Source organism: Brevibacterium album DSM 18261 (assembly GCF_000426445.1).
In the GTDB taxonomy this organism is placed as follows: Bacteria; Actinomycetota; Actinomycetes; order Actinomycetales; family Brevibacteriaceae; genus Brevibacterium; species Brevibacterium album.
The window spans coordinates 282,786-333,652 of sequence record NZ_KE384526.1 but is presented as its reverse complement, the minus strand read 5'-3'; the positions used below and the strand labels follow the sequence as shown (position 1 = coordinate 333,652).

The 50,867-nt window shown below is 65.8% G+C and carries 88 protein-coding genes and 1 pseudogene (2 of these 89 cut by a window edge); 23 read left to right on the top strand and 66 right to left on the bottom strand.

The annotated features are described in order from the left end of the window. The 21 genes from K318_RS0115205 to K318_RS24435 all read left to right on the top strand — a co-directional run. Positions 1-198, top strand: the end of a protein-coding gene (locus K318_RS0115205) for a VG15 protein (protein WP_029090110.1). 861 nt of this gene lie to the left of the window's left edge; 198 of the gene's 1,059 nt are visible here — the last part of the coding sequence; its start codon lies beyond the left edge, outside the window; it ends in the stop codon at positions 196-198. 30 nt (positions 199-228) lie between these two features. Next, complete coding sequence (locus tag K318_RS23925; RefSeq protein ID WP_051298079.1) at positions 229-723, top strand: hypothetical protein; 495 nt, start codon at positions 229-231, stop codon at positions 721-723. An 88-nt stretch (positions 724-811) separates the two neighbouring features. Then, entirely contained in the window at positions 812-1,942 is a 1,131-nt protein-coding gene (locus K318_RS0115195) for a hypothetical protein (RefSeq protein WP_156914065.1), read from the top strand. A 52-nt stretch (positions 1,943-1,994) separates the two neighbouring features. Beyond that, on the top strand, positions 1,995-2,510 hold the full coding sequence (locus tag K318_RS0115190) for a hypothetical protein (RefSeq protein WP_029090108.1): 516 nt from the start codon (positions 1,995-1,997) through the stop codon (positions 2,508-2,510). Then, positions 2,510-2,875, top strand: a complete 366-nt coding sequence (locus tag K318_RS23920) for a hypothetical protein (protein WP_029090107.1) — start codon at positions 2,510-2,512, stop codon at positions 2,873-2,875. The genes K318_RS0115190 and K318_RS23920 overlap by 1 nt, the downstream gene beginning before the upstream one ends. Next, complete coding sequence (locus tag K318_RS0115180; RefSeq protein ID WP_029090106.1) at positions 2,875-3,156, top strand: DUF5403 family protein; 282 nt, start codon at positions 2,875-2,877, stop codon at positions 3,154-3,156. Before K318_RS23920 ends, K318_RS0115180 begins: the two co-directional genes overlap by 1 nt. Then, a complete protein-coding gene (locus K318_RS23915; RefSeq protein WP_051298078.1) occupies positions 3,156-3,680 on the top strand; it encodes a hypothetical protein in 525 nt (174 codons plus the stop codon). The genes K318_RS0115180 and K318_RS23915 overlap by 1 nt, the downstream gene beginning before the upstream one ends. 7 nt (positions 3,681-3,687) lie before the next feature. Then, positions 3,688-4,266 (top strand): phage tail tube protein, encoded by a 579-nt coding sequence (locus tag K318_RS22350; protein WP_051298077.1) that lies wholly within the window; start codon positions 3,688-3,690, stop codon positions 4,264-4,266. Then, positions 4,263-4,529, top strand: coding sequence for a hypothetical protein (locus tag K318_RS0115165; protein WP_029090105.1), 267 nt, complete (start codon positions 4,263-4,265; stop codon positions 4,527-4,529). Before K318_RS22350 ends, K318_RS0115165 begins: the two co-directional genes overlap by 4 nt. A gap of 127 nt (positions 4,530-4,656) precedes the next feature. Then, positions 4,657-4,992, top strand: coding sequence for a phage tail assembly protein (locus tag K318_RS0115160; protein WP_029090104.1), 336 nt, complete (start codon positions 4,657-4,659; stop codon positions 4,990-4,992). Positions 4,993-5,228: 236 nt separating this feature from the next. Next, complete coding sequence (locus K318_RS24855) at positions 5,229-5,399, top strand: hypothetical protein (RefSeq protein WP_156914064.1); 171 nt, start codon at positions 5,229-5,231, stop codon at positions 5,397-5,399. Positions 5,400-5,405: 6 nt separating this feature from the next. Then, the gene (locus tag K318_RS0115150; RefSeq protein WP_029090103.1) at positions 5,406-11,423 is read left to right on the top strand and encodes a hypothetical protein; all 6,018 of its coding nucleotides are present in this window, start codon (positions 5,406-5,408) and stop codon (positions 11,421-11,423) included. Further along, entirely contained in the window at positions 11,410-12,285 is an 876-nt protein-coding gene (locus K318_RS0115145; protein WP_156914063.1) for a hypothetical protein, read from the top strand. Before K318_RS0115150 ends, K318_RS0115145 begins: the two co-directional genes overlap by 14 nt. Before the next feature lie 67 nt (positions 12,286-12,352). Next, complete coding sequence (locus K318_RS0115140; RefSeq protein ID WP_029090101.1) at positions 12,353-13,393, top strand: hypothetical protein; 1,041 nt, start codon at positions 12,353-12,355, stop codon at positions 13,391-13,393. Between the two features lie 9 nt (positions 13,394-13,402). After that, positions 13,403-14,728 (top strand): DUF4200 domain-containing protein, encoded by a 1,326-nt coding sequence (locus tag K318_RS0115135; protein WP_029090100.1) that lies wholly within the window; start codon positions 13,403-13,405, stop codon positions 14,726-14,728. 22 nt (positions 14,729-14,750) lie between these two features. Beyond that, a complete protein-coding gene (locus tag K318_RS0115130; protein ID WP_029090099.1) occupies positions 14,751-18,785 on the top strand; it encodes a hypothetical protein in 4,035 nt (1,344 codons plus the stop codon). After that, positions 18,778-18,942: a hypothetical protein gene (locus K318_RS24850; protein WP_156914062.1), complete on the top strand. Its 165-nt coding sequence runs from the start codon at positions 18,778-18,780 to the stop codon at positions 18,940-18,942. Before K318_RS0115130 ends, K318_RS24850 begins: the two co-directional genes overlap by 8 nt. Then, on the top strand, positions 18,917-19,402 hold the full coding sequence (locus tag K318_RS0115120) for a hypothetical protein (protein WP_156914061.1): 486 nt from the start codon (positions 18,917-18,919) through the stop codon (positions 19,400-19,402). The genes K318_RS24850 and K318_RS0115120 overlap by 26 nt, the downstream gene beginning before the upstream one ends. A 74-nt stretch (positions 19,403-19,476) precedes the next feature. Continuing rightward, entirely contained in the window at positions 19,477-19,740 is a 264-nt protein-coding gene (locus K318_RS0115115; protein ID WP_029090097.1) for a hypothetical protein, read from the top strand. 78 nt (positions 19,741-19,818) lie between these two features. Then, the gene (locus K318_RS0115110) at positions 19,819-20,115 is read left to right on the top strand and encodes a hypothetical protein (protein ID WP_029090096.1); all 297 of its coding nucleotides are present in this window, start codon (positions 19,819-19,821) and stop codon (positions 20,113-20,115) included. 55 nt (positions 20,116-20,170) lie between these two features. After that, positions 20,171-21,295, top strand: a complete 1,125-nt coding sequence (locus tag K318_RS24435; protein WP_169721479.1) for a peptidoglycan recognition protein family protein — start codon at positions 20,171-20,173, stop codon at positions 21,293-21,295. A gap of 11 nt (positions 21,296-21,306) precedes the next feature. Here K318_RS24435 and K318_RS22330 read toward each other — a convergent pair whose 3' ends face one another. The 60 genes and pseudogenes from K318_RS22330 to K318_RS0114795 all read right to left on the bottom strand — a co-directional run bounded on the left by K318_RS22330 (position 21,307) and on the right by K318_RS0114795 (position 45,667). Next, positions 21,307-21,564: a hypothetical protein gene (locus K318_RS22330; RefSeq protein WP_156914059.1), complete on the bottom strand. Its 258-nt coding sequence runs from the start codon at positions 21,562-21,564 to the stop codon at positions 21,307-21,309. Between the two features lie 25 nt (positions 21,565-21,589). Then, on the bottom strand, positions 21,590-22,354 hold the full coding sequence (locus K318_RS0115090; RefSeq protein ID WP_169721478.1) for a tyrosine-type recombinase/integrase: 765 nt from the start codon (positions 22,352-22,354) through the stop codon (positions 21,590-21,592). Between the two features lie 391 nt (positions 22,355-22,745). Further along, complete coding sequence (locus K318_RS0115085; RefSeq protein ID WP_029090094.1) at positions 22,746-23,324, bottom strand: hypothetical protein; 579 nt, start codon at positions 23,322-23,324, stop codon at positions 22,746-22,748. A gap of 10 nt (positions 23,325-23,334) precedes the next feature. Beyond that, positions 23,335-23,544 carry a hypothetical protein gene (locus tag K318_RS0115080; RefSeq protein ID WP_029090093.1) on the bottom strand — a complete coding sequence of 70 codons (210 nt, stop codon included), beginning with the start codon at positions 23,542-23,544 and terminating at the stop codon, positions 23,335-23,337. Further along, positions 23,541-24,077, bottom strand: coding sequence for a hypothetical protein (locus K318_RS0115075; RefSeq protein WP_029090092.1), 537 nt, complete (start codon positions 24,075-24,077; stop codon positions 23,541-23,543). The genes K318_RS0115080 and K318_RS0115075 overlap by 4 nt, the downstream gene beginning before the upstream one ends. A gap of 13 nt (positions 24,078-24,090) precedes the next feature. Continuing rightward, positions 24,091-25,221 (bottom strand): metallophosphoesterase, encoded by a 1,131-nt coding sequence (locus K318_RS22325; RefSeq protein WP_051298074.1) that lies wholly within the window; start codon positions 25,219-25,221, stop codon positions 24,091-24,093. Beyond that, entirely contained in the window at positions 25,218-25,472 is a 255-nt protein-coding gene (locus K318_RS0115065) for a hypothetical protein (protein ID WP_029090091.1), read from the bottom strand. Before K318_RS0115065 ends, K318_RS22325 begins: the two co-directional genes overlap by 4 nt. Then, the gene (locus K318_RS0115060) at positions 25,469-25,768 is read right to left on the bottom strand and encodes a hypothetical protein (protein ID WP_156914057.1); all 300 of its coding nucleotides are present in this window, start codon (positions 25,766-25,768) and stop codon (positions 25,469-25,471) included. Before K318_RS0115060 ends, K318_RS0115065 begins: the two co-directional genes overlap by 4 nt. Next, a complete protein-coding gene (locus K318_RS24845; RefSeq protein ID WP_245579948.1) occupies positions 25,740-26,414 on the bottom strand; it encodes a toprim domain-containing protein in 675 nt (224 codons plus the stop codon). The genes K318_RS0115060 and K318_RS24845 overlap by 29 nt, the downstream gene beginning before the upstream one ends. A 22-nt stretch (positions 26,415-26,436) precedes the next feature. Beyond that, a pseudogene (locus tag K318_RS25915) lies at positions 26,437-26,526 on the bottom strand (CHC2 zinc finger domain-containing protein); the annotation flags it as partial. A 104-nt stretch (positions 26,527-26,630) separates the two neighbouring features. Next, positions 26,631-26,882, bottom strand: coding sequence for a glutaredoxin family protein (locus tag K318_RS0115045; RefSeq protein WP_029090089.1), 252 nt, complete (start codon positions 26,880-26,882; stop codon positions 26,631-26,633). Beyond that, positions 26,883-27,080 (bottom strand): hypothetical protein, encoded by a 198-nt coding sequence (locus K318_RS0115040; RefSeq protein ID WP_029090088.1) that lies wholly within the window; start codon positions 27,078-27,080, stop codon positions 26,883-26,885. Next, positions 27,077-27,511, bottom strand: a complete 435-nt coding sequence (locus K318_RS25290; protein ID WP_211233345.1) for a DUF3310 domain-containing protein — start codon at positions 27,509-27,511, stop codon at positions 27,077-27,079. The genes K318_RS0115040 and K318_RS25290 overlap by 4 nt, the downstream gene beginning before the upstream one ends. Then, positions 27,508-27,951, bottom strand: a complete 444-nt coding sequence (locus K318_RS0115030) for an endonuclease VII domain-containing protein (protein WP_029090086.1) — start codon at positions 27,949-27,951, stop codon at positions 27,508-27,510. Before K318_RS0115030 ends, K318_RS25290 begins: the two co-directional genes overlap by 4 nt. After that, the gene (locus K318_RS0115025; protein ID WP_029090085.1) at positions 27,944-28,678 is read right to left on the bottom strand and encodes an AAA family ATPase; all 735 of its coding nucleotides are present in this window, start codon (positions 28,676-28,678) and stop codon (positions 27,944-27,946) included. Before K318_RS0115025 ends, K318_RS0115030 begins: the two co-directional genes overlap by 8 nt. A gap of 125 nt (positions 28,679-28,803) precedes the next feature. Beyond that, entirely contained in the window at positions 28,804-29,418 is a 615-nt protein-coding gene (locus tag K318_RS0115020; RefSeq protein ID WP_029090084.1) for a hypothetical protein, read from the bottom strand. Positions 29,419-29,493: 75 nt separating this feature from the next. After that, positions 29,494-30,345 (bottom strand): RecB family exonuclease, encoded by an 852-nt coding sequence (locus K318_RS22310; RefSeq protein WP_051298072.1) that lies wholly within the window; start codon positions 30,343-30,345, stop codon positions 29,494-29,496. Next, positions 30,338-30,613: a hypothetical protein gene (locus tag K318_RS0115010; RefSeq protein ID WP_029090083.1), complete on the bottom strand. Its 276-nt coding sequence runs from the start codon at positions 30,611-30,613 to the stop codon at positions 30,338-30,340. Before K318_RS0115010 ends, K318_RS22310 begins: the two co-directional genes overlap by 8 nt. Positions 30,614-30,688: 75 nt before the next feature. Next, a complete protein-coding gene (locus tag K318_RS0115005; protein ID WP_029090082.1) occupies positions 30,689-31,126 on the bottom strand; it encodes a helix-turn-helix domain-containing protein in 438 nt (145 codons plus the stop codon). A gap of 101 nt (positions 31,127-31,227) precedes the next feature. Then, positions 31,228-31,731 carry a hypothetical protein gene (locus K318_RS0115000; protein WP_029090081.1) on the bottom strand — a complete coding sequence of 168 codons (504 nt, stop codon included), beginning with the start codon at positions 31,729-31,731 and terminating at the stop codon, positions 31,228-31,230. 183 nt (positions 31,732-31,914) lie between these two features. After that, positions 31,915-32,604, bottom strand: coding sequence for a hypothetical protein (locus K318_RS0114995; protein ID WP_029090080.1), 690 nt, complete (start codon positions 32,602-32,604; stop codon positions 31,915-31,917). Next, the gene (locus K318_RS0114990) at positions 32,586-32,792 is read right to left on the bottom strand and encodes a hypothetical protein (protein WP_029090079.1); all 207 of its coding nucleotides are present in this window, start codon (positions 32,790-32,792) and stop codon (positions 32,586-32,588) included. The genes K318_RS0114995 and K318_RS0114990 overlap by 19 nt, the downstream gene beginning before the upstream one ends. Beyond that, positions 32,782-32,913 (bottom strand): hypothetical protein, encoded by a 132-nt coding sequence (locus tag K318_RS25775; protein WP_281170709.1) that lies wholly within the window; start codon positions 32,911-32,913, stop codon positions 32,782-32,784. The genes K318_RS0114990 and K318_RS25775 overlap by 11 nt, the downstream gene beginning before the upstream one ends. Beyond that, on the bottom strand, positions 32,910-33,239 hold the full coding sequence (locus tag K318_RS0114980; RefSeq protein ID WP_029090078.1) for a hypothetical protein: 330 nt from the start codon (positions 33,237-33,239) through the stop codon (positions 32,910-32,912). The genes K318_RS25775 and K318_RS0114980 overlap by 4 nt, the downstream gene beginning before the upstream one ends. Position 33,240: 1 nt before the next feature. Beyond that, positions 33,241-33,537 (bottom strand): hypothetical protein, encoded by a 297-nt coding sequence (locus K318_RS0114975; protein WP_029090077.1) that lies wholly within the window; start codon positions 33,535-33,537, stop codon positions 33,241-33,243. Next, positions 33,534-33,740 carry a hypothetical protein gene (locus K318_RS0114970; protein ID WP_029090076.1) on the bottom strand — a complete coding sequence of 69 codons (207 nt, stop codon included), beginning with the start codon at positions 33,738-33,740 and terminating at the stop codon, positions 33,534-33,536. Before K318_RS0114970 ends, K318_RS0114975 begins: the two co-directional genes overlap by 4 nt. A gap of 10 nt (positions 33,741-33,750) precedes the next feature. Beyond that, positions 33,751-34,293, bottom strand: a complete 543-nt coding sequence (locus tag K318_RS0114965) for a phosphatase domain-containing protein (RefSeq protein WP_051298071.1) — start codon at positions 34,291-34,293, stop codon at positions 33,751-33,753. 93 nt (positions 34,294-34,386) lie between these two features. Continuing rightward, positions 34,387-34,713: a DUF7574 domain-containing protein gene (locus K318_RS0114960; RefSeq protein ID WP_029090074.1), complete on the bottom strand. Its 327-nt coding sequence runs from the start codon at positions 34,711-34,713 to the stop codon at positions 34,387-34,389. 2 nt (positions 34,714-34,715) lie between these two features. Beyond that, on the bottom strand, positions 34,716-35,378 hold the full coding sequence (gene thyX / locus K318_RS0114955) for an FAD-dependent thymidylate synthase (protein ID WP_029090073.1): 663 nt from the start codon (positions 35,376-35,378) through the stop codon (positions 34,716-34,718). Continuing rightward, the gene (locus K318_RS24840; RefSeq protein ID WP_156914052.1) at positions 35,371-35,550 is read right to left on the bottom strand and encodes a hypothetical protein; all 180 of its coding nucleotides are present in this window, start codon (positions 35,548-35,550) and stop codon (positions 35,371-35,373) included. Before K318_RS24840 ends, thyX begins: the two co-directional genes overlap by 8 nt. After that, positions 35,547-35,900 carry a hypothetical protein gene (locus K318_RS0114945; RefSeq protein ID WP_029090072.1) on the bottom strand — a complete coding sequence of 118 codons (354 nt, stop codon included), beginning with the start codon at positions 35,898-35,900 and terminating at the stop codon, positions 35,547-35,549. The genes K318_RS24840 and K318_RS0114945 overlap by 4 nt, the downstream gene beginning before the upstream one ends. Then, positions 35,897-36,118 carry a hypothetical protein gene (locus K318_RS0114940; RefSeq protein WP_029090071.1) on the bottom strand — a complete coding sequence of 74 codons (222 nt, stop codon included), beginning with the start codon at positions 36,116-36,118 and terminating at the stop codon, positions 35,897-35,899. Before K318_RS0114940 ends, K318_RS0114945 begins: the two co-directional genes overlap by 4 nt. A gap of 8 nt (positions 36,119-36,126) precedes the next feature. Then, entirely contained in the window at positions 36,127-36,390 is a 264-nt protein-coding gene (locus K318_RS0114935; protein ID WP_029090070.1) for a hypothetical protein, read from the bottom strand. A 7-nt stretch (positions 36,391-36,397) separates the two neighbouring features. Further along, entirely contained in the window at positions 36,398-36,685 is a 288-nt protein-coding gene (locus K318_RS0114930) for a hypothetical protein (protein WP_029090069.1), read from the bottom strand. After that, entirely contained in the window at positions 36,682-36,900 is a 219-nt protein-coding gene (locus tag K318_RS0114925) for a hypothetical protein (RefSeq protein WP_029090068.1), read from the bottom strand. Before K318_RS0114925 ends, K318_RS0114930 begins: the two co-directional genes overlap by 4 nt. 163 nt (positions 36,901-37,063) lie before the next feature. After that, on the bottom strand, positions 37,064-37,507 hold the full coding sequence (locus K318_RS23905) for a nucleoside triphosphate pyrophosphohydrolase family protein (RefSeq protein ID WP_051298070.1): 444 nt from the start codon (positions 37,505-37,507) through the stop codon (positions 37,064-37,066). After that, positions 37,507-37,683 carry a hypothetical protein gene (locus tag K318_RS24835; protein WP_156914050.1) on the bottom strand — a complete coding sequence of 59 codons (177 nt, stop codon included), beginning with the start codon at positions 37,681-37,683 and terminating at the stop codon, positions 37,507-37,509. The genes K318_RS23905 and K318_RS24835 overlap by 1 nt, the downstream gene beginning before the upstream one ends. A gap of 199 nt (positions 37,684-37,882) precedes the next feature. Beyond that, a complete protein-coding gene (locus K318_RS0114905; RefSeq protein WP_029090067.1) occupies positions 37,883-38,266 on the bottom strand; it encodes a hypothetical protein in 384 nt (127 codons plus the stop codon). Then, complete coding sequence (locus tag K318_RS0114900) at positions 38,253-38,492, bottom strand: hypothetical protein (protein ID WP_029090066.1); 240 nt, start codon at positions 38,490-38,492, stop codon at positions 38,253-38,255. Before K318_RS0114900 ends, K318_RS0114905 begins: the two co-directional genes overlap by 14 nt. After that, positions 38,489-38,824: a hypothetical protein gene (locus K318_RS0114895; protein WP_029090065.1), complete on the bottom strand. Its 336-nt coding sequence runs from the start codon at positions 38,822-38,824 to the stop codon at positions 38,489-38,491. The genes K318_RS0114900 and K318_RS0114895 overlap by 4 nt, the downstream gene beginning before the upstream one ends. After that, a complete protein-coding gene (locus K318_RS24830; protein ID WP_156914048.1) occupies positions 38,824-38,976 on the bottom strand; it encodes a hypothetical protein in 153 nt (50 codons plus the stop codon). Before K318_RS24830 ends, K318_RS0114895 begins: the two co-directional genes overlap by 1 nt. Then, positions 38,976-39,371, bottom strand: coding sequence for a hypothetical protein (locus tag K318_RS0114885; protein WP_029090064.1), 396 nt, complete (start codon positions 39,369-39,371; stop codon positions 38,976-38,978). The genes K318_RS24830 and K318_RS0114885 overlap by 1 nt, the downstream gene beginning before the upstream one ends. Continuing rightward, positions 39,368-39,541, bottom strand: a complete 174-nt coding sequence (locus K318_RS24825; RefSeq protein WP_156914046.1) for a hypothetical protein — start codon at positions 39,539-39,541, stop codon at positions 39,368-39,370. The genes K318_RS0114885 and K318_RS24825 overlap by 4 nt, the downstream gene beginning before the upstream one ends. Before the next feature lie 19 nt (positions 39,542-39,560). Beyond that, positions 39,561-39,971, bottom strand: coding sequence for a hypothetical protein (locus K318_RS0114875; RefSeq protein ID WP_029090063.1), 411 nt, complete (start codon positions 39,969-39,971; stop codon positions 39,561-39,563). Beyond that, on the bottom strand, positions 39,968-40,762 hold the full coding sequence (locus tag K318_RS0114870) for a DUF7275 domain-containing protein (RefSeq protein WP_156914044.1): 795 nt from the start codon (positions 40,760-40,762) through the stop codon (positions 39,968-39,970). Before K318_RS0114870 ends, K318_RS0114875 begins: the two co-directional genes overlap by 4 nt. After that, positions 40,762-40,998 (bottom strand): hypothetical protein, encoded by a 237-nt coding sequence (locus K318_RS0114865; protein WP_029090061.1) that lies wholly within the window; start codon positions 40,996-40,998, stop codon positions 40,762-40,764. The genes K318_RS0114870 and K318_RS0114865 overlap by 1 nt, the downstream gene beginning before the upstream one ends. Beyond that, positions 40,995-41,225, bottom strand: a complete 231-nt coding sequence (locus K318_RS0114860; protein WP_029090060.1) for a hypothetical protein — start codon at positions 41,223-41,225, stop codon at positions 40,995-40,997. Before K318_RS0114860 ends, K318_RS0114865 begins: the two co-directional genes overlap by 4 nt. Next, entirely contained in the window at positions 41,225-41,473 is a 249-nt protein-coding gene (locus K318_RS0114855; RefSeq protein ID WP_029090059.1) for a hypothetical protein, read from the bottom strand. Before K318_RS0114855 ends, K318_RS0114860 begins: the two co-directional genes overlap by 1 nt. Then, entirely contained in the window at positions 41,463-41,969 is a 507-nt protein-coding gene (locus K318_RS0114850; protein WP_029090058.1) for a hypothetical protein, read from the bottom strand. Before K318_RS0114850 ends, K318_RS0114855 begins: the two co-directional genes overlap by 11 nt. A 40-nt stretch (positions 41,970-42,009) precedes the next feature. Then, positions 42,010-42,408, bottom strand: coding sequence for a hypothetical protein (locus tag K318_RS24820; RefSeq protein ID WP_156914042.1), 399 nt, complete (start codon positions 42,406-42,408; stop codon positions 42,010-42,012). Then, a complete protein-coding gene (locus K318_RS0114845) occupies positions 42,405-42,614 on the bottom strand; it encodes a hypothetical protein (protein WP_029090057.1) in 210 nt (69 codons plus the stop codon). The genes K318_RS24820 and K318_RS0114845 overlap by 4 nt, the downstream gene beginning before the upstream one ends. A gap of 207 nt (positions 42,615-42,821) precedes the next feature. Next, a complete protein-coding gene (locus K318_RS0114840) occupies positions 42,822-43,049 on the bottom strand; it encodes a hypothetical protein (protein WP_029090056.1) in 228 nt (75 codons plus the stop codon). After that, a complete protein-coding gene (locus tag K318_RS0114835) occupies positions 43,049-43,228 on the bottom strand; it encodes a hypothetical protein (RefSeq protein ID WP_029090055.1) in 180 nt (59 codons plus the stop codon). Before K318_RS0114835 ends, K318_RS0114840 begins: the two co-directional genes overlap by 1 nt. A gap of 3 nt (positions 43,229-43,231) precedes the next feature. Next, positions 43,232-43,426 (bottom strand): hypothetical protein, encoded by a 195-nt coding sequence (locus tag K318_RS0114830; RefSeq protein ID WP_156914040.1) that lies wholly within the window; start codon positions 43,424-43,426, stop codon positions 43,232-43,234. A 60-nt stretch (positions 43,427-43,486) separates the two neighbouring features. Beyond that, on the bottom strand, positions 43,487-43,876 hold the full coding sequence (locus K318_RS0114825; protein WP_029090053.1) for a hypothetical protein: 390 nt from the start codon (positions 43,874-43,876) through the stop codon (positions 43,487-43,489). 3 nt (positions 43,877-43,879) lie between these two features. Then, positions 43,880-44,107 (bottom strand): hypothetical protein, encoded by a 228-nt coding sequence (locus tag K318_RS0114820; RefSeq protein ID WP_029090052.1) that lies wholly within the window; start codon positions 44,105-44,107, stop codon positions 43,880-43,882. Positions 44,108-44,110: 3 nt separating this feature from the next. Further along, positions 44,111-44,341, bottom strand: a complete 231-nt coding sequence (locus K318_RS0114815; protein WP_029090051.1) for a hypothetical protein — start codon at positions 44,339-44,341, stop codon at positions 44,111-44,113. Between the two features lie 152 nt (positions 44,342-44,493). After that, positions 44,494-44,889, bottom strand: coding sequence for a hypothetical protein (locus K318_RS0114805; protein WP_035282139.1), 396 nt, complete (start codon positions 44,887-44,889; stop codon positions 44,494-44,496). Positions 44,890-44,891: 2 nt separating this feature from the next. Continuing rightward, positions 44,892-45,134 (bottom strand): hypothetical protein, encoded by a 243-nt coding sequence (locus K318_RS0114800; RefSeq protein WP_029090049.1) that lies wholly within the window; start codon positions 45,132-45,134, stop codon positions 44,892-44,894. 107 nt (positions 45,135-45,241) lie between these two features. Further along, a complete protein-coding gene (locus K318_RS0114795) occupies positions 45,242-45,667 on the bottom strand; it encodes a hypothetical protein (protein WP_029090048.1) in 426 nt (141 codons plus the stop codon). Positions 45,668-45,706: 39 nt separating this feature from the next. Here K318_RS0114795 and K318_RS0114790 point away from each other — a divergent pair, with 39 nt between their 5' ends. Further along, on the top strand, positions 45,707-45,967 hold the full coding sequence (locus tag K318_RS0114790) for a hypothetical protein (RefSeq protein ID WP_156914039.1): 261 nt from the start codon (positions 45,707-45,709) through the stop codon (positions 45,965-45,967). On the opposite strand, the gene K318_RS0114785 is transcribed toward K318_RS0114790, so the two are convergent. From K318_RS0114785 to def, 6 genes are all read right to left on the bottom strand, one after another. Further along, positions 45,964-46,689, bottom strand: coding sequence for a hypothetical protein (locus K318_RS0114785; protein WP_029090046.1), 726 nt, complete (start codon positions 46,687-46,689; stop codon positions 45,964-45,966). The genes K318_RS0114790 and K318_RS0114785 overlap by 4 nt on opposite strands. Before the next feature lie 2 nt (positions 46,690-46,691). After that, a complete protein-coding gene (locus tag K318_RS0114780) occupies positions 46,692-46,937 on the bottom strand; it encodes a hypothetical protein (RefSeq protein ID WP_029090045.1) in 246 nt (81 codons plus the stop codon). 140 nt (positions 46,938-47,077) lie between these two features. Next, entirely contained in the window at positions 47,078-47,473 is a 396-nt protein-coding gene (locus tag K318_RS0114775) for a hypothetical protein (protein WP_029090044.1), read from the bottom strand. A gap of 165 nt (positions 47,474-47,638) precedes the next feature. After that, positions 47,639-47,980, bottom strand: a complete 342-nt coding sequence (locus K318_RS0114770) for a hypothetical protein (RefSeq protein ID WP_029090043.1) — start codon at positions 47,978-47,980, stop codon at positions 47,639-47,641. Positions 47,981-49,367: 1,387 nt separating this feature from the next. Beyond that, positions 49,368-49,790 carry a YccF domain-containing protein gene (locus K318_RS0114760; protein WP_029090042.1) on the bottom strand — a complete coding sequence of 141 codons (423 nt, stop codon included), beginning with the start codon at positions 49,788-49,790 and terminating at the stop codon, positions 49,368-49,370. Between the two features lie 157 nt (positions 49,791-49,947). Next, positions 49,948-50,574, bottom strand: a complete 627-nt coding sequence (def, locus tag K318_RS22295) for a peptide deformylase (RefSeq protein ID WP_035282135.1) — start codon at positions 50,572-50,574, stop codon at positions 49,948-49,950. A gap of 126 nt (positions 50,575-50,700) precedes the next feature. On the opposite strand from def, the gene K318_RS0114750 reads away from it, so the two are divergent. Further along, a protein-coding gene (locus K318_RS0114750; RefSeq protein WP_029090041.1) for a hypothetical protein crosses the window boundary here: on the top strand, positions 50,701-50,867 show its start. The gene runs 982 nt beyond the window's last position; the window shows 167 of its 1,149 coding nt (coding positions 1-167); it begins with the start codon at positions 50,701-50,703; its stop codon lies off the right edge, out of view.

Below are 50,867 nucleotides of genomic sequence, written 5' to 3'. Positions count from 1 at the left end.
TATTCCATGCAGGCCTACCACCCGAACTGCCACTGCTTTCCCATTCTCCGATGGAAGACCGACACGCTCCCCGAGCGAAACGAGTACTTCCAGGAGAAATGGGCAGAGGTGACCCGCGGCCATTCCGGCAGAGAAGCCCGGAAGGTATGGCGCCGCTGGATCAACGCCGAGAGGCGCACAAAGCGCTCCGGCGGATAACCACTTTCTTTACTCCCAGGAGGGGTATTCATGCCCGAAGACATCGAGGGCCAGGAGCCCGAGGCGCAGAACATCGAGCCTGCAGCACCGGCCGATTCGACCAACGAGCCCGGCGAGGACGACCTGCCCGAGTGGGCCAGGAAGAGCCTGAAGAAGGCCAATGACGAAGCCGCGTCGTATCGCACCCAGCTGCGCGAGGCGCAGGAGCAGCTGAAGGCTGCCAAGAGCCCAGAAGAGCACGAGGCCGCAGTCAGCGCCCTCAACGAGCGCATCGTCGACCAGGACCGCCGGCTCGCCGCGAAGGACCACGGCGTCCCCGACGACCTGCTCGAGTTCATCACCGCCACCGACCCCGAGGGCATCGAGAAGCAGGCGAAGAAGCTCGCCGCCTCTGTCGCCACCCAGGATCCCGCGCCGGCTCCGCCCGAGTCGAAGCAGCCGCCCGCCGGGGCGCGCCAGACGAAGCGCGCGGATTCGACCCTGAACCCCGTCGACGCAGCACGCCTGTCGCTGCAGCGTCGCTGAAAGGAACCTCTTGGTTTACAACCCGCACGAGGTAGTCAAGCCTCAGTATCTCGCCGATTCCGCAGTCGAAGCCCTCAAGCTTCGCGCCGTGGCCTCGAACCTCATTACCCGCGAGGGCTTTGAGCGCTTCACCGGTATCGAGGGCGACACCATCAACATGCGCGTCAAGGGCTCCCTGCCCGTGCGCGAGTACGGTTGGCGCAACGATCGGTCCCAGCCGATCGTTACCGACACCTTCAAGGACACCGTCGTCCAGCTGAAGATCGAGCAGGACCGCAACTACTCCGCGGTCAAGCTGATCGACGAGGACAAGCTCTTCGACTTCGGCGGCGGCTGGGGTGACATCTTCGCCCGTCAGACCGACGCGCTGACCAACTACAACGAGGTCAAGATCCTCAACCACGTCAGGAGCGCTCCTTACGAGCGCGTCATCGTGGTGGACTCCACGTCTGCGACCATCAAGGAGCAGGCCGACCTCAACCGCGACAACATCTTCAACGCCTTCGTCGACGCGAAGGCCGACATCAAGAAGATGCGCTCCCCGGGGTCGGACTACGTCTGCCTCGTCGGCTCGGCGTTCGCTTCCGAGGTCCAGAAGAGCCAGAAGCTCGTCACGGCTAACGGCGGCGGCGATGACGCGCTGTCCAGGGCCACGCTCGGCACGATCGCCGGCGTGACGATCGTCGAGTCCGAGCAGCTGGAGCCCTACGAGGGCTTCATCTTCACCCGGTCCGGCTTCGTGTTCTACAACGCAGCGCCCCCGATCCCGAACTCGGCGCCCTTCGCTGCGGCTGCAGCGTCCGGCGGATTCGCCCTGCGGTGGATCATGGACTACGACACCGCGTTCGCGACCGACCGCTCGCTGTATGACACGTTCGTAGGCTACAACTACACGGAGGACTACATCGAGCTGCAGGACGCTCGAGGCCAGACCTTCGTCAGCCCCGAGAGGTTCTTCGTCCGCGGCGTTCGCCTCGCGCTGAAGACCGACGACTACGATCCCGCCACCGACGGCATCGTGGACATCAAGCCCGGTGACGGCAAGGGCGACTCCCGGCTGCTGGGCAATAAGCCCGGCTCGTGGCTGGATCTCGCCTTCCACGGCAAGCTCACGACCACCACCATCACCGAGGGCGAGCTGTTCCCGGGCGTGCTGAACGTGCCCGGCGTGATGCCCACCGGCGACGCCGGAGCGGGTGACGGCTCGGGGGAAGGCTGACGCCGGGTGAGCAGACGCTCCCCGGCTCGACGCTGACACCGCGAGGTGAGCAGTGAGCGAGCAGACCGACCTCCCGGCGACGGAGGAGCCGCTCGCGACTGTCGATCAGGTCGCCGCGCGATGCGGGGAGCCTATTGAGCTCGCCGACGAGATCGCCCTGGCCGAGTCGATGATCGAAGCGGCCTCCGCGCAGGTCCGCCACTACGGCAGGCTGTGGCCGGTCGCCTCCAAGGCGCCGGCCATCGCTCGCACGATCGCAACCTCGGCAGCCGCCCGCGGGTACATGAACCCGTCGGGCTACACCGACGAGCGCTCAGACTCCGTCTCGTTGAAGCGGGCGGACATGTACGCGGCGGACGTGCAGCTGACCCCCAACGAGATCCGGATGCTCCGAGAGGCATCCGGGGCGGGGTCGGTGCAGTCGATCCGCATCGAGCTGGGGGCCGAGCGCTTCATCCCCAGATCGCAGCAGCGATCTGCGCCGCTCGTGCGCCGGGATCCTCACGAGGGGGCTCCGCTGGCAGACGGGGTGCACACCCCGATCCCCTTCTTCCGAGAGGGGCGGTAGTGGTCTCCAGGCTCATAGACCGCGGCAACGAGATCGTGCGCTGCTACCCGACGGTCACGCGGACCGACGTGGACGGCAACGAGGTCGCGGTCCCCGCCGACACCCCGTACAAGCGCCGCGCGACGGTCGCTGAAGACCGGCAGGCGGACGCCGAGCTGACGGGCCAGGTTTCGAACAAAGTCGTGCGCCTCGCGGTGCGGAACCTCCCGCACGCCGACTCCTGGTCGGGCTTCGAGTTCCGCGGCGAGCTCTGGGACCTGGCGCAGCCGCCGCACTGGAGCGACGGCGTTTCGCGGGCCATTCGCCACGTCGAGCTCGTCCTTCGCTCCCGCAACTCCATCCCCTTCGACTCGGGAGGCCTGTGATGCACATTCAGTGGTACTACCCGCGCACGGGGGAGGGGAGTGTCGCCGACATCGTCTCCCACCTCGGGGGCGTCCAGGCCGAGCTTCGCTCCGAGGCGCGCTCCCGAGCGGCGAAGGCAGCTGCGCTGCTGAATACCCGCCCCAAGATCCGCACCGGGGCCTCGCAGGTCGAGGTCGTCAAGGGAGACCTCGACTACCACGTCGTGCTGAACGACCCGTCGGGCAAGGGCGGCGCCGCTGGCATCGAAGAGCGGTTCGGGATCCTCGCGGCGGTGTTCTGATGGCCGCACCCCTCCCTCCGTACCCGGCGTTCGGCCCAGTCGCTCGACTGGGCCTCGGCATCCTCCGCCCGTGGTTCGGCGACGCCGTCACCATCGGCACGCAGATCCCCGCGGACCTCTCCGACAAGATGCCGTTCATCCTCGTGCGCGCTGATCGCCGCACGGGGCGCGAATCAGGCGTCTCCCAAGACGAGCGATTCCTGCGGACCTCTCTCCTCTCGGTCGAAGCCTTCACCTCTGGCCTTAACGCCGAATCAGACGGCTTCGACATCGAGGAATCGGCGCGCATGGCGATCTACCACGCATGGCGCAACCAGATCGTCGTTCCCGGCGCGGGCTCCATCGCTGCCATCACTTCCACCACAGACATCGCTCGGGTGAGCGATTACGCCACCAGCACCGGCGTCGTTCAGTACGCCTCGCTCCCGAAAGGGACTGTGCGCCACGAGGGCGTCTACCAGCTGCTCGTGCGCCCGCCCAAGGGCGGCACGGCGAATCGCTTCATCCCAAGCCAGTACGCATAGGAGCAACTTGGCTTTCAACGACGATGCAGTCATCAAGATCGCGACTGCGCACTTCTATACCGCACCGGTCGGTACTGACGCCCCCACGGACCCCGCCAACCCCGGGGCTGAGTGGGAGAACGTGGGCCACACCACGCTCGAGAACATCCTCTCGATGACCACCGAGGGCGGTGAGCGGACCGTTCTCGGCTCGCTTCAGAACCGCAACCTCAAGACCTCGCACTCCGCGCGGCAGGTGACGTTCAACTTCTCGATCCACCAGTTCGACGCGGACGGCATCAAGCTCTACCTCGGCGCGAACGCGGTGACCGAGGGTGGGCGCATCGGCCCCGCGGATACGCCGGCGCCGACGCAGCGGGCGTTCTACGTCTGCGTCGAGGACGGGGACCAGTACACGGACTTCTACGTCCCGCGAGCCGACATCCTCGGCTCGGACGACCTCGCCCTGGCCGACACCGAGTCGCTGGCATCCCTGCCGCTCGGCGTCACCCCGCTGCGGATGAACGACCGCGGCTCGGCTTGGTACACCTCGCCGGTCGCCCCGCTTCCCACCGGCGGCACCGAGAACCCGGGTGATGGTTCGTGACCTACGCGCCCCAGGAGTGGCGTGACGGCGACCCCGAGACACCGCTCTCGGGGTCTCGCCTGAGCCACCTCGAGCAGGGGGTGGCCGGCGCCCACGAGGCTGTGGCCTCCGCGGCGATGACAGCGACGTGGGGGCAGGTGGCGAACCGCCCCAGCCGCTACAACCCGACCGACCACACCCACGCGATCGCGGACATCACCGGCCTTCAGGCAGAGCTTGAGCGGCTGCAGTCCGAGATCGACGCCCTCAAACCAGAGGGCTGACGACCTCCCGCAACGACGCGGGGCCTAGCTGGCAGGCATAGCGAGCAGAGCTGCCCCTGGACCGGGTCTCCCGGGGGCGGCTTCTTCATCCCCGAGACCCGAGCCAACAGTCTGATTGGAGACCCACATGAAGCTGGCCGACATCAAGAAGAGCGCCGACAAGAAGTACGCACCGTTCGCCGTTGAGCTCGATGACGAGCGCACCGTACTGCTGCGCATCCCGCTCCGCCTGGCGAAGGAAGAGCGCCAGGCGATCACCAAGGCCTTCGAGGTGACGGACGAGGACTCTGCGCGCGACGCGATGGACGTCTACGAAGAGGTGTTCCGCATCCTCATCGCCGACGAGGCAGATGCCGACGCGCTGATCGCTGCGCTCGAGGGCGACCTCGCCTACTACCAGCAGCTGTTCAACGACTTCAGCGAGTCGATGCAGCTGGGGGAAGCGGCCAGCTCGAAGAACTGATCGACGAATACGCCGGGGAGCTGTTCGCGGACTTTCATTCTGAATACCAGCTCAACCTGGTTCAGATCATCCACGAGATGGGTGAGCCGGAAGGTTCGTGGTACAGCCCCCGGCTTTTGTTGTCTCTGATCTTCGAGCTCTCACCCGACTCGAGATTCACCGCAGCTCGGCGCGACGACCCGGAAGAGACGCGCGAGTGGCGGGCATGGGGCTCCCGGACATTCCAGAGCCAGCTCATGGCGGCCCTGACGAACTGGACGCAGATCCACGCGATCGGCGGCCTCCAGTGGCCCGAGGGCAAGGGCCCGACGTACACGCCGGTGACGGATCCCGGCTCCCGCGCTCCCAAGAAGCGCCCCCCGACCCTCGGGGAAATCCACAACCTCTTCGCATCAGCAGGCAGGTAGGTGCATATGGCCCTGAAGATCATTGGCGCCGTCGGCGTCAAGGTCAGGCCGGAGGCCAAGAACTTCCGGGACGAGGCGGAGCGAGATCTCCGCAAGCAGATGGGCGACCGGGACTACAGCGTCCCGATGAAGGTCCGCCCCGAACTCGATCGCAGCCGAGTCCGCCAGGACTTCGAGAAGCACAAGCAGATGATGAGGCGCGAGCTCGAACGCATCGAGGACGAGGTGCGACCGACGAAGGTGCGCATCGACCACCGCCAGGCGAAGAAGGATTTCGACCAGATCCGCTCCGACTCCGCGAGGGTGCGCAAGGCCCTTGAGGGCGACATCCGCCAGGCGATCGGGCACCAGAAGAACCTCTCGCGCGAGCTCGAGAACGAGCGGACGATTCGCGAAGGCCTGCGCAAAGAGATTGCGAAGCAGACTTCCGGAGCCAAGGGTCGCGAGGCAGTCCTGCGCCTGCAGAAGGAGATCAATCGCTCAGCCCGCCGCGAGTACGACATCGTCCAGGACCTCGTCGATGCCCGCAAGGCGGAGGGTGAACTCCGCGAGACGCTATCGAAGCAGGGCATTCGCTACGCGGAGAAAGAGCGCCAGGCGCTAGCTGAGGTCCGAAGCGAGCTCCACAGGCTCCGCCAGGGGCGAAATGAGCGCCTCGGCCTCTCGCCGGCAACCAACGAGCACAACCGCATCGAAGCGACGTTGCGCGACAACGCGCGCATCGAGCAGGAGTTCAAGGCTCACCAGGAGCGGATCCGTCGGGAGGCGGAGCGCACCCGCGAAGCGATCGACGGCAAGAAGGCCACGCTCAACGTCGACCTCGACGACGGCGCCGCTCGCGCGCAGATGATGTGGCTGACCCGCCCGCGCTCGGTCCCCATCCACGTCCGCGTCAACACCAAGAGTCTGCTCATCGCCGAGGGCATCCTGCGCTCGATGGCCGGCGTCAACGCGCTGTCCAAGATGGGCACGATGCTCGAGGGCACGCTGCGGAACTTCGACAAGTTCACGCTCGTCACCAGCATGATAACCGCCGCGGTTCTCAACCTGACCAACGCCGCGATCGGCGGCACGGCAGCGCTCTTCGGCATCGGCAAGGGGCTCGTGCAGGTTATGCAGGGCGCCGCGATGGCACCGACGTTCATCGGAGCGATCGCCACCTCGATGGTCGTCGCAGCAACCGCGACGGCGGAGTTCTTCTCCGCGCTGTCGTCGGGAGACTTCAGCAACCTGTCGGGCAACGCGCTGAAGAACGCGCAGATGCTCGAGGGCTCCTGGACCCGGCTGAGCGACGCAATCAAAGACGACTTCTGGTCCGAGGCGGGAACGTCGATGGCGCGGTTCGTCAACCGCGCGCTCCCCACGCTCGAGCGAGGCCTCCGCCAGACCGCCGGCAGCATGGGCCGACTGTGGTCCGAGACCTTCACCGGACTCGAGGACGCACTCGACCTCGGCTACTACGACCGGATGTTCGACGGCCTCAGCGGGATGATGCGCGAACTCGCCGGCGCAGCTCGCCCTGCGATGCGCGCGATCATGCAGCTCGGCGCTCGCGGCGCCGAGTACCTCCCCCGGCTGGGGGAGTGGCTGCGCGAGGGCGCCGAAGGATTCGAGCGCTTTATAGCAGAAGCCGACGCAGCCGGCCGGATTGACCAGTGGATCGAGAACTCCATCCAGGGGCTTAAGGATCTCGGCAACGTCTCCAAGGGCACGTGGAACATCCTCGAGGGCTTCTCCACCGCAGCACTCGCCGCGGGGGCTGCGGACCTCACCGCATTCGGCGAAGCGATGGTCCGCTGGGGCGACGCCGTCGAATCGGCGCAGGGCCAGTTCATCCTCGGAGAGCTGTTCGAAGGAGCCCTGCAGGGGCTCTCGAGGCTCGGCGACGGGATGGGCAACTTCTTCTCCACACTGGGCGACCACATCTCGTGGATCAAGGAAGTCGAGATCGCAGCCGGCGGCATCGGCGGCGAGATCTTCAACTCGCTCGCGACGATCTTCGACAACGAGCGGTTCCGCGGCGGGATGCTGACGGCGCTGCACGACGTCGAGGAGGCGATGCGTCGGCTCAACCCGGCATTCGACTCCGCGGCAGGCCTGGTCGGCGACCTCGGCAGGGTCGCCGGTGCGATCTTCAAGGGCATCGCCCCGACGATCAACTCGGTCGTGGGACTCGTCTCGGATGTCGTCGGCGACCTGTCCGGGCCGCTGATCGACGCGATCCCGCGCCTCACTGCCGGAATGGGCGCTCTGGTCGACCTCGTCGGCGGTGGAGTCCGCGGGGCGTCGACGGCCGTTGCCGGCCTCGTCGACGGCTTCAACGCTCTGCCCGGCCCGATCCAGTCCGCGCTGCTCACCGCGGGCGGGCTGTTCCTGATGCGCAACCACATCCGAGCCGCGTCCGACGCAGTCGTCGGCAGGATGCTCCCGGCGTACACGCAGTGGGGCCGGGCCGCTCGTGAGGTGCAGGAAGCTGCAGCTGCTCAGGGTCGGCAGATCTCCCTCCTCCGAGGTGCGACCACGTACTTCCGCGAGGAGATGGCCGCGTCCGCCACGATGGCGAGGCAGCAGGGCCAGGAGATCTCGAAGACGGCTCAGCGGTTCGCGGCGTTCGACCGCATCACCGGCACCGCGCTCTACGGTGTCTACGAGGGCTCAAAGCGAGCCCAGGGCGGCGTACGCGATCTCGCTGGAGCCGTGCGCTCCGCGGCCTCCCCGATGACGACGTTCGCCCGCTCGTCTGATGCGGCGTCGAGCACGGTTCAGCGCAGCTTCGCGCAGATGTACACCTCGGCGCGCAACCTCGCCACGAGCCTCCCCGCCATCGGCCCGCTGTTCACGCAGCTCGGCACGGGGATCGCCCGGGACGCTGAGCGGGGTCGTGGCGGGATCCAGAGGCTCTTGCAGAGCCTCCAGGACTTCGACCAGCGCATGAGCGTCATCGCCGGCTCCTCGCAGTTCGGCACGCTCAACACCCAGGTCGGCAAGATGCACGAGGCCGGCCGCAGGGCCGGGGCTGGGCTGAGGTCGATCGCCTCCGGCGCCGGCCAGGCAGCAGCTGCCATCGGCGCGACCGCCGCGACCGGCCTGCGCTCCGCGGCCACCGGCCTGATGGGCGCGATGGGCGGGCCGTGGGGGCTTGCCCTCACTGGTGCCGCCGTCGGCATCGGAGTGCTGGCTCAGCAGAGCTCTGAGGCGAACCAGCGCGTAAAGGCGTTCCAGTCCACCCTCCGTACGGACGGAACGGCAAGCGCCGATACTTTCGCGCTTGCCGCAGAGCGCGCTGGCGAGAAGACAACCAGCATGGGAATGAGCTTCTGGACGGCCGGCGAGACGTTCTACGACGTCGGGCGCCAGATCGGCGTCTCGAGCCAGACCATGACCGAGGCCTTTGCTGGCAATAAGGATGCGATTGATTCCGTTCGCTCCAGCCTGGACGCGTGGGACGCCAGCAAGAACCCAGTCAAGGCGTTCTTCGACGGGACGAATGCAGCTGCGAGCGCGCTCGAGGGTGAGCTCAAGAAGGTCGAGAAGGAGTCGGATACAGCCCGACAGAACCTCCTCGACATGGCCGACGCCACGGGCGTCTCCACCGAGCGAGTCTCCGCTCTTACTCAGATGTGGCAGGGCTGGGGCGATTCGGTCCGCGCCGGGACCATTACCGGCCAGCAGATGCTCTCCGTCCTGGACACCATGACCGGGTCGCAGATCGCGCTCCAGGACGCCTCGTATAACTACCAGGCGTCCCTCGCTCAGAGCAAGTCCGTCATGAGCGAGTGGAGCAAGATCCACGCCGGGGGAATCAGCGACATCGTCTCCCACTTCAAGGATGCGAACGCGACGTTCGACATGACGAAGCAGTCGCAGCGCGACCTCTACTCGATCCTGCGGCAGCAGGTGGAGCCCGCGTTCCAGCGGGTCGCCGAGGCGTTCAACAGCGTCGGCGGGGGAGCAAAGGGCATCGAGGCTGCACGCGCCACAATGACCGGCATCCGTGAAGACATGATGTCGCAGCTGATGCAGATTGAGGGGATGACCGAGGAATCGGCCGCAAACATCCTCGACAGCCTCAACATCAACCCCGATGCCATCGAGCTTGTCCTCGACGAGAACAATCTTGACGAGGACATCGCGTCCATCGCGCGCAGCCTGGAGATCCTCACGGGCCGGACGAACGAGATTGCGATCGAGGCCACGGGACTCGATCCGCTTCAGTCTGACGTTGCGCACGCCAAGGATATGCTCTTCGCCCTCACGTCGCCGATGTACTTGACGAAGATCGGCGGCGAGGACGCGCTCTCGCCGATCCTGGACTCAGCCACCGGCAAGCTCAACGAGATGGAGACCGAGAAGCTGGTCGAGATCGTCGCCCGCGACGATGCGTCGTCGGTGATCGAGGCCGTTAGGTCTGCTCTTGACGCCGGGCTCAACAATGAGGCGTACGAGGTGGTTCTGACTGCAATCGACAACGCCTCTGGCATTGCCGATGACGTGGCCGACAAGCTCATGTCGGCCACGGTGCTGGGCGACTACGAGGCGGCGATCGAGATCCTGAACGAAGAGGGTCTTCACGACGCGGCCGACAAGCTGGCCGACCTCGACGGAACGAAGGCCACGCCAGAGGTTGACCTTGACGCGGGCGATGCTGAGGACAAGACCCGGTCCATCACGGAGGGCCTGGACGAAGTCAACACGTTCAACGCTCTGCCCACTATCGGGCTCAACGACGAGGCCTCGCCCCTCCTGCCCGGCATCGGCGGGCTGCTCGAGGGTATCGGCAGCCTCAACCCGTTCCCGACCGTCGACCTCAACGATCAGGCCTCGCCGAAGGCGGGGCACATCAACGACGCGCTCGCGCCCTTCGTGGGCTGGGCGCACTCGGTGACCCTGGGGGCCATCGACCAGGTCACGCCCACGGCCGCAGCCGCAATGTCCGCCCTCGGGCCGGTGAACGGCGCGGTGGCGATGGCTCACCTGATGGCCGACAACCAGGCGTCCCCGGAGATCGAGGCAGCGCAGTCCTCGGCGGGTGAGTTCGACGGGCAGAGCTTCGTCGGCGAGATGGACGTGATGGACAACGCCACGTTCCAGATCAACGCCGTGATGAGCCTCCTCCAGGCAGTGCGAATGGCTCAGGCCCCCGTGACCCTGACGGCCATCGACGCAGCGTCGCCGGTAATCAGCGTGGTCATCGGGCAGCTGGGCGCGCTGAACGGCATGAGGGCGAACGCGGTCATCACCGCGAACGCCGGACCCGCGATGGCTGCTGCTGCAGCTGCTCGAGCTGCGCTCACCGCGGCGTCGCGAAGCTCCTACCAGGCGACGCTCACGGCTAACCCCGGTCCGGCGATTGCCGGGGCTATGGCAGCGCGCACAGCGCTCACTGCGGCCGCTCGAGCTCGGTACCAGGCGACGATCTCCGCGAACCCGGCGCCAGCAATCTCCGGCGCCCGTGCCGCGACAACGGCGATCCGAGCAGTGCCGGACAAGACGGCCAACGTCCGCGCGAACGTATCTGGCCTCGGGGCTGTCCAGGCGCTCCGGGCTGCGATCGCGTCTGTGCGGTCGAAGACGGTCACCGTCACGGTGAACCGCCGGGGCAGCACGGCGATGGCCGACGGCGGTCTCATCGAAGGCGGCGTGCAGACATTCGCCAACGGCGGGATCAATCTCGGTCGCGTGATCGACAACCGCATCCGGTTTATGGCCGAAAACCACACGGCTCAGATCGCCCACGCCGGCGCGATGCGCCTGTGGGCGGAACCCGAGACCGGGGGAGAGGCGTACATCCCGCTCTCCGAGTCGAAGCGCTCGAGGTCCGAGGACATCCTCGACCAGGTCGCTACGCGGTTCGGCGGGCGCTACGTCCGCCCCGGCACGCAGGCGACCGAGACGCGCGAGGGGGATGTCTACAACATCACCCTGCCGACGGTCGAGCGCAACGCAGCCGACGAGGTCGCAGAAGACCTCACGTTCCATCTGAAGCACATGCGACGAGGAGGTGCCGCTGGTGGCCCTATCTGACGGCGGCATCGCCCTTGGCGATCTCGAGATCAACGACTTCACGCCCATCTGGATCCGCGACATGGACCTAGGGGCCGAGACGGTTGAGTCCGAGGACATCGACAACCCGGTGTTCGACGACACCTACGCCGGCGTGGACTTCCACCGAGGTCCGACCTGGGCGTTCGAGATCGTCGTCGAGGGCAAGACTCCCGCGGAGGTGCTGGACCGCGTCGGGCGCGTGAAGCGCGCGTGGCGCAACCCCGCGGTGACGAAGAAGGGCGGAGCTCTCGCCGAACTCCGCGTGCACACGGCCGGCCGCGAGCGTGCCGTTTACGGCCGGCCCAGGCGGTTCGCCTGCAACCCGATGAGGACAGCCCTCGAGGGCTACGCGATCATCGACTGCGACTTCAAGCTCATGGATCCGATCATCTACGACGCCGCGTGGCAGTCGCGCGATCTCACGATCGTGCCCCCGCTCATGCGCGGCCTCACCGAGCCGCTGACCGAGCCGCTCTCCACGGGCGGGGCGTCCCTCCGCCAGGGCATGATCGACGAAATCGGCGGCACAGCGCCCACGCCGTTCTGGGTCGACATCCAGGCGAACATGGAGCCGCTCAGCAGGCCGTACTTCTCGATCGCAGGGAACCGGTACGAGTTCGACTTCACGCTCGCTCGCGGCCGGCGCCTCCAGGTCGATTCCCGCAGAGGGGTTGCGAACGTCAACGGCACCTCTCACCTGTCGACGATGACCCGGCGCACCCGCCTGAAGAGCGTCCGCCTGCCGGCCAGCGGCCCGACGGAGATCAGCTTCGGCGGCGTCGACGAGTCCGGCACGGCGACGGCCCGCTTCTGGTGGAGGCCGGCGCACTACTCGCTCTGACATTTCACTCGCATACAGGGGTCTGGCCTTTCGGGGCCAGGCCCCGTTGTCATTCACAGGAGAATGCATGGCTCTAGATCCCGTGCCGTGGTTCATCGGCGGTGCAGCGGAGCACTCGGCCGAGGCGGCTCGCCAGCAGGCGTGGAGCGCCACTCAGGGCCGGACTGGGGTGAGTACCCCGTCCAGCCTGCTCGTATCCGCAACCCCCACCCCTTCCGGCTCGGTGCGCATCTCCGCCGGCGGTGCCGCAATGGAGTCGACGTACCAGGGCGCCTCGCAGCAGTCCTACACCGTCCGCAACGGTGCGATGATTACCGTCCCCGTGCCGGCGAACAACAGCTCATCGACGGTCACCCGCATTGTCGGCATCGAGGTCCGCGACCCGCAGTACATGGGCGCTTACCCCCCGGACCGGGAGAAGGGTCCATACGTCTTCGCCTCGGCGACCCTGCCGGCGTTCAGCTCCGGATTCCGGCACCCGTACGTGCTGCTGGCGACGATCCGAATGCCCGCGAACACCTCGGTCGTCACGAACGCGATGATTACCGATGCTCGCGAACTGCTCAATCCCCGCCGGGAAGAGGTCGTGCACGCGCGCCCGCGCGTTGCTGCGGACGACTCCAATCAGAACTTCCTCACCGGTCGGCGCGCTACCGGCGGGGAGTACTTCCCCGGGGGCGCGGGATACGCGAACGAGTTCACCACCCGCATTCCAACGTGGGCGACGATGATGATTATCGAATCCGGATGGCTGTCCGTTCGGATGGACGGAAATCAGTCGTCGTGGGGAAACTTCTGGATCGAGTACGGCGACGAGTATCGGCCGCATACGTGGCCGAATAAGCAGCAGTGGGAGTTCGCGACCCAGCATTTCTCGTGGGACGTCGCCGAGAACTCCGCGGTGTACCGAAACAACTGGCTGCTCGCGGACACTCGGACGGTGCCCTCGAAGCTCAAGGGCAAGGACACCACCTTCGTCTACAAGGCCGCGATCTCCGACTCCACGAACGCGGCATCGCGCGCGGTCAGCTGCGACTCCCTGTCGGGATTGACGACCCGCATCACGTTCATCGAGGCGCCTGACGGCACCTGGCACGACGCGAACTAAGGGGGGCGGATGGACGTTCAGTACGCCGCCTACGGTCTCAACGGCGATGGCACGCAAGAGCTCCTGCACCCCGACCTGCACCTGTCGGACGTGACGATCGCTCGCGAGCTCGGCGTCGGACGGCTCACCGGCACGCTCCCGCCGGAGGTGCTACGCGAGCGCGCCCACACGGGCGCCCAGGTCATCCAGCCCTGGCGGACGGCGATCTACGCGTTCGTCGACGGCGTGCTGTTCGACGCGTACATCATCGCCGAGGTCTCCGATTCCGACTCGAAGGCCGAGATCGACTGCGTCGGGTTTCTGGGCTACCTCGGAGTTCTCCCGTATCGCGGGGTCTTCAAGCGCCGGGATGTTCCGGCGCAGGATGCCTTCCGCCAGGTGGTCTACAACGCCGCCACGTGGGGCGGCTCGGACCTCGGTTTCGCGCTCCAGTTCCACGGCACGCTCCCGCGGCTGGGCAACCCCGACCCGGGCCGGCTGGACCCGATTCCAGCGATGCCGCGCAAGCCGCCGGCGTTCACCGAGAAGCAGCCGACCAAGCCCAAGCGCCCCACGGGATCCGGACTCGGCTCCTCGTACACGAAGGCGATGGACCGGTACAACAAAGACCTCGAGGCATGGCGCAAGCGGCGCGATGCCGCGCAGGAGGCGGACCGCGAGTACAAGCGGAAGAAGGATGAGCGCGATCGCGCGATCAAAGACCGCGAGAAGGCGCTCGATGATGCCGCGTACAAGCTCGAGCACTGGTCGACGCACAGCCTGCTCGGAGAGTTCCAGTCGTTGCTCCAGGACTGCGATGCGAACGCACGCGTGGTCCACACGATGAGCGGGCACCAGGCCTCGCACCGCATCGAGGTGTTCGCCGGCTCGCGCCGACGTAACCACCGAGCGACGTTCGTCGACGGCGAGAACGTCATGGTCCGGCCCAAGCTCACCCGCGGCACCGAGCTCGAGGCGACGACCGTCCAGGTCTACGGCGCCGGCGAGGGCAGCAAGATGCTCCGCTCGCAGTGGGGATACCCGGCCGGGGGTCGTCACGGCCTCCAGAGGGTGACAACCCACGTCGACAAGCGACTGCGCTCGCACCAGCGAGTTTCCGCCACGGCCGAGGCGCTCGTACGCACCCGGCGGGAGTGGTGGGAATACGACGAGCTCACCGTCATCAACGACTCGCTCGCACCCATTGGGGCCTTCGACGTAGGGGACGAGGTCCTTTACTCCACGCTCGACCGCCGCGGTCTGGAGACCGAGGCGTGGGTGCTCATCACCCAGATCGAAATCAACCCCGCGGAAGGGGTTGCATCCGTGCGAATCAAACCACTCGGAGACATCTGACGTCTCCGCGAAGGAGGCATGAGTGAGCAGCTCTCGCAGGCTCGCTGAAGAGGTCTACCGCATCGAGCAGCTGGCCCTCGGGCACGCGACCACGCCGCAGCTGGGATCGAGCCGCATGGACGGAGGGGTTCTCGAGTGGGGCGACGGTGACGGGCACATCATCGGGCGGATCGGCCCGGACGGCAACGGCGCGCTGGACATCGAATACATCGAAGGCCCACCCCCGCCTCAGCCCTCGGTGCCGGTCGTGACCTCGGATGCCGGCTTCGTCCGCGTCCGATGGGACGGCGGGTGGGGATCCCCGGACGACCCCGCCGCAGTCTCCGACCCCGACATCGGCTCGACAGCCGACGCGGATCGAGTAGAGATCCACCTCAGCCTCGATGAGAACTTCGTCCCGGACCCCGTGAGCAGTTTCGCGGGGTCTTTCTCTGTCGTCCCCGAGGGTGGGGACACGACGATCGGACCGCTGGTCGAGTCCGGCACGTACTGGTGCGTGCTCATGGCCCGGTCGAAGGCCGGCCGCTACGGCATCCCCTCGCAGCGCGTCGACATCGAGGTGAGCGGGGTCAATCTCGACTCCGAGCTGTTCGATCTCGCCCTGCGCGCCGACGAAGCGATGGAGTCCGCCGACGGAAAGAACAGCGTCTACTACGGAGACGAAGAGCCCACCCCGCGGCCGGTGCTGGACGAGGACGGCAACCCCGTCCTCGACGACGAGGGCAACCCCATCGTGCGCGGCTTCAAGGACGGCGACATCTGGTTCGGCCAGGGCAACCTCCCGCACGTCTGGTCCGGCGAGGCCGGGGAATGGGTATCCGCCGCCGACTCGCGCGTGGATGCGATCCAGGAGGCGCAAGACGAGCTGCGCCGGGACGTGGAGCGGATTGTCACCGACGGCACCGGCACCACCACGTACTGGCAGCCGACAGCCCCCGATGAGACGACCACGCCACCCCCGAAGGAGGGCGACCTGTGGTTCAACACCAGCGGTGGCGGAAATGAGCTACACCGCTTCTCTGGTGGAGCGTGGGTCTCGGCCCGGGACTCGCGCCTGGCCGAGCTTCAGGAAGCGATCGACAACATCGAGGTCGACTTCGATGCCGACCCCATCCTGGCCGAGGCCCGGGATGAGGCGAAGCGCCTTGCAGATCAGGCTCGCGACGAAGCGCTCGCGGCCGACACCCGAGTCCACATGCTCACCGCCTCAGACATCCTCGAGCTCAACGCGGCGCTGGATGCGATCACGGACAGGAAGCCCGGCGACCTCGCCGTATGGGACAGCCGCCAGATCGGCGAAGACCTCGGGACCTGGCAGTACCGCTGGACCGGCACCGAGTGGCTCCTCCAGGCAGACCAGACCGGCACCCTTGCGCTAGGCATGGCATCGCGGGCGCACGTGACCGCGAGTGGCAAGAACCGCATCACGCGGTCTCGGTCGAACCCTCCTACGAGCTATACGGGTCGTACTGACGACCTGTGGTGGGTGGTGTCCTCGCTCGGGTCGGGCGGGCAGGTTCTCTCGCAGTGGCGATGGAACGGCAATGTCTGGGTCTCCGAGACCATCTCCAGCGCAGTCCTCGCCTACGTCGATGCCGCGAAGATCACGGTCGGGATCCTCGATGCGGACCGCATTGGAGCCGAGTCGATCATCGCCCGGCACATCGCCGCGGGGGCAATCGGAGCGACAGCCATCGCCGCCGAGGCAATCGAGGGACGGCACGTCAAGGCCGGCAGCCTGCTCGCGGACGCCGTCCTGGTCCCCGGCAGCGTGGGAGGGACGCTCATCGCCGACGGGGCCGTGACGACGAACCACATCGCCGCGGGCAGCATCACCGCCGAGTCCGGCATCATCGAGTCCCTGAGCGCGGGCACCATCACCTCGGGGATCCTGGACACGGCGCGCCTGGCAGCCGGGTCTATCACCGGCGACAAGCTGCTCATCGGCGGCGAGCGGAACCTGCTCCCGAACGGCGACCTCACCTCCGGGAGTGCGGCCGGATGGCCGCGGGATCCCGCGTTCAACGCAACGGCAGGCCCGGGCGGAGGGCCATGCGTCACCTACCCCGCCAGTACCAACACCGTGCCGTTCGCCCCGATGGGCCAGTGGCCGGTCGCCGCCGGCGACGAGGTCGTGTTCGAGGCGTGGGTGAAGGCCGATACCCCCGGGTCGAAGATCTTCTTTGAGGTCAGGGACCAGAACGGCGCGCACCTGCGCCCCGCCGGTGCCCTGTCGTGGAGGCCCGAAGAATCCAATGCCGCCGCGGGTGCATACCCGGCTCAGGACTTCGAGGTCCCGACCGAGTGGACCCTCATCCGCTCGCGGCTCGTCGTGACGTCCGCGACGGCCCGCGCGATGTCGCTGGGCTCCACCTACTTCAACCACGCGAACGGCTCCAACCGCAACGCGGCCGTCTCGATCGCGGGCCTGAAGCTGTACAAGCGCGCAGGGGCGACTCTGATCGCCGGTGGTGCGATCACGACCGAGAAGATCGCGACCGGTGCGATCACCGCGGAGTCCGGCATCATCGGATCGCTCGACGCCGGCGTCATTACCACCGGAGAGCTGCGAGGTGAGCTGATCCGGGCCGGCTCCATCGCCGGCCAGGCGCTGGCGGCTGATGCCATCGACGGCAAGGTCATCACCGGCGCCACGATCCGCACGGCGGCGGCTGGCGCTCGCGTGGAGATGAACAACCTCGGCCTCACGCAGTACAACGCCTTCGGTCAGCCGATCGTGCAGATGACCGACGGGGCGTTGAGCGTCGTCGGGACCCTGAGGTCGAGCATCGGCAGCGGCCCGCACGTCCGCATCGACTCGCGGCTGTGGACAGGCTCAATATCAGTCCCAACGCCCGGCGAAGACGTTGATCCCACTTCCGCGAGCGGCGGGGAAGGTGCCACAGGGGGGACCCGCCCGTCGATTGACGCGGCGGGCGTCCGAATCGGCGAGTCCGATACCCCTGCGAGATCGGGGGACATCGTCTATGCGCGGACCTCCGACGGCTCGTCGATCGGCATGGTCGGACCCGACGCTGGATCAGGCCTAGCCCAGGTGCGCGCCTGGGCGAGCGGGGATGCCGGAATCGCAAGTCAAGACCCCTCGGGGCGGTCGGTCGCGAGTATCTACACGAAATCCTCCGGCGGCGCGTACGTGCAGGGAGTCGGAGCGGAATCCATCGTTGGCGTCAACCCCGACGGCGCCGTCTTCATGCGCTCCGGGAGTGACGGATTTATCGGCGCTCGAGGCAAGACGGCATGGATGAACAACGATCTTGGCGCGCAGTTTGCCGTCCGCCCGAACGGAACCGCCGACATGCTGGCAGGGGATTCAATCCTCAGGCTCCTGGGCGACGGGGACATTCACCTCCTCGGCCGCAAGACGCTCTGGGCTCATGCGGATGAGGTCAATCTCCAGGGCTTCCGGGGACTCCATGTCCAGTCAGGAGGCCCTGGCCGAGGGGGCAATCTGGTGGTGAGGTCGTACGGGTCGATCGACTTCGAGTCCGCGCGACCCGGGGACAACACCTACGCCGCGCGCATGGACCTCACTTGGGACTCTAGGTCGGGGTTCATTCGGTCGATGGACATCCACGGCCGCACCTACGGATCGTCGGCGAACGTGCATATCACTTCGAACGGCGTCCTCGGCCGCAGCACCTCCGCTCGCCGATACAAGGATGACGAGCGGGTCATCCCGCCTAGCGACTACGCCGACAAGCTGCTCTCGATCCCGTTCAAGTCGTGGGTCGACAAGGCCGAGCAGGCGGCGCATCAGGAGCTCATGCGGTTCCGCAAGGACAGCCCGATGTGCCCCGCGCCCGAGTCGCTGATGGAGGCGCCCGAGGAGCTCACTAGGCACATCGGAGCCGTCTCTGAGGACTTCCTCGATGCCGGGCTCGACGAGTTCGTCGAGATCGACCAGTACGGGCAGACCCAGGGGCTGCACTACGACCGCATCGGCATGGCCCTCGTGCCCATCGTGCGCGACCAGCGCGATCAGATCACCGAGCTCCAGCGAGAGCTCACCGACCTCAAGGAGCTCATCAATGCCTGACCAGAACACCGACGTCCAGGTCGTCACCAACCTCTACTCCCACTACCTCCAGGAGTCGATTCGGCTGACCGAGGAGAACGTCCGCCTCCGCGTGCGCATCGCCGAGCTCGAGGCGGAGAAGGGGGCTGAGGGTGACAGCAATCTCGACCTCGACTGATTCGATCCCGGTCATCGACCCCGACTCGCCGTGCATGAACCCCAGCCCCACCGAGCGCGTTCTGCGCGCTCTCGGGCACGCGAGTATCGGAGCGGCGGGCGTGTATGCCTGGTTCGTCGACCTGCCCGGCTCCCTATTCGTCGCCACCGAACCGTGGCAGCTCGTGCTGTGGATCGCCTTCATGGTCGCGGGCCTGATCGCGGCCGCTGGAGTCTTGGCCGGGCGGCTGCTCTGGGAGTACTCGAGCCTGCCGTTCATGGCCGGCGGAGTGCTTATCTACGTCGTCGCCCTGCTCAACGCGGTGGCAGTCAACTTCAACTCAGCCGCCGGGGTGGGCGTGTTCCTGGTGGCGGCACTCGCCGCCTATCTCGGCGCCCGGTGGTGGGGGCTGGATCGCCTGCTCCGTCATCCGCTGCGCGACATGCTCCGCGCCCGCAAGAGGCGGGGTGATCCCTCCTGAGCGCTTCGGTCGTCATCGCCATCGTCGGGGCGATCCTCGGCACCGGCGGGGTCGGGGCGATCGTCACCGCGATCGTGAATCACCGGCACAATTCCGCGACGGGCGAAACCGAGGCCAGGAAGCAGTTCACCGCCGAGTTTTCCACGGCGCTCGACGCACATAAAGGACTCCTGCAAGAACTCCGCACCGAGGTAAAAGACCTCAAGGTCGAGATCGCGCACCTGCGCCTCGAGCTGCGTGAGTCGGAAGAGTACGTGAACGCGCTCATCGCCGGTATCGCCAACGGCACCGTACCGCCCATTCCTGCTCGTGAAAGAACGCTCGTCGATATGACGTAGCCCCGGCTAATTCCAATCCACTCTAGGCCCCTTGGAGCTTCTCCTGGGGGCCTTTCTCATGCCCAAAAGGAGGCTTCTATGCGAAACACCGCAACCGAGCCCAGCGCCAAGACCGGCTACACGATTCTCGGTGGCGCTGTCGTCACCATCCTCGCCTGGATCCTTGCCACCGTCGCTGGTGTCGAGATCCCCGCCGAGGTCGCAGCCGCAGCAACCACCCTCGTGACCGCGGCCATCGCCCTGCTCGTGCCCGCGAAGTCCGGCAAGTACGTCGGCGAGATCGACGCCGGCTGGGACAACAGCCGCGACGGCTCGATGAGCGACTACGCGATCGACGACGCGGATGTCGACGCGGTCGTCAGGGGTGAGGCCTGATGCGAACGATCGAAGACTCGCTCGCCCCGGCCCCCTTCTCCGAAGGGAGGCTGTGATGGCTCGCCTGACTGGTCTCGCGCTCGTCGCCCGCCGCACCGGATACCCCGTGATCGAGGTCGCCGGCTGGAAGAGCCGCGGCCGCGCGATGAACTCCCCGAAGTCCGTCGTCGTCCACCACACTGCCTCGGGCAAGGGCCGCAACGCCCCGTCTCTGGGTGTGGTGAAGAACGGCCGGCCCGGCCTGCCCGGGCCGCTGTGCCACTATCTGCTTGCTCGTGACGGCACGATCTACGTCGTCGCGAGTGGTCGCGCGAACCATGCGGGCAAGGTCAACGCGACCCGCTACTCGAACAGCAACTCGATCGGCATCGAGGCTGAGAACAACGGCGTCGGCGAGGCCTGGAGCGCGAAGCAGATGGACGCCTACGCCAAGCTCTGCCGCGAGCTCTGCGACCACTACAAGATCCCGATCACCCACGTCCGCGGCCACAAAGAGGTCTGCTCCCCCCGGGGTCGCAAGATCGACCCGACGTTCAACATGGGATCGTTCCGCAACATGGTCAAGGCCCGCAAGGGCACCGGCGCCGGAGGCGGGGGCAGCTCATCCAGCTCGGGACGGTACGAGTCCCCGACCGCGAAGCACACCATCGGCTCGCGGATCATGCGGCTCTACTCGGGCGGCACCGACGTCCGGTGGCTCCAGGAGCAGCTGAAATCCCTCGGCTACGACCTCGGCAAGGGTGGGGTTGACGGGTTCTACGGCCCGACCGTCGAGAAGCACGTCCGCCACTACCAGGAGTCCCGCGGCCTCGGTGTTGACGGGCGCGCGGGCAAGGAGACGATCGGCGCGCTCCAGGCGCGCAAGCCGGCCGTGAAGAAGCCGCCCAAGCCTCGGCCCACAGCTCCGGCATTCCCCCTGAAGAAGGGCTGGTACTTCGGACCGAAGTCCGGCCCGACCCGGTCGGTCTCGGGCTACTACAGCCACCGCGCCGATCTGCGGCGCTGGCAGGAGCGGATGATCCAGCGTGGCTGGAACCTCGGCCCGGGCGGAGCGGACGGCCTCTACGGCCCCGCCACCGCTCGCGTCGCCAAGGCGTTCCAGAAGGAGAAGGGCCTCGGTGTCGACTCGCTCATCGGCAAGGACACCTGGGACGCGGCCTGGACCGAGCCGGTTACCTGAGTCCCGCCCCCTCAGCACCACTCGACGTCGATGCCCGGGCGGTGGTCTATGACGCGGCCGGCGACGACCCGCCACCACTCCAGCGGCTTGTCCTGGTGCGGCCCCGATGGGATGCCCGACTCCCATCGAGGCACCAGCACCGGGCCACCGTGATCCCGGTGGTGGGCGATCAGTCGCTCGACCTCGTCGTGCGTATCGTCAACGAGACCCCGTAGTTTCGCCGCGACCCCTTCGGGGATCTCGCGCTCTCCTTGCTCCCACTTGCGCACCGACCGCTCAGAGACGTCGAGGTACTCACACAGCCACGAGCTCGGGACGCTCAACAGCGCCCGAAGGGCTCGGAACTCGGCTGGACTCATCATGAGTCTCAGGATACTCCGACTGCTTCGACGGTTCGCGGATCCAGGCAGCCAGACCCGGCCCCGGGTTATGCGAGACAGACCCGTGCAGCCGGTCGTAGTAGCTCGTCATCGCCAGCGTGTGATCGGCCGAGCCGGCGATGTGTCGCGGGTCCGCTCCGGACTCCAGGCCGAGGGTGATGTACGTGACCCGGAGCGAGTACGGCGGCACGTAGGCGACGTAGTTGCGCCGGCACCACCGGCGCAGCCAATGGGTCGCCAGCCCCATGCTCGGGATCTCGCCGCGTGCGTTGCGGATGATCGGCCGCACCCCGCTGACGTGCTTGAGCAGCACCTCGGCCGTCTCTTCCGGCAGGAGGATCGACTGCGACCCGCCGTTCTTCCTCCTGCGGAGAGTGACCGTGAGCTGGTCGCCGCGGGGCAGCACGTCCCTGCCGGTGATCTGGAGCGGCTCGGACGGCCGCAGCCCCGAGAGCAGCCACAGCAGCACCAGCAGGCTGATCGGGCGCTCGGGGTCGCCCATCGCCGAGTCAACCCACTCTCGCGCATCTTCGCGGCAGAGGTACGGCCTCATGCTGCGCTGCGGGACCCTCGGCAGGCGCACGTTCCTGGTCGGATCGTGGTCGATGAGCTGATGCAGGTGCATCCACCGGTACAGCGAGAGTATGAGCCCTACGCGCGAGCGGATCGAGCGGGGCATATGCCCTTGATCCTGCATGAAGCCGATGTGCGCGGTGAGATCGTGATGGGTGATCGAGAGCGGATCTATCCCCCGCCCCTCGCACCACTGTTCCCACGCGCGGCGGGCGGTCTCGTAGTTCTCGCGAGTGCGAGGCGCAAGCGGTGCTGCGCACTCGGCAGCAAAGTCTTCGAGCATGTGACTGGTCCTTCCTGACCTCGTCGGCCGGCCTCGTGGCCTTGCCTCGAAGAGAACCGTAGGGCCTAATTTAGGCCCACGTCAAGCCCTCACTGGCGGGGAATGCCTGTAAATACGAAAAAAGCGCCCCCTGGGCGCGCACGGAAAGCTGAACCCCCATGCGGGGAACGGCAATCCAATGCGCGCCCAGGGGGCGCTTTTCGTGTATGTGGAGCTAGGGTCGAAGGGGGTGGTCGGGGCAGACTGTGTATGCCGCCTCAATGAAGAGCCTTGCATTAGGCCCCTGGGAATCGAAAGAATCCTCCACGCGAAATTGAGCGCATGGGCCGTGGGCTGTCTTGAGGAGCGCCTCTTCGGTCATCGCGAAATCGGGGCTCTCTTCAATCACTTCGGTTAGGCCTGAAGAGGAAAAGAACTCCTCGATCAGTCGCACTGCCTTACGGTCCTCAGCCCTCGCGTCAGACGCGAGATATTCGCGCATACTGCTATCGCTAATCTCGGCGCCGCATATCTGCCCCTCCACTGCGTCCCGCGCAAGCCAGGCATCTTCCAGGCTCTCGTATTCCCTGATGTCCGAGACCTCACCATCACTGGAGCAGGTGTACGTGGCGAAGTCCCTGAAGGCAACTGGCTCCGATTCAGGCGTGGGGGTGGGGCTCTTCGTGGCCGTCGGTGACGCCGACGGAGCCTTGTCCTGCTGAATGCCCACGGACTCGGGTGTCGTCGGCTCCATCGCGCACCCCGCCAGCAGCGCGAGCCCCAGCAGGGGTGCCAGAATCTTTACTTTCTTCACGATACTCAGACTACAGCACGTCTCGCACTACCAGTCTCGCGAACTCGCGGTACAGCGCCTCGCGCGTGAGGCCGCCGAGCGAGTCGACGGCGTAGAAGATCGCTACGCCGAGGCCCTCTTTCCCGGACTTCATGTGGCTGTACGCGAGGCCGGCCCCGACGATGCCCCGCCGGATGCGGCGCGCGTGGCGCCGCTTCAGGCCTGTGGTCTTCCTTCTCACGCTTCACCCCACGCGTCTGCGGTGTCGAGAATCTCTGCCTCGAGCCGGCCGTTGAGGGTGTCGCAGATGCGATCGACGGCGCGGTACGCGCTGACCTTCTCGGCGTGGCTCATCCGATCGGCCTCGTCGAGCGCGAACATCCGGAACAGGTTCTCTCGCTGGGCGTGGGTGAGCTTCGCGAACGCCGAGTCGACGTCCGCCTTGCCTTCGACGTCGTGGATGTCGGTGATCTCCGCCCAGCTGTACTCGCGCAGGACCTTGCGCACCGCGTCGGGCGTGTAGTGGAACGCGCCGCTGAAGTGCATGTAGTCCACGCGCTCTGCGCGCAGACGCTTGCGCGCCTCCTGGGAGAGCAGGCTGCGCTTCTTGGCGTCGGTGTAGTCCTGAATGCTCCCGTGCTCAAGCCAGAAGACCCAGAGCTCCTGCTCCAGGTCTTCGAGCGACAAGATGTCGTTGGACGTCCGCGCGCGGCGGGCTGCGTTGTAGATCTCTGTGATGACATCGAAATCGTCGACGTCTGCTTCGGGCTCCATAGGCCCCCTTTCGTTATACGACTGCGATCTTGTCCGGCTGCGTGAGTCCCGGCCGGAGCAGGACGATGCCGGGGTTGCTGACCTGGCCTGACTGGTTCCTCCACCAGTCGGAGCGAGACTCGAGCGCCGGCACCTGGATGAAGAAGCGGTGGCTGTCGCTGTCCACCTCGAAGTGGTGACGGTGGCCGGCGAGTAGGTACTCGGCGTGCGCACCCGTCTGGTACGAGAACGCCTGCTTCCTCCACCACTCGAAGTGCCCGCCGTTCTTCCGCCACTGGTGGCCGTGGGCGAGGAGGAAGGCGTGACCCCCGACTTCTACCTCGAGCGCGAGCTCCGACTCGAGCGGGTAGTGGAACGTCAGATCCTCACCCCTGCCCGCGAGCTCGAACGCCTCGTCCACCGCGCGCACCGAGTCGATGGCGAACGAGTCGGTCGGCGCGGCCGGCACGGGGGAGCGGTACGCCTCGTCGTGATTGCCGGGCACCGTCGCGACGTGCAGCTCGCCGGCAAGGCCCTGCAGCTCGAGCACGGCGTACGTGACGAGGTGGCGCAGCACCCTGAGCTGGTCCGTCAAGCCGAGGTCGGAGTTGCCGACCACGCGGCCTTGCTGACTGACCATGCCCTCGACGCAGTCGCCCAGGAACGCGAGCAAGATGGTCTCGGGCGGATCCGCACGCGCCTCATCAGCGGCCCGGTCGATCGAGCGCTTGAACCTCCGAATGATCCCCTCGGTTCCGTCCCCGTCGGCCTTGCCGATCTGGAGGTCGCCGGCCGCGACCACCAGCACCCCGCTCGAGGCGGTGGTCGTCGTGACGATCGGGACCGAGCGGTGGATCTCCGCGACGAGGTCGTCGATGTCCGCGGCGTGCCGGCGTAGGCGAACCGAGATCTTGTACGACGTCATCCACTCGACGCCGTCCGGCGTCTGGGCCTGCCAGCGGGAGATTCGCGGCGTGCCATCGAGCTCGAACACCTCCGGGTCGAACCCGCACCTCTCGAGGATGTCGTCGAAGTCGGTGATCTCGCCCGGCATCGCGGGGGTCTCGATGACCCCCGTCTCCCCGTCGGTCGACGTCGTGAACGTCGAGGGGAAGCCCTTCGCTTTGTTGCCCGCCGAAAGCAGGGCATCTACGAAGTCGGTCACTGGTCATCACCCGCCCTCTTCGCGAACTGCGCAACGCGGTGCTTCGACCGGTATGCACCGACCTGTTTGTTCGTGACGTCGTAGCCCACCTGCTGCAGCGCGTCTGCGATCTGGCGATTCGGGAACGCGGGGTTCTTCAGCGCGGCAACCACGGCCTCCCGCTCCTCGCCCTCGAGCATGTCGAGGACGACCTCAACGGGGTGCCGGCGCTCCTCTGCGCGCTCCGGGGACAGCAGTTCTGTCAGGCTCAAGCGGCCTCCTTCGATTCGGCCGCGGGGTTGGACTGGATGTGCGTGAACAACTCCTCGGTGTGGACGAAGATCTCGACCTCGGTCCCCTGGACTCCGATGATCCGGGCCTTCGCGTTCCACCGCGGGCCGTCGTAGGGCACGGGCGGGTCGTAGTCGATCAGCTGGGTGACCTCGCACGGGTACGTCGTGCCGTCGAGGACGATCATTGCCAGCTGCCCCACGCGGGGCGTGAATGCCGGCGGGATGAACACTTCCGACTCCGGTGCATCAGGCACCGGCGTAAGCTCTGAGCTCATACTCTCCTTCTTCCTTCATGAACGAGTTCACGTCGTGCCCCTCTGGCATCAGCACGACCCGGGTGTCGACGCCGACCTCGGAGAGGTCTCTGGCGACGGTGTTGGCGAACTTCAGACCGACCCCCTCGGTCTCGTCGCCTTTCGTGTCGTCGTTGTCGCTGAACACGACGACTTCGTCGTAACCCGCAAAGATCCGCGGGTAGTAGTCCTTCCAGGCCTTCACTCCGGGGATCCCGACGCACGGGATGCCGGCCTGGGTCGCGCTCATCGCGTCGATCTCTCCCTCGGAGATGGCGATGGTGCGGACGGACTGGTCGATCGCCCACGTGCCGAACACCCGGGTGGGGTGACCGGGGAGCGTGTAGTACTTGTACGGCTTCTCCGAATCGGGCGGGCGCCTGAACCGGATGTCGACGATGCACCGCGAAGTCAGGTACGGGATCGAGATGAACCCCGAGGCCGCCTCGTGCCCTTCTGCCGCGTCGTCAACGAAGCCGACGAGATACCCTCCGAGTGTTTCCTCGGTGAGCCCGCGCTCCGCGGTGAGATACTCGTAGACTGCTTCGGACTTCTCTCGGTCGCGAAGCGCTTGATGATACCGATGAGCCGTCGAGGCCAAGAACCTCTTCGAGGAATCGGACGGCACCAGCAAAGTCAGCTCCTTCCTGTTCTCTGACGATGGCGATTGCGTCCCCCTTCACGTCGCACGTGAAGCACGAGAAGACCCCTTTGTCGGTGTTCACCGACGCAGAGGCCATTGAGTCGTCGTGGAAGCAGCACTGCACCTTTTGGTTGCCGGGCTGCTCCGTCACCCCCTCCAGCCCGTAGTGCTCGAGGACTGGGAGGATCGGGAACTTCGCCACTACTGGAAGCTCTGCTCGAGCAGGTCGATCCTGAAGCCCGACCAGTGCGCGCCGTCGCCGTCGAGGACGACCGGCGCCTGGGCGTAGCCGAGATGGCCCGTCACGAACCGGTACGCCTCGGCGTCCTCTGTGAGGTCAACCGCGGTGTACCGGACGCCGGCGCGGTCCATCCACCGCTTCGTCGCCACGCACTGCGGGCAGTCGGGCTTGACGTAGACGACGGCTCCCTTCGGGGGCTCGTAGTTGTCCATTCACTCTCTCCTGTTCTTCAGCCCCGATGATCGGCCGATGTTGTACGCGGCGCCGAATGCGATCGCGGTCAGAAACCACGCGAGCGACAGCCCGCCTATGAGAATGGCGGTGCCGGTGATGCCGAACACCGCCAAGACAAAGGCCGCGCACCCGGCGAGGTGCGCGACCAGATTCAGAATGCCGAAGAGCGCTTTCACTCAGCCTCACCCCGGAGTTTCGCGATGCGGCGGTTCAGGTACCACACCGCCTTCTCGAGGTCCTGGATCTCATCGCTCTTCCGGCCGGCCCGGCTGATGTACTTCAGCGCGTTGCCGGTGTGGTAGCCGAGGCCCCAGTCCTCGATCACGCTGATCGGCTCGATGCTCCGGCCGTCCGTGTAGTGAGGCGGATTGGTGACCATGTCGGGAGCGGGGTCCTCGCTGTTGACCGCGATGAATACGCCAAGGCCCTCAAGCTCGTGGTCGCCATAGAGGCACTTCGCCTCCGGCCAGTGCGTACCCGGGGCGTCGTTTTCGACATTCGACCAGAGGCCCGCGAAGGGGCCGTCGCCCTCAATCCGAAAGAGGCCCTCTCCGCCCATCGTGATAACGCAGTCAGCCTCCCTGATCTCTTCGATTGTTGCAATCATGCATCCTCCTTTTCGTGAACGGGAGCGACGCGCTCCCCGATGATTGCCCGCGCCGGCGGGTCTTGCAGATACGCGATGCATCTCTCGAAGAACTCGATGTCATCGCGCGAATGGCCGAGGATGTTGCGGTTGCACGACTTGTCCAACAGGCCGCGTACCAGTCCGCTCTGGTGATCGTGATCTACCGCGAGCTTCCGCACTTTCCCTGTCGCTCGGCGGCAGATGTAGCACCGCCCGCCCTGCGCTTCGTAGATCGCCCAGTACTCCTCGGCGGTGATGCCGTACGTGGCGATGAGCCTCTGCTCCCACGCCCGGTCTTTCCGCTCGGCCCGCACCTGGCGGTGATGCGAGGCGCACCGCGGCCCCGGGTGCGGGGCCGGCCTGGCGGTAGTGATGCCCTCTGCCGCGCAGTCTTTGCAGCGCTTCTTCTGGTTACCCAACGCGCATCCTTCCCAGGTCGACGGGCAGTCCGTAGAACGTGTTGCCCGAGGCGTCTGCGTGGCCGTTGCGGTTCTTGACCACCGAGACGTTGAGTACCGTCCCTGTGCGGTGGAGCGTGAAGATCACCTCGGGGATCTTCGAGACTTTGTTGATGAGTCCGCTCATCGGCACGGGCTTGGGCTCGCCCTCGTAGATCCCAGTCACGTGGTGGAGCGTGATGACCGCGGAGTTCGTCTCTCGAGCGATGTCGTGGAGCATCGTGCACGTCGCGTTGATGCCCTGCCGCTCGTCGTCGAATCCCTGCACGTAGATGTTGCTCAGGTTGTCGAACACCATCAGTTCGGGGTACTCGCCGTAGACCTCGGCGTAGGCGTCGATCTCGTCGTAGACGTCCTGGTCCGACAGCGAGCTCCGGAAGTCAGCGCGCATGTGCGCGGTGTCTCGGATCACGGCTTGCTCGATGCCTTGGTCGGTGCCCTCGAGCATCATCGAGTCGACATCGCTCATCTGGTAGCCGGTGCTGATCGCCGCGGAGCGCTTGAAGAACGTGGACGCATCGGTGTCTGCGCTGAAGTACAGCGCCGACGCGAGCGTCCCCTCTCCGTCGCCGACCTGAGCCATCGTCTGGATCATGGCCGACTTCCCGGTGCCCGGGCCGGCCGCAACCAGCCCGAGCTGTCCTTTGCGGAAGACTGCTCCCGCGTCTACGAGCTGCCTCCACGGCATCGGGATCGGCACGCCAGCAGCCTGATTCTTCCTCTTGGCCTGAACTAGGCTCTGCACTTACCTCCCTCCTGGGGGAACACAAAGGGCGGACCGGAGTCCGCCCTGTTCTTCCCGTTTGCTCGTGGTCAGATGCCGAGATCCGAGTCGCGGATGAACACCGACTCGAACTGCTGGTCCTTCGGCAGGTTCTTGATCTGCGACCACGGGCGGGGGTCAACCCACATGCGGTACGGGCGATTGTTCTTGCCGATGCCGCCCTTGTACTTGGCCGGTCCGAACGGGGTCATCGGCGGCTGCAGGTGGGGAGGCTGGATGCTGGCATCGTGCTTCCATGCATCCTGGCCCGCGGCAGAGGGCTGCTGGGCCCAGCCCTGCGGCGCCTGCGCAGGGGCGCCCCAAGCGCCCTGCCCGCTCATCGGGGCGCCGGCCGGCTGCCCCCACGGGCTCTGCGAATCAGCGGCTGGGGGAGCGGCCTGCTGCTGCGGCTGCTGGTACTGCTGCTGCTGCTGCTGAGGGGGCTGGTAGGCCTCGGTCTGGGGCGGGTTCGCCGGCGTGGCGTCGAGGTGGGTGTTCAACGCCGCCGCGTCGTTCGTCGCCTGCACCATCTGCTTGATCGACGCGCCGATGCCGGAGTTCGTCGCGGCCTGGACGTTGGCCCCGAACTCCTCCACCGAGTTGCCCCGGACGGTGAACAGGTCGCCGTCGATCTTCGTGGTGAACGAGAAGTTGGCTTCGGTCAATTGCTCTCCTTGAATGCGAAAAGGAGCGCCTCAGCGCTCCTGGTGGTGTGTTGCTTGCTGCTCGCGAACGTGTCGCTAAACGCGTTCGAACGTGCCGGCGTACTCCGATGCGAGGTCGGGGACGCCGTTCACCCGGCAGTAGTCGGCTACCGGGCATGTCCTGCAGGCGTCTCCCGGGTTGGGGACGTAGAGCGCCTGCCGCTCAGCCTGATCGAACCGGCTGAACATGTCGTCGAGCAGCTCTTTGCTCCATCCGCCGAGCGGCATCGTGCTGTCCGCCTCGTGCTTCGCCTCCCAGAAGCTCCCGACGATCGGCAGAACGCCGAGGTTGGCGTTGATCGCGTGAGCGTAGATGGCGAGCTGGAACGAGCTGTCCTGCTTGCGGCTGCCGGTCTTGATGTCGACCGGCTCGATGCGTCCGTCGCGGTAGTGACGGACCTGGTCGATGTAGCCGAGCACCTGGACGCCGCCGAAGTCGACGGTGAACTCGAGCTCGACTGCGGGCTGGTCTCCGAGTTGCAGGATCCTCCACTCCTCGGAGTGGGCTTCGGCGAATCGAACGTACGCCTCGGCGTACTCTCCCGTTCGAATCCGCCTGTCGCGGATGTCGTTCTCTCCCTTCTTGTTGCCGCCGGTGAGCCAGCGGGCTGGGTTGGGCTCCCGCTCCATCGCATCGTCGATGAGCTGGTCGTACTCGAGCACGGCGAGCTGTCCGATCTCGTCGGCAGACGCCGCTCGGTGATTGAGCTCGTAGTGTTCGATTGCCCCGTGCACGGCGGTGCCCATCATGAACCACGCGGCGGGACGCGCGGGTGCTCGGGCGGCCTTCTCGAGCCTGTACGCCTCCCCGCAGCGGACGAACCCGGTCAGCTGACTGACCGACCGGCGCTGGCGGTAGCGGGGGACCTCGAGCGTCGTCTCAGCCAAGGGCATCCTCCACGCTCAGGCCCTCGGCGTGCCGGATGATGTCGCTGATCGGGATGACCCCGGCGAGCATCAGCTGAAACGTGTCGTCGACCCAGAAGATCTCCGTGGGCAGGTAGCCGTAGTCGTTGGGATCCCCACCCTCGAGGGGGTCGAGGTTCTCGTCGATGCGCAAGAGCGCGGTGGTCCCGGTGCCGGGGTGCGTGAAGACCACGATGTTCGGCTCGTCGAGGATGACCTCACAGTCCTCGTGGAGCTCTGCACCAATCAATATCTCACCTTTCGTAGGGCGTGGACCAGTCGCCCCCTAGATGTGGAAGAAGGCCCCGGATTGGGGCCTTCGCCTCTACGGGTCCACCTGCATGATGCCAGGGGGGTCGGACTCGCGTCTGATTCTATAATAGAACCCCCCGACCTGTGATGCAGCGTTCGGCGGGGCCTCGGGGTCGTAGCACACCACGAGACCTAGTTCGTTGAGCTTGTCAACCCAGCGCTCGTACGCCTCGATCGCCAGGGGAGAGGTGATCTTCCCCCGGGCGATCAGGTCCCCCGACCGGAGGAACTGCATGACCTGTGCACTCTGGTGCTGCCGTTCGATTTTCTTCCACGGCGTGAAGCTGTGGTAGGTCCGGGACGAGCCCGATCCTTCGCGCGCGCGGGCGAACGCGTTCGAAACGGCCTGGTGGGATACATCGAACATTGCCGCGATCTCCTTCAGGGTGAGGCCCTGCGATCGGAGTTCTTTGAGTTCTTCGATGTCCGGCAGTTTCCTTTGTACGGGCATCACTCATCTCTCTCTAGCCGATTTGCGGCATGGTTGTTGAAGAGGTGCATGAGTGGATTGTAGCCCAGGAACGTGTAGAAGGTACGAGCGTTGCGCTGCGCCTAGCCCTCGAGAACTCCGCGCACGAAGGCGGGGTCGAACGGGTCGACACCCAAGAGCGCTGCGGAGATTGCGACGTACGCGCCCTTCTCGGTGGAATAGAACGCGTCGATCCGGCTCTTCTCCTCGGCGGTCAGCGGAGCGCCGAGGTTGTCATCGCCGTCGCGCGGCTCGGCGATCTCGGTCGGCTCGTCATCCAGCAGCGCTCGCAGCCCGTCATCGAGGTCGAGCTCATCCTCGGCGTCGAGCTCCTGAAGGTCTTTCGTACGATCCACCCAGGACTGTACGAACTCGCCAAACTCGTCGGCGTTGAGCGATCGGACGAACTCGAGTTCGTCGTCGTCGAGGTAGTCCTCCAGGATCCGGATGATTCCTGCCGGCGAGTCTGCGTTGCTCAGTGCCGCGAACGACAGCCGGTCGATGCGGGGGACCGAGATCGACCCCTCGGCCCAGTCGAACATCAGGTCGATGAGTTCGACGGTGCTGGTCTTCTTCTTGATGGTCACGCTCTCTCCTTTATTCTGCGTGTATGGATTGTGTGTACTGCGGCAAGCCCGGGCGGGAGTGGACGTTCTCTCGGGGCGGGGATCAAGGCCTGGTCGCGTTGTGCGACGAGCACGCCCGCCCGATCGAAGCCCGCGTCCGCCGGAAGTTCCCGAAGGAGTTCGAGCCGCTTGATTGGACGCCGCCTAAGCGTTAGCCCAGGTCAGCGCCTCCTTCCAGTGCGGATCGGTGATCCGCTCGGTGTTGATCGCCTCGAACAGCCCGTAGAAGCTCTGCCCGATCTGCACGTGCGCGGTGTTCCCCGCGAGCGGGAACGCGATGGCTATGAGCACCTGAGCCGTCGCTGTCGACGTCGGTCGCAGCTTGCCCAGCGTCGTGAGCACGTCGGCGTGAAGCACCAGCGGCGAGCCGTCCCGTCCGAGCTCCCAGTCGGGATGCATGGCGAGGCTGCACTCGCGGTCGATGTCGCACCGCTCGTCCCAGTCGAGGGCGATGGTCGCGAGGTTGCACACCTCGGTGCCTCCGTCCATGACGACCAGGCTTTCGCCGTCGACCTGGACCAGCACTTTCGCATCCCGCGCCGAGCTGAGCTTGCGCAGCGCGGTCTGCAGTGCGCCGGCCTCTCCGGGCTCGATCGCGACCTCCGTCGCGGGGTCGAATTCGAACTCCTGGCCCTCCCGGTCGCCGGCGTAGGCGTAGCCCGAGCCCATGACGAACCGGCCTCGGCCGTAGGCTCGGACGCACGACCCGGCGCCGGCCTCCGCGACGTTGACCCCGACGAACTCCGAGTCCTTGCTGATCGCCGCGGCGTTCGCCAGGGCGTCAGCGAGCTTCCGCGGGTGCGGGGTCGCCTCGATCATGCGTGCGATGCCCACTTCCATTTGGTGTCCGGGTCGTGCAGCTCAACCTCGCTGATCGCGAACTTCAGCCCCGCGGAGAAGCCTTCGATCATCGCCCCGGCCTCTCCGCTCGGGTCGTCTATAGAGGCGAACGCCGCTCGCGCGGACGTGAGGCTCGCGTGGATCGCATCCAGCACCTCGCGGGTTCTGATCTCATCGGTCATGTGTCTCCTCGAACGCTCGGTCCGATCCGGGGAACAGCTCCTCGATGAGATCGGGGTCGATCTCGAGCTGCTCCGGCGGGTCGAACATCTTCGGCAACCGCTCGTAGTCGGCGACCCTCACGGGGTCTCGATCTCGAGAAGGTTCTTCGGCGGGTAGTCGCCGACGAACGCCGCCGCCTGGTCGTCGCTCCTCTCGGACCCGAGGATGGCCCTGGAGTTCCTGTAGACCACGTCCGCGGCGTCCATGATCCGCGTCGCGATGTCGGTCTCTCCGTCGGTGCGGGGCTCGCGGTAAGACAGGGACACGCTGTCGACCACGCTCGACCCGATCCAAAGCTTCCGCCTGGCCTCGATGTGCAGGACGGGCGCGCGGTGGCGCACCCGCCAGAAGAAACCCTGCGGCAGGGCCGGCAGGCTGGTGTTCTCGTCGATCTCGATTCGGTTCAAATCAGTCTCCCTTGTTGGTTTTCTCTCTCGCTCGAGCGAGGCGCTCGCGCGCAGCGGCGCGCTGCTCGTCCGTGAGGTTGCGGGTGCGGCGGATGCCGCTGGCCGGACTCCACTGATCGGCATCCACCTCGAACGCCGCCCATTCGGAGCCGTCGTGCTGGCCCGAGGCGACCTCGACGGCCTTCGGGCTCTTCCTGAGCTTGTTGATGTGACGGCGCTGGGCCGTCCAGATGCGAACCCGCTCATCAGCATCGGAGACCGAGACCACGGTCTCCCTTTCGGGTGCGCTGAGGCTCACTGCGCGCTTCCCTGGAAGTCGCACTGCAGTCCGCCGGCGTAGCCCACTTTCCACTTCACGCACTCGACGGTGCGGTCGCTCATCTCGACCTCGACGACCCCGATGTGCTCGAGCGGGGATTCGCCCTGGCCTGTCGCGCATCCGGCCATGAAAAAGCCGGCGACCGCGAGGGCGCCGGCTGCGAGGATCTTCCTCGGCTTCATCTCTCTCCTCTCAGAAGTTGCCCTCGGCGACCTGGAAGCACGTCAGCCCCAGCTCGCGCCACATCTCGACGACTTGGTTGCGGTCGTCGAAGACGCCGAGGACGTTGTAGTTGTTCCGGATGTGCTCGTTGAACAGCTCGAGCTTGACGATGGAGTCTCTGCGGTTGTCGCCGGCTCGGCGCATGAACAGGCCCGCATGGTCGAAGACGTTCTCCTCGAGCCACCGCTCAGTGACCTCGCGATGCTCATCCGATCGGCCGGAGACGAACACGAGATCGCACTCCAGCGCCAGCACCAGCGAATCGAGCACCCACGCCACCGGGCTGTTCACGGTGTCGAGGTGCGCCTTGGACCCGTCGTAGATGTCGCGGTCTCCCCTCAGCGCCACCGTCCCGTCGATGTCGACGAGGTAGACAGGCGGCTTCGAGAGGTCCGGTGCGTAGGGTTCGATGACCGGTTCGGGGTTGATCTTCCGCGGATCGACGTCAGGCAGGCCCTTGCCGCCGTGCATGAACCGCATGTGCATGTCGAGGATGTCTTCGAGCTTCGTCATCAGTCACTCCTTTCGCGCATAGAAAAAGGGCGGTATTGCACCGCCCTTCGTGTTCAACCGTTCAGGAAACCTGAACGGCCTCTGCTTTTGAACTCACGCGCTTTGGATGAGCTCTCTCACCGCGCGCTTAATCTCGACCGGAGTGCCGAGGCTCGTCTTGGCTCCCCCGTTCCGCCCTCGATTCCAGCCCTGGAGGCTGTCTACGACCTGCGATAGGTCCCCGACCTGGAAGTCGGAGGCAGATGTGAAGTCGTCCCAGTACCACCAGCACGAGCAGCCACTCGCAGAGGCGTAGTAGTAGACGCCCTCCGATGGTGAGTAGAACGCCCGGAACTCATCCCACTCGTAGCAGAGGGAGTCATCCTCCTCCATGATGACTTCGATCCAGTCATCGGTTCCTTCGATGCTTTCGAGCGCCATCGTTACGCCTTCCCTCTCCATGCGCCGTAGGTAACCGGCCACAGGTCAGCGATGATCGCCTCAACCTGAGAAGCCGCCTCCCTGATTTCGTATAGCGCCGTCTCGTCCGTCCTGAGCGTCAGGAACTTCAGCCAGTTGTTGAGGTTGGCCGTCGCGTAGAAGCTCGTGTACAGACTGACGGGGAGGACATTGCGAGCAACCTCCCGCGCGATGCCGTTATTGAGCAGAACCTGATACCAGCGCCAGGACTCGATAGCCCGGAGTGAATGCGCGGCGTCCGTCCGATCGGCCTGATCCGCATCCCCCGCCTCCCGCCGGTAGTCCATTGCCTTACCCGACTGCACCAGAGGACGGTCATCCCCCGGCAGATAGAACACCGGCTCCAGCTCCGAGTACCTGCCGCTGACCTCGTTGAACGCCTGTGTCCTGTGACGCATCCACTCGCGGGCGACGAAGATCGGAACCTCCGCCCGAACGGTCAGCGCGGTGTGTTCGAACGGGCTGGTGTGACCGTCCGTCCAGAGCCTCCGCACCAGTGCCTCGTGCGGACGCTCCTCGCCGTCCGTCCTTGTGGACACCCGCGCGGCGTCCGCGATCATCTGGTCGGAGCCCATGTGATGCACATATGAGACTCCCATGTCCGACCTGAGCTGGATGTCAGTCATCTGGCAGCACCACCTTCGCGCTGCGGGCGAGGTTGTGCGCCCACTTGAGCTTCTCCTCCGTGAGGCGAGACCCTCGAGTGTCAACTTCTTTTATGATGTCCGGGAGTTCCATGCTCCCCGCGGCGATCTGCGCCTCATCCACCGCGGTTAGTCGAATGACTTCTTCGTTCATCTGTCCCCCACTACGTTCGCCTGAAAGCCGATAGGCTGACTGAACGCCGGCATCGCGTCCGAGAATGCGCCCGCTTCCCACTCCGCCTCCACCTGGGCTATGAGCTCCAGGCGGTCCTCGTCGGAGATGAACCCCTCGGCGTTATGGTCGAGCCACTCGATAAAGGAGTCGAGGTCGTAGACCAGCTCGTAGTTGCCTCCGTAGCACCCGGTGTTGATGGAGCAATCCAGCTCTCGGCCGCTGTAGAGGGTGATGGAGAGGTTGTCGCGCGAAGGGCCGCAGGTCTCGCAGTCAAGCGGCGGCACGATCGAGTCGACCTTCCAGCTGACCTCTCGCAGGACGTCGATCATCGCTGACCCCCTTCGCGGCGGCTGTAGCCCTCCAAGCGACGCTCGGCGACCTTGCGAGCGGTCTCGTGCCCCTCGGCGGTCAGCTCGTACCCCATCGCCCTGAGCAGCACCCCGACGAACACAAGCTGCAGGTCGACGATTGCCTCGTCGTCAAGCGCGGGCATGAGGGCCTCGAGCGCCTCGTTGATCTCTGCTTCGTTCAGTTCTGCGTTTTCCATTTCTCTCCTTAGTTGACCCAGAAGTCCTCGGGGGACTCCGCTACCTGGATGCGTCCGTAAGACGCGATGTCCCGGACCTCGAGCGCCTCTACGACGAGCTCGGCGTTCGCCTCCCACGAATCGAGCGGGAGCTCGTGCATCAGCTCGTCGCCGTAGGCCCAGCGGAATGCTGACGCGAGGGCGTCGGGCAACTGGTGCTCGGGGACGTTGCAGCACGATCCAGAGATCGCGCGGTCATCGTCGGACCAGTAGATGTGGTATCGCTTGTCCATCTCTCTCCTATGCAGCCGCGGCCAAGAAGGCCGGCGCCGGGGCGCGGAGGATCCCGCGCCCGTGCTCGGCGAGGCGCAGCTCGGGGTAGTCGCAGTCGGCGCAGTACTCGCGCTCCGCGGTCTCGGGCTGCACATCGCCGATGTCCAGCCGGTGCGCGCCCGGAGCGAAGGGGGCGTCTATGGAGTCGAGCCCGCCTCCCGCATCTTCCGGCTCGTCGCCGAGGCTGATGCCGCAGCGCGTGCACAGATCCGGCTCCTGGTGCTGCGGGACGAATCGCCCGCGAACTACGGTCACTGCTCGACGACCTCGGCGAGAACGACGTCCATCTCCTCGAAGGTCTGGAAGTCCCCCTCGGTGAACGGGTTCTCGTCCTGGGTCTGCGCGTCCTCCCAGATCTTGCGCAGCCCGAAGATGATCCCGTCGCGGGCCTCGATGACGTCCTCGCCGGCCAGCGCGACTGCCGCGAGAGCGAGCCCCGCGATTCCCTCTGCATCGAATGCTTCTGCCATGTCTTCTCTCCTTGAATGCGAAAAGGAGCGCCTCAGCGCTCCTGGTGGTGTGTTGTTTGTGTCTACCCGACCTGGTCGGCCAGGCCTGTCATGAAGGCTCCGAACAGCCCGCCGATGATGCCCGCGGCTACACCGACGAACACGGTGAACAGCACGGCTCCGATCAACGGCTGCTCGAGCCGTAGATGATCTCCTCGATCCGCGGGGCCTCGTAGTGGTCGTCCTTGGTGATCTTCCCGTCGTCGCGGTACGCCCACGCGCGGCCTGTGGACCAGTCGATCTTCGAGTCATTCGACCGGGCCACCTCGGCGAACACCTCGTCGAGGTCGAATCCCAGGTAGCCGGCGATGCCGTACGCGACGTACAGCAGATCGGCCAGTCCGTCGGCGACCTCGATCATCGCTTGCCGATACGACGTCTCGTCCTCGTACGCGGCGTAGTCCTCGAGGTCTCGAAGCGCGAAGTCCGTCTCCTCGAATTCCTCCTCGAGGAGGCTGCGGCGCAGCCCGATGGGGGAGACGTCTCCCGCATTCGCCTCGAGCGGCGCGTCGCCTACGTAGTTGCCCGCGGCCTGGTTCCAGGCGTTGACGCGGTCTTGGTTGCTCATCACTCGATCACCACCTTCGCGTCGCAGGCGAGCCGATGCGCCTGCTCTATCTCGTCCTCCGTCAGTGCATAGCCCCCGGCGTCCGCCTCTTCCACGACGTCTAGGAACTCAATGCTCCCGACGGCGATCTGCGCGGCGGTCAGGCTGAGGTGCCTGATGTTCTCGTCGCTGCTCATCGTCCTGTCTCTCTGTTGATCCGTTCGACCTCCGTCACGAGACGGAGGATGATCCTCCGTGCGTCCCTCAGCCCGAGGTTGGGCCAACCGCGCTCGGCTCGCCACCGCGCTTCCCGCAGCCACCGGTCCGAGAGGTCGGGGTCGCGGTACGAGCCGGAGCGTCTTCGAGGCGGGCGCGTCTTCCAGGCGAGGCTGCCCATCACCCCTCCCCTCCGAGCGCGGCCTCAACCGCCCGTCGAGTGGGGCAGGGGAAGGGCTTCGGCCCCCGCTCGTCGCTACACATGTGGCACTCGCCGTGCACATCCGGGTGCAGGTCTAGGACGGCGGTGAGTGCGGCTGCCATCGCCGGGACCGAGGAACGGGCGTCGGAGATGAAGGCGGCGTCTGGAGGATCGAACACATCACCGGCGTGGTCGTCCCATGTGATCGGCCCGTGGGAGGAGGACATGACGGCCGCCTGCGGACGCTGCGCGCCGTCGTAGTCGTACTCGGTCACCTCGCCGACCGTCCACGGTATCTGCCTGGCCGCGTCTGCGAGGGCATGCCGCTCCTCCAACCACGCGCGGGGATCAGTCCTGGTCATCAGTATCTCCGTACCGAATCACCCTGTAGGCGGCGTCGATCACCTGGTCTGCGGAGGTGAATCGCTCCCCGAACTGCGCACAGCACTCACCCACCTGCTCACCGTCCAGATAGATCGCACCCATGTCCTCACTGCGCCGAGTGTCGTCGTCCAGGTCGTGGGGCCAGTCGATTTCGTAGGTCTTACCGTCCCAATCGACGGTGCCAACTGTCGCTTCGTTGCTCATAGCTTGCTCACCTTCCTCGTCATCGTGATGTTCCGCTCCAGCTCGCCCCGCAGCTCCCACTGCTCACCCCGCGTCATGGTCGGCTTGCCGACGCTGAGGATGACCGCGAGCGGGCCGATGTAGCCGTACATGCTCCGCCCGCCACGGGAGAGCACCCACGCGGCCAATCCCTCTCGGTGCGCGTTGACGTTCACCTTCGCCTTGTCCTTGATCCTGCCCGCGACCCACACGAGCCCGACTGCCGCCCAGTAGAGCGCGACGCCCAGGATCGCGAGGGCTACCAGCAGGGCTGGGATGGCGGCGACGCCGATCCAGAACGATCCCCAGCTCATCACTCCTCCTCTCCGAGCAGTACCTCGAGTGCGTCGGCGAGGGCTTTCATACGAGCCTCGTCATCGCGGATGTACACCTGCCGACCGTCCGGGTTCAGGCCCGTCTCCAGGCGCACTCGCGTGGACTCGATCAGGCCGCGGTAGTTCTCCATCACTTCCCCTCCTCTCCGAGCGCGGCAGTCAGGACCGCGCGGGCCACTTGGCGAATGCTCTCGCGTAACTTCTCCGGCGCGTCCTCCCATGCGGTCGTCCCTGGGTCGTCTGGGGACTCACCCCCGTACCAGAGCGCCCGTGCCGCCCGCTCCACGGTCTCCTCCGAGAGCAGGGCCTCGCGGGCGTTCGCACGCAGGACCGCGATGAGTTCCGCGGCCTCCTCGGCCAGCGTCTCAACCGTATGGTCGCCGGTAATGTACGTCTCCTCACCCTCGACGTAGCCCGGCTCACCGGGCTGGTAGGCCTCGTAGCCGAGGGCGCCGGCAAGGATGCGGCTCACCTCGTAGCGAGCGGTCGATGCGCGCAGCATCGCAGCCTTCTCTTCGAGGCTCATAGCTCACCCACCTCCATCGCCTCGCAGATCAGCGTGTCCTCGGCCATCCGGAGCGCGCCGAGCTGCGTGATGAGGTCCAGATCGCCCTCCGTGGACACACCTACCAGCGGCTCGCCATCGGCGGCGAGTCCGTACGTGACCGTGATGCGCCCGGCCTCTACCTCGATCATGTCGCCCCCTCCTGCCCGCTCAGCCGCGCACGCGCTTGTACTCGGTGACGACGACCTGTCGCGGCTCCACTTCGTGGAAGCTGCCGTCCCAGTCTGCGCCGTAGTGCGAGGCGTAGTAGCCCTCTTTGCGGAAGAACTGCGATCCGAGCGCGATGACGATCGAGGCGTACGAGCCCTGCTCCTCGCCCCCGGTCTCGTGCACCACGCTGAGGGGCACGTCCTCGCCCCGCAGGCTCACGGTGTTCTCCTCGTACACGAGGGAGCCGCTCTCGCTCCTGATGACATTGCCCTCGGCGTCACACGCGATAGGTGGGTGTGCGAGGTCGAACCAGTCGATTCGCTCGCCCCCGTAGCCGGCGTCCTCGATTTCCTCGCGCGCGGCCAGCGCGGCAAGGACTTCGTCGGTGGTGTAGTTGGTGGTTGCGGTCATGCTGTCTCCTGGGTGTCGAGCAGGATCAAGCGATCCTGGTTGTCGAGGTGCCGCTGCACGTAGTTGCAGTCCGGCTTCATGAGCAGGTCGAGGTTGCGCATCAGGAACAGCGCCCACTCGCCTTTGAAGAGCGACGTAGCGGTGCGGCGCACCGCCCAGTGGTAAGCCCACCGGGGGCTGACCTCGTAGTCGCGCGGAATCACGATCCGCTCAAGCGCGGTCGCGTAGATCTCTTCGCGCACGAGCTGGATCTGGGTGTCGAAGTCCATCGCCCAGAACTTCGCGTTGTCGACGGCTACGTCCGAACCATCCCGGAGGATGCTCTCGAACAGCGGGCGATCGTAGTAGGCCACCGATGCGTGAAGAGAGTCGTGGTCGTAGCGGCGATTGACCGCGTCGCCGAAGAACATCGAGGCGTTCTGCTCGAGGTTCGTCGGGTTGCGTCGGTACCGCTCCTTCCAGATGGGCAGGAGGATGTCGTACAGCTCGCGGATGAACGCCGCGCCCTTCCGCTCGAGGAAGACGATGTCCGCCGCGTGCTTGTCCCATCCCCGCTCTCCGCCGATCTCCCAGAACGAGTGGGAGATCTTCATGGTGTAGAGCTCATCCGGTGTGGCGATCGAGCCCCAGTCCCACGCTCCGAGTCTCTCGTCGACGAACTGGTCGACAATCGTGCCGGGGATGGCGATGATGCTCTCCTGCTCGGGGGAGTGGAAGTCCCAATCCCCTCGCGGTTCCCGTGCGTCGGGGAACCAGTGCCGCATGGCGCGGCTGCCGATTAGCGTCGCCATCAGCGCTTCCTTTCTCTGATCTTTGTTCCGAGCGCCCGTGCCGCTGAGTAGATGCCAACAGCGGCGCCCACGACGCCAAAAAAGACGACGGTGATGGGCCAGAACAGCGCCGCGAGGCCGACAGGCACAACGTCCTCCTCATCGGGCTCGCCGCCCGTCGCGAACATCGCGGCGATGATTACGAACACCGTCACCGCCGCGCCGAGCACGTACCCGCCGATCAGCCACCACGTCATACGGCCTCCCACGGCGTGACGTAGCGGATGGTGGGTGCTACGAACGATCGGACCCCGCGCTCCTCCGTTAGCCCTAGCGCCTCGATCACGGCGTCAGCCTCGTGGTGCGCCTGGTCGAGCCGCCACGAGTCGCACAGCGACTCCTGCTCTACGATGCGGTCCGCCTCCTCGGGCGTGCATTCGCCACCGATGAGTAGTGCTCGCGCGATTCGGTCCCGCAGCTCCATCAGTCGGTCACCTCGATCCCGATGGACGCGAGCAGCGCGCCGACGTTCATTGGGTTGCCTCGCCTCGTCCAGTAATCCGCCTCGTCCTGGAGCTGGAGCAGTCTCGCCCGCGTGATCGTGCGCAGCTGGGGGTTCGCATCGGCCCAGAGTGCTCCGAGGGCGAAGGCGAGCCGCTCTGGTCGACGGTCCGGCGGAAAGCTCTTCGCCGACTCCGCACCGATCTGCGCCAGCCTCTCGTTACTCGCCATCGCTGCTCACCACCCGCACGCCGTGCTCGGCGAGATGCCGCGAGAGCAGCACGGGGTCCACCATGAAGCCTGCGCCGCTGAGATCGTTCAGGATCTCCTGAATCTTCTCGGCCTCGGTCAGCGGGCGCGGGGCGGGGCGGAGGATGCGGACGCCTTCCGTGCAGTAGCCGTCCCTGGTGACCCATACGCTCGCGCGATCACCGCAGAGGCGGATCAGCGTGTCTCCCGGGTTGGCTGCGCGGGAGTACTCTGGCACCTCCTCTGCCGCCTCGTACGCGGCTTCGAGCGCGTCCATGCTGAGGTCCGACTGCTCCTGCATCGGGGTCCAGCCATCCTTGGCCATGCTCGCGTCGTTGTGCCAGCCGCAGTCGAAAGCTTCCTCCACCCAGACACGCCATTCCAGCGCATCGTCCGGGTCGGACCGGCGCGCAACGTCTCCGCTGCCCCTAATCGCCAGTGTGGCGTTCTTGAAATCCCCGGTTGTGTAGTTTCTCATGCTGTCTCTCCTTCTAGCGCTATCTGCGTTTCTCTGTCCATCATTCCCAGCTCCTTACCTCTGCCTTTTCTCCATCCGGGCCGATTGAGAATTGGATGGGAGGGCGAATGCACTTTGCTGTTATCGCATCCGCCCTAATTGTCCCGGCGACGATTAATCCTCCTGCGGAGAACCGAGTTTCAGGCCCGTAAACCCCGTCATAAACGCCTTGCCGCACCTCTTCGCGGTGAATCTCTGCGCCTATATCCCGCTCGTACCGCCCTATTTCTAGCTCACGCTCAAGCCGGTCTATATCATCCTCAAGCTGAAGCTGACGCGCTTTTCTGCGGGGAATCTTCCGACTCCGGGGGTAGATCTCGAGTACATGCACAACCGCCATCCCCGTCACAAGCACCAATGGGCATACGACAACCGCGAGCAGGATAAGCGCCCCTATCACGGGTCGCACCTGCTGGCGTGGTCGGCAAAACGCATCGCCGCGCCGTCAACGCCCTGCCAGTCGTCCATCGCCGCTTTCACCGCTGCCGAGCACTCCTCGGCGCGGGTGTTCGCACTCGCGGTGCCGTAGATGTAGCCGGTGCACGATGCGCACATCGTCAGCACCAGCAGGGTAAGAACCAGCCTCGCCAATCGCTCACGGGTCACTTCTATTTCCTCCTTCGAGTAAAGAATGCATTCGCTATGCGACGCACGCGCGGCATTCCAGGAATGCCCGCCGGGAGATTAGCTAACGCTAATCGACACAAGAAAAGCGCCTAGGAATCGTTTCCTAAGCGCCTTACCTGCGTGCGCGGAATACTCCGCGCCCTTGGCCGTACAGCCTCCGGCTGACGGACCTATAACGAATGTGCGTTACATAATGGGCAGTGCCTCGCCCTTGATTTCCACCGCCTTAGCCTGCACGAACGGCACTATGCTAACGTCTTCGTGCTCATCCGCATAGGCGTTTGCAATGGCTAGTGCGCTGGCCTCCACCTTCGATGCGGTCACGACTTCGCCGTTAACGATCACCGCATACTCGATGCGGTCCAGCATTCCGGCGTAGTAGAGCGCTTCAAAAAGCCTCCTCTCGTCGGCCATTACTCATCCCTCCATTCCGGCGCGGACCATCCTTCGATCACCACGGCAGTGGGATACGGCGCCGAGACGAAGTCCGCATCTACATTCCATGAGGCCTCCTCATCCTGGTCGTTGCCGATATACACCAGTGCGCTCGGATTGAGGTCGCTCAGCAGCTCGATCAGTCGCTTGACGGTCACGGCTCACTCGCCCCTTTCGAGTACTAGAAACAGATCGTGGTGCTGGTCGTCAGGCTCGTTGTCTCCGGCGGCGTGCGCCTCGATCACGTGGCGCGCCACGGCATCCGCACCCAGTGCTCGGAACACCTCGGCCAGAGACTCGGCCTCGGTGCACGTCAGCCCGGAGAACAGCCGGTGATCCTCCCAGGGCTGAGACACCGACCAATCGTGAACGAGCGCCGCTACGGCGGCTACGACGTTGCTGGAGTCCATCTCGACTCACACCCCCGCCAGAGCGGCGTACGCCGCCTCAATAGCCCGCCAGTCCTCCGCCAGCTCCGCGTAATCCCGCGCGGCGGTGTAGGCGCGGGCGAGATCGGTAGAGCCCGGAACCAGCTCGGCGATGCTGTCAGCCTTGTCCTCGGCGCACGAGCGCGCGAGCCTAAGCACCCGGCGCAGGGTGGCATGATTGAGGCGGGCGTCCTGCGGCTTGGCCTGCTCCGTCCTGTCCAGCTCATCCCTGATCTCGCCCGCAAGCTCCTCCGCGAAAGGGTGAACCACTCCGCGAATCACCGGCAGTGCATTCTCGGCGATGCTTCGGTCGATTGCAATCGTGCGTGCCACTGCTCGGTCCTCTCTGTGGATTTCGCTGACGTGGTACGGGTCCATTTCTCAGTACTCCTCGAATCGGTAGAAACATACGGCGGGGTCGTCCGAGTCGGAGTTGTGCCACTCGAGCATATCCGTGTCTTCCATTGCGTCGAACAGACGCGATGCTGTCTCTTGGTCATCCTCATCGACGGCCGCGAGGAATGCGGCGATCTGCTCATCATATCCCCACACCTTGAAGTCTTCGTATGTTCGGATGTTGCGCGCCCGCGTAACCTTGAGTGATCGCATTGCTCAGTCCTCAATCTCGATAATCATCTCGGATTCATTGGTGAAAGATTCCCCCCTGCGGTCCGGCGTAAAGTCGCCAAGAACATCCGAGATGTCATAGACGCTAATCTCTCCGCGCGAGTACTCTCCGACCTTCGTGAGCTGCTCGTCGGTAATCTCGTCAAGGTCCAGCTCGAACTCTTCCAGCACGGTCACGTCGTATTCGCGCGTGATGGTGATTCGCTGGTTGCTCATTTCAGTCCTCCCCGATCCATTCCACGCAGGTGACGCGCGCGTGCTCTTGAACCGCGTCCCATACCTGGTCAACCCAGTCGGATCGCTCACCCTCGGTCATGCTAGCCCAGGCGTGCTTATCAAACTCGACATTCAGCCGAACCCTTGACATGTCAGCTCTCCTCATCCATGAGCGCATCGCGCTCGTCGTCCGTAAGGGCCTCCATGAAGGCGTGGAGGTCGCACAACTTGAGGGCCACGTCGTAGCCCTGAGCCAGGCCATACCCCAGGCCCTCCGAGTCCAGCGCCTCAAGTGTCGATCGCAGGTCACCCTCACCCGCGAGGGCCGATGGCGCATCCATGCCGAGCGACCACAGAATGTCCCCGTGAAGGATCGTGGCGCCCGGTCGGTGAGACCCCGCGGAATACACACCGACGTGCACCGCCCCCGACTCGTGCGCGGTAACAGTGAACCGCCAGTGGTGAAACCCCCAGTCCCGTCCCTCGGGGGCGTGCATGAGTTCGATGGTCTCAACCGTGAAGTGGTCGAAGGTGGTGGCATTGCTCATGGTCACCCCTCCCTCTCGTATCGCTCGACGATAGACCAAAACTCATCGTGGTCGATATCCTCGCGCTGCCGGTAAAAGACGTTCCCGCGATCCGGGGTGATCGCCTCAATGACCTCCGCGGCAATCGCGGCTGTGTCGAACGCGGCATCCGCGTTCGCGATCATCTCCGACGCCTCGATAGGCTCGGTGATGTAGTGCTGTGCGGCCTCTGCCGCCGTGCTGAAAGTGCGCGTCATCGTGTCCATGTCAGTCTCCTTTGGTTGGATGCTTTCGCCCGAATCAGGGCACAGAAAAGGCCAGACGCGAATGCCTGGCCTTAACTGAACTCGTATTCGAGAATTAACGCATCACACTAGCCGTCCTCGCCCTCAAGCTCCGCGATCAGGCCGTCCCAGTCAGCGCAGTTCTCGAATGCCGCCACGACTGCGCCGGTGAGGTCGTTGTGCACGGCGCCGATCAGGTCGGAAACCTCGCCCGGATTCGAGCCGGTCATATCCCAGTACGCACCGAAGCACTCCGAGATGCCCACCTGGTAGATGACCTCTTCCGTCTCGCCTGCGTAGATGACCCATGAGGGCGCGTACTCGCCCCTCCATTCGTCCAGCACCTCGGCCCGGTCCACCTCTGCGGGACCGTCGTCATAGATCGCGTAGGCCAGGCGCTCGGCCGCGTCTGTGATCGCGGCCGAGACCTCATCCGCGCCGTGCTTCAGCTCCGCATGGTCGAGCACATCGGCGGCGGTGACGAAGAAGGTGATGCTCTGCGTGAGCTCGTTCATCGGTCGTTCCTTTCGGGAATTCCCCGTATAATCGCGCGGATGAGCAGTCTTGATCCCCGCGCTGAGGTTGTCGGAGTGCGCCGCATCGACGCGGCGGAGAACGGGAACCTCCCGTTCGAATGCTGGTCCGAGGTGGACGGCGAGCGTGTCGGCTCGGTGGTGCAGTGCGCCGACCTCATGGCCGTGGGTCGAGAAATGGCACTGGTCGGCCTGGTGACCGCGTCCGGCAAGCTGGTGCCGAACTGCCTGCGAGACCGCGAGGACGGCACAGCCGTGGTTGTGGTTGTGCCTGCGGGTTAGCGCTCGAACGTCGGGGCGATTACGCACCCGTCAGGCAGGTCGAGACTCATGGCGTACTCAAGCGCCTCCGGGGCGGGATTGAACTCTGCCTCGTACATAACGCCGCTCATGCGATCCGCCTCGGTCCATGAGACCTCTAGCGTCACCTCATCGCCGCTATCGCTGATCCGCGCGGAATCGGCAGACATCTCCTCGTAGGCGACGCTCACAAACTGTCCGCGCGCGAACTGCCCGATGTAGTCGAGCACGTGTTCGCACCGTTCGTGCATCGCGGCGGCGCGCTGGTATACGGGTCCGCTGGTCGGCCTCTCATCGGCCCAGGCGATGAGGCGCACGGTATCGCCTTGCGAGTATCCGGTCTGCACCCAGCGCTCGACGACGGGCACAAGCGGATGGAAGACGCGCATGTAGCGGGTGAACAGCTCCACGGCCTCATCACCGGTGCGGAGGTACTGCCCGATGCCCTCGGCGTTCTCACCCTCCCGGATTCGACTCCACGAGTCGTCATGGTCGCTTGAGTCCGGGGTCTCGTAATAGCCGTCTCGGACAGTGCTAGGCAGGTACACGGCCCGGACCGTCACGCCCTCGGAGGCTCCGGGCGCGTAATCGTGCGGCCCCTCGTAGGTGCACGGTGCATCGTGGTCATCCTGCATGGTGATGCGGCCGACAGGGATGTCCTCGGTGTTGTGCACGTAAGCGATGGTGGTTGCGTCTGCGGTCATGGTCAGGCCTCCTCGGCCGGGCGATAGATAAGGAGCCCCATGCCCGCGTCGATCTTCTGGAACTCGACGGGTCCAGCCAGCGCCGTGCGTGCGACTGCCCCCGCGAGCGCTGGGCTCAGGTCGCCTGGGACGGCCACGAAGTCCTCCGCAGCGGGGGCGTAGACCTTCGGGAGCTGCTCGGCGACGGCCTCGGCTGTCACGCCGCAGGCGGATTCGATCTCAGTGGGCTCGAATGCGTAAGTTCTCATGATGCTGTCCTCTCGTGGGGGCGTGATATCTGGCCTGAGCGGCCACGGGCGCGGGCTCCCCCCGCGCCCCCTGCCGTACGGCCTCTGGCCGACGGACCCATTGCCGCCCACGGACTCTCGCCCGTGGACAGCCGTGGTGCTCAGCCCTCCCTGACTCCCGTGCGAATCTCGCGGCCGTTCACGCGATCCCACACGGCCAACTCGCCGCGCTCGCGGGCGACGGCCAGGGCGTCCTCGCGGTCCGCGATGATCGACGACGCATCGACGTACACGAGTCCCGTATCCGAGTCCCGCCACACGCCCACGGCCTGTGCGGCCGCGACGGTCTCGGTGACGATGAGGTCGGAGAGGATGCGAGCAACCGCGTCCTGCACGTCCGGGAGCCACTGGTCGGGCTCCGCGAGCACGATGCTCGGCACCAGGCCCCCGACGACGTAGCCGCCCTCCGGCGCGCCGGGGAGCAGGGCGGTAGCGCCTTCCAGATGGTCCATGAACGTGCGTGCGGTGGTGGTGAGGTTCTGGTGAGTGAAGTCCATGACGGTCTCCCTTTCCGTGGATTCGGTATGCGAACGTTGCATAGCCGTTCTGCGATTGCGAAACGGTAAGCGGCCACCGAGAGAATCCCGATGACCGCCTAGCGCTCAGCACGCGGCGGTGCGCAATAACAACTCATTTCCAAGCCAGTAATACATTCCGGCTCCTCATTCCATGATGTTGCAGTAGCGCTCCACCATGGCGTCCCAGTCGCGCCCCATCATGTGGCCGGTGATCGCGCTCACGACGGCGAAAGACTCATGCTCACGAGTCTCAAAAAGCGTCTCCGCCATAGGGGTGAAATTGTGCATGAGGACTGTCCAAACCGCGTCAAGGTCAACCTCAACATCCCGGCCCTGGGCATCGTAGTGAGCGCCGATGCAGTTGAAAGCGACACTCAGCAGTGCGTCATAGGCGTAGGGTTCCAGGACCTCGCCCACCAGGGCGGCGAGGCCACGCGCCGTGGTGGAGATGGTGGAAGCGCTGTTCTTGAGTTCGCTGAGAAGCATTTTTCTCTCCCTTGGTTGAAAACACCGCCCGCCTGATCGCGGGCCGTGGGCAACGCCGGAATTGCACCGGCGATTGCGTATGCGAAGGGTCTACCCTTGCCCATTCCCGGCGTACCTGAGCGGATCGCCTTAGCGATCATGAAATACGCCGTCGGGAGCCACTGGACGATACGCCGATATACCCGTATCGCCGGGCCTATGCCAGTCAGTAGGTCGCTTGCGCTTCCACATGACCAGCGTTCCAAGGCCGCCCACTCCCGTTGCGGTTTGCCTCGCCTCTCGGCGGCTCCCAGCACTCCGCTGTTCAGTTATCAATTCGCTTGCAGTCATCCCGGAATGAACTGGCAGGGCTTCCGCCCCGTTCGCCTGGCCCATTCCGCGAGCCGCTTTGAAGTTTTCGTGTCTGCCTTCCGGGCTTCCCCGTCGTGCTGACAGGAATAACTAAACCCGATCCGAATCCGTCGTGCAAGCCTAAAAAGCCCGCGAACGTGTGATTGCAGTGGAGGATGCGAATGTTGCACAGCTCTGACCTGCGCAAACACCCGTTTATGTGAAAACCCTGAGAGTGTTGCAGAGCGGGCGCTGCGGGCGCTGTGTGGCGTGCTGCGGCGCGCTGTGCGCCCGCGTGCGGGCCTAGCGGCGTGCGGGTGAGGGTGAGGGCCGGGCGGCTGTGTGCTGTGCCCGTGCGTGCGCCCTCGCGTGCGTGTGCGTGCGTGTATGCGCGTGTGCGTGGGCGCGTGGGCATGTGCGTGCGCGAGCGTGAGCGCGCGGGCGCTGGGCGCGTGTGTGCGGGCGTGCTGGGGGAGCGAGCCGAGCCGCGCGGCACCGGGTGTGGGTGCTGGGGCGTGGGCTGGGCGGGCGCGGCCCCGGGGCGTGCCGAGCACGGGGCTGATCGCCCCGGGCTGATGGATACCGGGGGGAGGTACCCCGAGGTGCGCCGTTCGCGGGCACCGGTGGTGTTAGCAGCGGATCGCCCTCGGGTTTTGAAGCCGATGAAACTGCAACTACTCGACGTCGAACGACATGCGCCGGCGAGGCGGCTCTGCTATGCTGTGCATACCTTTTAAGGCGGGGGTCGGCGCTGATGCGCCTGCCCCATACGGTCGCGGCTGTCAAATGCAACTGGATTGCACCTCGAGCTGGACTTGACAATTCGGTGAGCCCGTGATGTGCCGTGACGTAGGGAGCAAGCGACCTTCCCAAGCTGAAGGTCGCGGGTTCGATCCCCGTCATCCGCTCAGAGCGAAAGCCCCGGGATCCGCGTGATCCCGGGGTTCTTTCGTGTGCCACGCTGCCAACTCCCACTTCCCACCCCTTGTGCCGCCGGCCACCCCTCGATTGGTGTGCGGCTGGCGGCACAAGGGGTGGGAAGAGCGTGGGAGTCGCTTCACACCCGGGCGGTCGGGAACATCTCCGCGCGGGCATCGCCGGAGGAGACGACCTCCTTGCCGAAGGGGAAGCAGGTCACGGGGATGAGCTTGAGGTTCGCCCACGCGAGCGGCAGGCCGATGATCGTCACCGCCTGCGCCACGGCCGTCACGACATGGCCGAGCGCCAGCCACCAGCCGGCGATGACGAACCAGATCACATTGCCGAGCGCGCCCATCGCACCGGGCGCGCGGGACTCCACGACCTCGCGGCCGAAGGGCCACAGCACGAATCCGGCGATCCTGAATGAGGCCACGCCGAAGGGGATCGTGACGATGAAGATGCAGGCGAGGACGCCGGCGACGAGGTAGCCGAGGAACAGCGACCAGCCCGCGGTCAGCAGCCAGATGATGTTGAGGATCAGGGAGATGAGTGCGCGCATGTCGTCACGATAACCGGCAGAGATGAGGACAGGCTGGACGGGTGCAGACGCTCAGGTGCGCGCGGATGCAGGCGGGGACGCTCAGGCGTGCTGCGGCATGCGCACGGCCGCAGGTGCACGACTGCATGCGCGCGACCGCATGCGCACGGCTGCGGGCTCAGGCCTCCCCGGCTCCCGGCCCGCGCGCATCCGCGCCCTCATCCACGGCATCGTGGCCGAACGGGTCCGGGTCCACCCCCGGCAGCCACGACAGCCCCGGCCGGTCGAAGCCCTCGGCCTTCTGTGCGCGCTTCCAGCGGCGCTTCCACCTGTCCTGCAGGTGGTCCACGTAGAGGGTGCCCTGCAGGTGGTCGTATTCGTGCTGCATGATGCGGGCGAACCAGCCGGTGACGGCGAGGGAGACCGTCTCGCCGTTCTCGTCGACCCCGGTGATCGTGACCTTCTCACTCCGCTTGAGGGGGAAGTCCAGGGCGGGCACGGACAGGCAGCCCTCCGATTCCGTCTCCGCGTCCGGCCGGCCCTCGGGCACCTTGGAGCCCACGAGGATCGGGTTGATGAACACGCCGCGGCGGCGGACGCCGGCATCCTCGTCATCCGCGTCGTAGACGAAGATCTGCTTCCCCACCCCGATCTGGGTGGCCGCCAGCCCCACGCCGTTCGAGGCCCTCAGCGTCTCGTACATGTCGCTGACCAGGGTGCGGAGTGCGTCGTCGAAGACCGTCACGGCCTCGGCCCGGCGGTGGAGGACGGGCTCGCCGTACACGACGATGGGATGGATAGACATGACCCCCATCGTATCCGCGGCACCCCCGTCCTCCCGGCCTGCACGGGCGCGACAGTGACGCATCTCAACCGCCGGTGCCGTGCGAGCCGGGCAGGCGCTCACACTCCGTTCGTTAGACTCGCGAGAATGTCCAGCGCTTTTGGTATCCCCGATTCCAGCCCGGAGACCGCCCCCGGCCTCGCCCGCACATCCGGGCCGACCGACGAGACCCTGGCGGAGCTCGCCCCCTATATCGAGGAGGAGGGGGTCGACCTCGACGATCCCGCGAGCATCGACCCGGACGAACTCGACGC

What these genes read in the sequence shown, in the direction of transcription:
- K318_RS0114970 (WP_029090076.1), bottom strand. Translation starts at nt 33,740, where the DNA reads ATGAAGCCGAGGAAGATCCTCGCAGCCGGCGCCCTCGCGGTCGCCGGC.
- K318_RS0114945 (WP_029090072.1), bottom strand. Translation starts at nt 35,900, where the DNA reads ATGATCGACGTCCTGCGAGAGGTCAGCTGGAAGGTCGACTCGATCGTG.
- K318_RS0114780 (WP_029090045.1), bottom strand. Translation starts at nt 46,937, where the DNA reads ATGAGAACTTACGCATTCGAGCCCACTGAGATCGAATCCGCCTGCGGC.
- K318_RS25290 (WP_211233345.1), bottom strand. Translation starts at nt 27,511, where the DNA reads ATGATTGCAACAATCGAAGAGATCAGGGAGGCTGACTGCGTTATCACG.
- K318_RS24850 (WP_156914062.1), top strand. Translation starts at nt 18,778, where the DNA reads ATGCCTGACCAGAACACCGACGTCCAGGTCGTCACCAACCTCTACTCC.
- K318_RS0114885 (WP_029090064.1), bottom strand. Translation starts at nt 39,371, where the DNA reads ATGAGCCTCGAAGAGAAGGCTGCGATGCTGCGCGCATCGACCGCTCGC.
- K318_RS0115135 (WP_029090100.1), top strand. Translation starts at nt 13,403, where the DNA reads ATGGACGTTCAGTACGCCGCCTACGGTCTCAACGGCGATGGCACGCAA.
- K318_RS0114895 (WP_029090065.1), bottom strand. Translation starts at nt 38,824, where the DNA reads ATGAGCTGGGGATCGTTCTGGATCGGCGTCGCCGCCATCCCAGCCCTG.
- thyX (WP_029090073.1), bottom strand. Translation starts at nt 35,378, where the DNA reads ATGACTGACATCCAGCTCAGGTCGGACATGGGAGTCTCATATGTGCAT.
- K318_RS0114850 (WP_029090058.1), bottom strand. Translation starts at nt 41,969, where the DNA reads ATGAGAAACTACACAACCGGGGATTTCAAGAACGCCACACTGGCGATT.
- K318_RS0115045 (WP_029090089.1), bottom strand. Translation starts at nt 26,882, where the DNA reads ATGGACAACTACGAGCCCCCGAAGGGAGCCGTCGTCTACGTCAAGCCC.
- def (WP_035282135.1), bottom strand. Translation starts at nt 50,574, where the DNA reads ATGTCTATCCATCCCATCGTCGTGTACGGCGAGCCCGTCCTCCACCGC.
- K318_RS0115140 (WP_029090101.1), top strand. Translation starts at nt 12,353, where the DNA reads ATGGCTCTAGATCCCGTGCCGTGGTTCATCGGCGGTGCAGCGGAGCAC.
- K318_RS23905 (WP_051298070.1), bottom strand. Translation starts at nt 37,507, where the DNA reads ATGAGCAACCAAGACCGCGTCAACGCCTGGAACCAGGCCGCGGGCAAC.
- K318_RS0114840 (WP_029090056.1), bottom strand. Translation starts at nt 43,049, where the DNA reads ATGGCCGACGAGAGGAGGCTTTTTGAAGCGCTCTACTACGCCGGAATG.
- K318_RS0115025 (WP_029090085.1), bottom strand. Translation starts at nt 28,678, where the DNA reads ATGCCGTGGAGGCAGCTCGTAGACGCGGGAGCAGTCTTCCGCAAAGGA.
- K318_RS0114990 (WP_029090079.1), bottom strand. Translation starts at nt 32,792, where the DNA reads ATGACCGATGAGATCAGAACCCGCGAGGTGCTGGATGCGATCCACGCG.
- K318_RS23925 (WP_051298079.1), top strand. Translation starts at nt 229, where the DNA reads ATGCCCGAAGACATCGAGGGCCAGGAGCCCGAGGCGCAGAACATCGAG.
- K318_RS0115060 (WP_156914057.1), bottom strand. Translation starts at nt 25,768, where the DNA reads ATGAGCTCAGAGCTTACGCCGGTGCCTGATGCACCGGAGTCGGAAGTG.
- K318_RS24435 (WP_169721479.1), top strand. Translation starts at nt 20,171, where the DNA reads ATGGCTCGCCTGACTGGTCTCGCGCTCGTCGCCCGCCGCACCGGATAC.
- K318_RS0115180 (WP_029090106.1), top strand. Translation starts at nt 2,875, where the DNA reads ATGCACATTCAGTGGTACTACCCGCGCACGGGGGAGGGGAGTGTCGCC.
- K318_RS0114805 (WP_035282139.1), bottom strand. Translation starts at nt 44,889, where the DNA reads ATGAGCAATGCCACCACCTTCGACCACTTCACGGTTGAGACCATCGAA.
- K318_RS24825 (WP_156914046.1), bottom strand. Translation starts at nt 39,541, where the DNA reads ATGATCGAGGTAGAGGCCGGGCGCATCACGGTCACGTACGGACTCGCC.
- K318_RS0114785 (WP_029090046.1), bottom strand. Translation starts at nt 46,689, where the DNA reads ATGACCGCAGACGCAACCACCATCGCTTACGTGCACAACACCGAGGAC.
- K318_RS0114905 (WP_029090067.1), bottom strand. Translation starts at nt 38,266, where the DNA reads ATGACCAGGACTGATCCCCGCGCGTGGTTGGAGGAGCGGCATGCCCTC.
- K318_RS0114775 (WP_029090044.1), bottom strand. Translation starts at nt 47,473, where the DNA reads ATGGACTTCACTCACCAGAACCTCACCACCACCGCACGCACGTTCATG.
- K318_RS24830 (WP_156914048.1), bottom strand. Translation starts at nt 38,976, where the DNA reads ATGGAGAACTACCGCGGCCTGATCGAGTCCACGCGAGTGCGCCTGGAG.
- K318_RS0115110 (WP_029090096.1), top strand. Translation starts at nt 19,819, where the DNA reads ATGCGAAACACCGCAACCGAGCCCAGCGCCAAGACCGGCTACACGATT.
- K318_RS0114900 (WP_029090066.1), bottom strand. Translation starts at nt 38,492, where the DNA reads ATGAGCAACGAAGCGACAGTTGGCACCGTCGATTGGGACGGTAAGACC.
- K318_RS0114935 (WP_029090070.1), bottom strand. Translation starts at nt 36,390, where the DNA reads ATGGACAAGCGATACCACATCTACTGGTCCGACGATGACCGCGCGATC.
- K318_RS24835 (WP_156914050.1), bottom strand. Translation starts at nt 37,683, where the DNA reads ATGAGCAGCGACGAGAACATCAGGCACCTCAGCCTGACCGCCGCGCAG.
- K318_RS0114815 (WP_029090051.1), bottom strand. Translation starts at nt 44,341, where the DNA reads ATGAGCAACCAGCGAATCACCATCACGCGCGAATACGACGTGACCGTG.
- K318_RS0115005 (WP_029090082.1), bottom strand. Translation starts at nt 31,126, where the DNA reads ATGCCCGTACAAAGGAAACTGCCGGACATCGAAGAACTCAAAGAACTC.
- K318_RS0115090 (WP_169721478.1), bottom strand. Translation starts at nt 22,354, where the DNA reads ATGCCCCGCTCGATCCGCTCGCGCGTAGGGCTCATACTCTCGCTGTAC.
- K318_RS23915 (WP_051298078.1), top strand. Translation starts at nt 3,156, where the DNA reads ATGGCCGCACCCCTCCCTCCGTACCCGGCGTTCGGCCCAGTCGCTCGA.
- K318_RS0114795 (WP_029090048.1), bottom strand. Translation starts at nt 45,667, where the DNA reads ATGAACGAGCTCACGCAGAGCATCACCTTCTTCGTCACCGCCGCCGAT.
- K318_RS0114770 (WP_029090043.1), bottom strand. Translation starts at nt 47,980, where the DNA reads ATGCTTCTCAGCGAACTCAAGAACAGCGCTTCCACCATCTCCACCACG.
- K318_RS0114875 (WP_029090063.1), bottom strand. Translation starts at nt 39,971, where the DNA reads ATGACCGCAACCACCAACTACACCACCGACGAAGTCCTTGCCGCGCTG.
- K318_RS0114790 (WP_156914039.1), top strand. Translation starts at nt 45,707, where the DNA reads ATGAGCAGTCTTGATCCCCGCGCTGAGGTTGTCGGAGTGCGCCGCATC.
- K318_RS0114870 (WP_156914044.1), bottom strand. Translation starts at nt 40,762, where the DNA reads ATGGCGACGCTAATCGGCAGCCGCGCCATGCGGCACTGGTTCCCCGAC.
- K318_RS0114825 (WP_029090053.1), bottom strand. Translation starts at nt 43,876, where the DNA reads ATGGACCCGTACCACGTCAGCGAAATCCACAGAGAGGACCGAGCAGTG.
- K318_RS0114965 (WP_051298071.1), bottom strand. Translation starts at nt 34,293, where the DNA reads ATGACGAAGCTCGAAGACATCCTCGACATGCACATGCGGTTCATGCAC.
- K318_RS0114760 (WP_029090042.1), bottom strand. Translation starts at nt 49,790, where the DNA reads ATGCGCGCACTCATCTCCCTGATCCTCAACATCATCTGGCTGCTGACC.
- K318_RS0114860 (WP_029090060.1), bottom strand. Translation starts at nt 41,225, where the DNA reads ATGGAGCTGCGGGACCGAATCGCGCGAGCACTACTCATCGGTGGCGAA.
- K318_RS0115160 (WP_029090104.1), top strand. Translation starts at nt 4,657, where the DNA reads ATGAAGCTGGCCGACATCAAGAAGAGCGCCGACAAGAAGTACGCACCG.
- K318_RS24855 (WP_156914064.1), top strand. Translation starts at nt 5,229, where the DNA reads ATGGCGGCCCTGACGAACTGGACGCAGATCCACGCGATCGGCGGCCTC.
- K318_RS0115150 (WP_029090103.1), top strand. Translation starts at nt 5,406, where the DNA reads ATGGCCCTGAAGATCATTGGCGCCGTCGGCGTCAAGGTCAGGCCGGAG.
- K318_RS0114865 (WP_029090061.1), bottom strand. Translation starts at nt 40,998, where the DNA reads ATGACGTGGTGGCTGATCGGCGGGTACGTGCTCGGCGCGGCGGTGACG.
- K318_RS0114960 (WP_029090074.1), bottom strand. Translation starts at nt 34,713, where the DNA reads ATGGCGCTCGAAAGCATCGAAGGAACCGATGACTGGATCGAAGTCATC.
- K318_RS0114820 (WP_029090052.1), bottom strand. Translation starts at nt 44,107, where the DNA reads ATGCGATCACTCAAGGTTACGCGGGCGCGCAACATCCGAACATACGAA.
- K318_RS0114940 (WP_029090071.1), bottom strand. Translation starts at nt 36,118, where the DNA reads ATGGAAAACGCAGAACTGAACGAAGCAGAGATCAACGAGGCGCTCGAG.
- K318_RS0114800 (WP_029090049.1), bottom strand. Translation starts at nt 45,134, where the DNA reads ATGGACACGATGACGCGCACTTTCAGCACGGCGGCAGAGGCCGCACAG.
- K318_RS0114855 (WP_029090059.1), bottom strand. Translation starts at nt 41,473, where the DNA reads ATGGCGAGTAACGAGAGGCTGGCGCAGATCGGTGCGGAGTCGGCGAAG.
- K318_RS0114925 (WP_029090068.1), bottom strand. Translation starts at nt 36,900, where the DNA reads ATGGCAGAAGCATTCGATGCAGAGGGAATCGCGGGGCTCGCTCTCGCG.
- K318_RS0115075 (WP_029090092.1), bottom strand. Translation starts at nt 24,077, where the DNA reads ATGGAGCCCGAAGCAGACGTCGACGATTTCGATGTCATCACAGAGATC.
- K318_RS24840 (WP_156914052.1), bottom strand. Translation starts at nt 35,550, where the DNA reads ATGAACGAAGAAGTCATTCGACTAACCGCGGTGGATGAGGCGCAGATC.